This window comes from Steroidobacter sp., assembly GCF_036402275.1.
Lineage (GTDB): Bacteria > Pseudomonadota > Gammaproteobacteria > Steroidobacterales > Steroidobacteraceae > Steroidobacter.
Window position 1 is genome coordinate 1 of sequence record NZ_DASWTF010000034.1, and the last position, 57,671, is coordinate 57,671.

Here is a 57,671-nt window from a genome sequence, read left to right on the forward strand (position 1 = left end):
AGAAGTCGACGACGGCCTGTGGTCCGTATGGTTTATGGCGCACCTACTCGGACGCATCGACCTGCGCACCAAGAAGATTACCTATGTCCCGGTGTAAAGGATGGACCTGGACTGGTGTAAACGATGAACCCGGCTGGACACGCTCCCGGCGACGCGAACCACTGCGGCCTCCGACTCCTGTCCATGTAGTCGCAACGTAACTTTTATTCCTGCTCTGCTCTTCGGTAGCTCACTTAGGGCACGGCCTTAACCTGCTCGGTGCAGTTGTGACATGACCTGCAGTTTTCATTTGGCGCGACGCCATAAGTGGGAAACCCCTCATCAGGGTTCCGACCTTCGCTGTCGAGACCCACCAGGAGCGTCACCACCGGAACTGCAATGAAACTGTTTCTCACATTGCTCGTCACTCTGTCCGCGCTGCTGCCACAGCAAATATTTGCTGCAGAGCCACTCACCGCGAGCCTGGAAGCTCACAAAGTCGTAGCCGTCACAAACGGTAAGGAACAACTCACCAGCGCGGCGGAAGCGAAACCGGGCGATGTGATCGAGTATCGGGCCACGTACAAGAATGTTTCCAAAGCGCCCTTGCACTCCGTGATGGCCACGCTGCCGGTGCCCGCCACTGGAGTGGAACTGATGTTGAACAGCGCCACGCCAGCTGGCGTGGAAGCCAGCATCGAAGGCACACAGTTCGCGCCCGTCCCGTTGAAACGACTGGTGAAGATGCCGGACGGCACGCATCAGCAACAGCTCGTTCCCGCCACCGAATATCGATTCCTGCGTTGGCCGCTGGGCGACCTGCCTGCCGGCGCTAGTAAAACGGTAAGCGCCCGAGTGCGCGTCACCAACGAACCGACTCTGACCACGAGTCAGAAGTAACCCTCAGCGCGCAACACCTCGGGCACTCACATGTACAGCTGTATCAGTCATTACGTTCGCAAGCCGCGAGCCTTGAAAAGCGCGGCGCTGCTGATCATCGCCGCGATCTCGGTGACGATTGCGCAAGCAGCGCCGCCGGCGGGGGCGACGATCGGCAACCAAGCATCCGCGACCTATTCGGATGACTCGCAAATCACACGCACAGTGACTTCGAACACCGTCGTAACGACGGTGCAGCAGGTGGCGAGCTTGATCCTCTCCGCCGACGGCGCGAAGACAGCCACGGCCGGCGGCCAAGTGTTTTATCCGCATACGCTTGCGAATACCGGCAATGGCCCCGACACGTTCGCGCTGAGCTCAGGGGAAAGCGGCTCGTTCTCCTTCACGACACTTCAGTTTTACGCCGACGCCAACGGCGACGGCATACCCGACAGCAACTCGCCCATCACCTCGACGGGACAAATCGTCGCGGGCGGTGCTTTCAACTTCGTCGCCGTCGGCGCCGTGCCGAGTTCGGCCGTTGTCGGCAACACCAATGCCTTGACGGTGACGGCCACCAGCGCGTTCAACAACTCGGTCGCGGATTCCAACATCGACACGACGACGATCACCGCGCAGGGCGTGATCACTGTGACACACGCAATCGACACCGCGGCCGGCCCGTCGCCGTCAGTGACAGCGCGGACGTTGTCGATCACGTACACGAACACTGGCAACACGGTCGCTACCAACGTGACGTTGGCCAATGTGATTCCTTCCGGCTTCACATACGTCGCCGGCAGCGGGCGCTGGAGCGCAACCGGCAGCACCGTCCTCACCGATGCGGCAAGCGGCAATCAGAGCGGCATCACTTATGACTTCGGCGCGACGCAGTCGGGTCGAGTCACGGCGGTCATCGCCTCGGTCGCTCCCGGCGCGAGTGGCACACTCACCTTCCAAGTCAATGTGAATTCGAATCTGGCGCCGGGCGCGCATGCCGAAACCGCAAGCACCGCGACTTACACGTACCACGATGGCGCCAGCACCGTTGCAACGGCGAACACCAACACCGTTCAGTACACCGTCCAGCAAACCGTGGCTGTGCAGGTCGACCCTTCGACCGTCGCGTCGTCGGTTCAAGGCGGCACGGTGAGCTTCACCAACCCGGTGATCAACAACGGCAACGGCGTGGACACGTTCAACATGACGTTGGTCAATAACGCCTTCCCCGCTGGAACGACGTTTCAATTGTTTCGCGCCGATGGCGTCACGCCGCTCACGGACAGCAATGGCGACGGCGCCCCCGACACTGGCCCAATGAATGCGGGCACGACGCGAAACGTCGTCGTGGAGGCGACGTTGCCGACGGGCGTGGCTGGCGGTGGGGCATACACCATCGATCTAGTCGGCCGCTCCTTGATCGATCCGACTCAGTCGGACAGCGGCACGGACACGTTGACGACCATAAGCGCCAGCTCGGTCGATCTCACCAACAATAGTGCGAGCGGCTCAGGCGTCGGCGCTGGTCCGGAGCTCTCGGCAGTTTCGACTACGGCAGTCGCACCGGGGAGCACTGCTCGCATCACGCTCGTTGTTTCCAACAGTAGCGGCGCCGCCGACACTTATAACCTGAGCGCGACCACGGATAGCTCGCTGAACACGATCACGATGCCTGCCGGCTGGTCAGTGATGTTCCGTGATGCCAATGAAAACATCGTCAGCAATACAGGCGTCGTGAACGCCGCCGCGAGTCGCACGTTTTACGCCGATGTGACTGCGCCGGTCAGTGCCGCCGCGGACTTCGACATTTATTTCCGGGCAATCTCTCCGGCGACGGGATCGTCGGACGCCCTGCATGACGCGATCACTGTGAATACGACACGCACGCTCGTCCTCACCCCGAGCAACACAGGCCAGACGACGGCGGGCGCGGCGATCGTTTACACACACACCCTCGTGAACACCGGCAACGCCACTGAAGGTGACGGAGTGGGCAGCAGCGTCGCTCTCAGCATTGTGAGCACGGCCGGCTTCACCAGCGTCGTGCATTGGGATCGAAACAATGACGGCGTACTCGATCCCGCCGATCCCATCGTCACCGACCTTGCCACGCTGACCGGCGGCACGAATGGCGCCAGCACCGCGGCTGGCTTGACGCCGGGTGAGAGTGCGCGACTGTTCGTCAAAGTCACTACTGCTCCGGGTTCGCCGATTGGCCTCAGCGACACCGCTACCTTGACGGCCACAACCACCGGCGTCATCAGCGGCGCGGCGGCTCCATCGGCGGTGTTTGTGACAGACACGACCAGCGTGATCGCGTCGTCGGTCACGCTCGTCAAAACCCATGCGCTCGATCAAGCCTGCGACGGCACAGCAGACTACGCGTTCACTGCCTCGAACTTCGGCACGGGCGCCTTTCCGGGCGCATGCTTGCGATATCAAATTACGGCGACGAATACTGGCAGCATGGATGTTTCCTCGCTGATCGTCAGCGATGCGACGCCCACGTACACGACGTATCACGCGACCGTGCCGGCGGCGTCGACGGTCGGAACCGTCTCTGCACCGGCAGGCGGGGCAACGGGGACGGTTCAGGCAACCGTTGGCACGCTGAGCCCAGGCCAGAGCGCCACGCTGACCTTCGGCGTGCGAATCGATCAGTGACGGCCCCGGTAGTGCAACCAGAGACCGCACTGCATGCAGCGCCCGGTCCCAACCTGCCTGCGCCCGCTCCTTCTGGTGACACTCGCGGTAGCGGCGCTTTTCACTGCTGCGGCGAGGTCACAGACGACGACGGCTTCCGCCGGCTGGCTGGTCCTCAATCAGGCGCATGCGTCGTATCTCGAGCACCCTGGCGCACCTTCAGTCGCGCTTTCATCGAATGTGACCCAAGCGCTGGTGCCGTTGGAGCCGCCGCATATCCAGTGGTACAACGACGCCGGCTTCAGTCGCCAGGCGACCGTGGCTGATCACGGTCAGTCGATGTACGTGCAGGTAACATCCGATGGCTGCGACGTGAATTCGCAGAGCGTCGATCACGTGCGGATCGTCATCAGCACCGACGTCTCGCTGGACGAAGAAATCTACGACGGCGTCGAGACCGCTGCCGACACTGGCATCTATCGCATCGTCGGCCCGGTGCGCCTCGCCGGCCGCCGCACGGCGACCGTACAGCACAACGAAGTCCTCGAAAGCAGTCTGCAGGACGTAGTGCAAGCGTGGGTGGACGGCTGCGGCTCCGGCACGGCGTCGGATTCGCTGCTCATCGATCCTGCAGGCATTTTGTTCGACAGCCAGACGAACGAACCAATCAGTGGCGCAACCGTCCGCCTGATCGATGTGACTGGCGCGGGCAACGGCGGCTTCCCGGGCGGTGCCGCAGTCGTCTTTGGATTCGACGGTGTGACGCGATTGCCAAGCGAAGTTGTTACATCCGACGACGGCACGTATCAATTTCCGTTGGTCGCGCCCAGCGTGTATCGGCTGATCGTCACGCCGCCTGGCGATTATCGTTTTCCGTCGACGGCCGGACTCGATGAGCTGGCTGTTTCACGCTTGGTTCGAGCGGGATCGCACGGCCAGGACTTCGAAGTGAATGTCGATACCGGCACGGTGTTCCTGGATATCCCTCTCGACAGCCCTGCCGACGGGCTGTTCCTGCAGAAAAAAGCATCGCGCGATGCCGTCGAGATTGCGGACACGCTGCAGTACACGGTTGTCATGCGGAACACCAGCGGACTCGATCTGTCGCGGCTCACGCTCACGGACAGCTTGCCACCAGGATTCTCGTACTTGAAGAACAGCGCCAGGCTCGATGGCGTCGCGATAGCGGATCCGAGTGGCGGCAAAGGGCCGATTCTCGAATTCCCCCTCGAGACTCTGGAGGCGACGGATCGCACACTGACGTATCGCGTGGCCGTCGGCCCTGGCGCTCACGAAGGCGACGGCGTCAATCGCGCTGTCCTGCGCAGCTCTTCTCCCGCCCGCAAAGTTAGTAACACTGCTTCTGCTGCCGTGAAGGTTGAAGGGGGCGTGTTCGACGACCGCGCTTACGTGCTCGGCAAGATTTTCGCCGACTGCAACGCGAACTCTGTTCAAGATGCCGGCGAGCCTGGCCTGCCACGCGTACGGCTGTATATGGAGGACGGCAGCTTCGTCATCAGCGACAACGAAGGGAAGTACAGCTTTTATGGCGTGTCGCCGAGGACTCACGTGTTGAAGGTCGATGCGACCACTTTGCCGGCCAATGTGACTTTGATGCCGATCTCGCAGCGTCATGCGAGAGACGGCAATAGCCAGTTCATCGACATCCACCGCAGTGAGATGCATCGCGCGGACTTCGCTGTCGGCCCGTGCAGCGACTCGCTGATGCGCGCGCTCGCGCCCGCTGATGATCCTTCAGACACCGCCGAATCGAACAGCAACACTCTTGGTCGTGAGTTGAATCTCGGCTTAAAGAACGAACTGAAGCCCGCCGGGGAAGCCAACGTTGGCGACACCCGCGGCGTTGCGGCCAGCGGCATCATCGGCGATACCACACAGAAGCCAACATACTTTGCGAATACTTCTGCTGTAGTCGCCATGGCAGAGACGGCGCGCGGAGCGACCCTGCAAGCGAGGCTCGCCGGAATCGATAACAGCGCCGACTTCGTCGGCTTGATCGACGGCGATCGGCTGGGCACCCGCCAGATCACGGTGGTGGTGAAGGGCCCGGCCGGTTCGACCTTTGATCTCAAGATCAATGATCGCTTGGTTACTAGTGATCGCGTTGGCACGCGCATCGTCGACAACCAACGCAAGATCGAGGCTTGGGAGCTCATCGGAGTCGAACTGAACCCCGGCCGCAACTCTCTGCAGCTCGTGCAGCGTGACCCTTTCGGTAACGCACGCGAGATTCGCGAGATCAGCCTGATCGCGCCCGATCAAATGGCTCGCATAAACGTAAGCGTTCCCACAGCAGGGGTGCCCGCCGATGGCGAACACGTCGCGCATGTTCGAATCGACCTGAAAGACGAGCACGACGTTGTCGTCGCCGCCCGCACGCCCGTGACACTCGAATCCACGCTGGGCACGTGGGACATCGGCGATCTGGATCCGAACGAGCCAGGCACGCAGATTTTCGTCGAAGGCGGCCAAGCTCAGTTCCCTCTGCGCTCTCCCACAACGCCGGGCACAGCGATCATTCTTGCCACCAGCGGCCACGTTTCCGCGGAAACGCATCTCAACTTCGTGCCGGCGCTGCGCCCACTCGTCAGCGCCGGCCTGATCGAGGGCACGCTCGATCTCAGCAAGTTCGACATGAATGCCCTGACGCCCGCGCGTCGCGAAGACGGCTTCGCGCAAGAGCTACGCCAATTTTCCGCACGCAACGGCGAGCTGACCGGCGGTGCGCGCGCCGCATTGTTTCTGAAGGGCAAAGTACGTGGCGACTACTTGCTGACTCTCGGCTACGACTCCGACAAGGATTCTCGCGAACGCCTGTTCCGAGACATTCAGCCCGATCGTTTCTATCCGGTGTACGGCGACAGCTCCGTCAAAGGCTACGACGCGCAATCCACCTCGCGCCTATACGTGCGCATCGACAAGGATCGTTCCTATTGGCTGGCCGGCGACTTCACCACGCAGAGCTTGAGCCTGGAACGCAAGCTGGGCGCCTACAACCGCAGCCTGACCGGAATCAACGAGCGCTACCAGCGCGGCCCCATCGCCATCGATGCATTCGCAAGTCACGACAATGCCCGCCAGGTCGTGGAAGAGATTCCGGCGAACGGCACATCGGGCCCGTTCTTCCTCAGCAACACCTCTGCATTGGAAAACAGCGAGCAGGTCGAGATCGTCACCCGCGACCGTGACCAGCCCGCCGTAATCCTGAGCGCGATTCCTCAGCAGCGCTTTACTGACTACGAAATCGAGCCGCTCACCGGACGCATTTTGTTCCGAGCGCCGATTCCCTCGGTCGATCAGCACCTCAACCCAGTCTCCATTCGCATCACCTATGAAGCCGAACAAGGCGGCGAGGACTTCTGGACCACGGGCGTCGACGCACAGGTGCAGCTAAACAAAGTCGTCAAGCTCGGTGCGGCCGTGATCGACGACCAGAATCCCGAGGAAGAACGACGCATATACAGCACCAACGCGACCTTCACGCTGGGCAAGCACACGCAACTCGTCGGCGAGATTGCGCATACGCGGCCCGGCGATGCCGCTAACGGTAACGGGCAACGCCTTGAGCTGCTCCACGATGGCGCCGACCTGCAACTGCGCGCGTTTGCCAGTCACACTGACGCGGAGTTCGACAATCCGTCTTCCTATCTCTCCGCCAATCGCGAGGAAGCGGGTGCGAAGGCCAGCTATTCGATCACGGAGCGATTGCGCATCCTCGGTGAAGCACTACACAGCGCCGATGTGACCAACGACGCCTCGCGCAGGGGCGGGTTGTTCGGCATCGAGCAGAGCTTCAGCTACAACATCAAAGGTGAAGTGGGCCTGCGGCGCGTGAACGACGAGTCCGCCACTGGCGAGACTTCGAACACGACCAGCGTTAGCACGCGCTTGACGACGCCGCTGCCCTTCTTCAAACGCGCGGCACTCTTCGGCGAGTACGAGCAAGACATCGCCGTTTCCGACAACAAAGTCGTTGCTGCCGGCGGCGAATATCGCCTCGCCGGGCGCAGCCGCCTGTACGCGCGACACGAGTTCATTTCTTCGCTCGCAGGTCCCTACGAGCTGGATCCGAGCAAAGAGCGCAACACCACCGTATTCGGCGTCGATACCAGTTATCTGACCGACAACCACGTTTTCAGCGAGTACCGTATCGCCGACGCTCTCAGCGGTCGCGAAGCTCAGGCCGCCATCGGTTTGCGCAACGGCTGGCAGCTGGCGCGGGGCGTTCGCATTCACACGACTGCCGAACGCGTTGACGCGCTCGATAACGCCTCGCAGAACGAAACATCAGCGCTGACGGGCGCGCTCGAGTACACGCGCAATTCCTTGTGGAAGGGCACCGCGCGCTTAGAACTCCGCGACGCAAGCAACGGTGACGGCTTGCTGTCGACCTTCGGCTTGGCGAGCAAGCTATCCGACGAGTGGACCTTCCTCGGCCGCAACGCATACGCCCTGACGCGCAACGATAGCCAGGACGATCGCGCCCAGGAACGGTTGCAACTGGGCTTCGCCTATCGCGACAGCGACACCAATCGCGTCAACGGACTGTGGCGCTATGAGCTCAAAACGGAAGAAGGCGTGGAGATCGACGTAAAACGCGTCGTGCACATCTTCTCCACCCACATGGACTATCAGTACGCCGGTCGCACGCTCGTGCGAGGCCAATATTCCACTAAGCTCGCCCACGAAAGGACAGCTGAGGGTCGCTACGACACCAGAGCCCATCTGGTCGGCGGCCGCGTCACTCGCGACGTCGGCTCGCGCTTCGATATCGGCGCACACGTTCGAGCGCTGATGAGCGAATCGTTCTCGTCAGGCCAGGGTGGCGTCGGGGCGGAGCTCGGCTTCTTGATGATGAGTAATCTGTGGTTATCCGCCGGCTACAACGTGCTTGGCTTTCGTGACGACGATCTCGCCGGGGACGAATACACGCGCCGCGGCGCCTACCTGCGCATGCGATTCAAGTTCGACGAATCGTTGCTGGGGCAGCTGCAATGATCAGGAAATGCAGCGCTAGCTTGTGGCTTTGCATGGTGTTGCTCGCGCTGTTCAGCGCCACTGCAGCGCATGCGAGCTGCACCGATCAAGGCTGCGTGATGACTGGGCCGCGGCTCGCGAGCATCGATTCCACGCAAGTCGCGCTGCTCAATGCGCTGCTCGGCAATCTCACCGGGTCCAGCGTCAACGTGAATGTGTTGGACTGGCAAAACCTCGCGGGTGGCAGCGTGAACGTGGTGCAGATGCTCAATGTGTTGCAAACCTCGCTGAGCGTATCGAGTCCGTCGCAGGCGCTGGCCACGAACACGACTTTGCTCCAGATCCTGAACGCGGCGGCAGCTGCCACTGTCGGTGGTAACGCCGCGTCGGTCTCTTCATCGCTTGCGAATGTCGCCGCACCTCTCAGTGTGCCTTTGGGGAATATTGCGCTCGGCGATTTGCTCAATATTACAGGTGCGGCTGGACAGACGAGCATCGACGCGCTGGACCTGGTCGTCGGCTTGGTTCAGTTGTACAACTACCGCAACGTCGTCACGACCAGCGCGCCCGTTGCAGTGAGCGCCGCAGGCGTAACCGGGGTCAACAACGTAACGCTCGCCGCGCAAGTGATCGAGCCGCCGCTCTATGTGTGTGGGCCGTTCGGCACCGCTTTTCACAGCGCGGCCATTCGCATCAAGCTCAACCTGACATTGCCGGCGCAGGCGCCGCTGCTGAACATCCTCAATGGCATCACGGGCGTTACGAACTCCAGCGTGACGCTCGGCTCGGCTCTTAATTTGTATGTCGAAGTGGCGCGCGCCGAAGGGACCATTGGCACGCTCAACGCCATCACCAACACGTTCAGCGCTCAAGTCACGCCGGGCGTCGCGGATATGTACATCGGCTCGATCTCCGACAACGTGTTCTTCAATCGTGCGGCGACGATCACGCAGGCGAGCTTCACACCCGCTTCGTTCGGCACTCTGTCGCTGACTGCGCTCGGATTGATTCCGGTTAACGGCACCATAGCCATCAAAGCGTATGCGCGCGGTCAGTTGCCTTCGCCGACCACGATGAACTTCAGCCCGCCCTATCCTCAGACTCAGACGGCCTCCACCGGCGCGGGCTTCGCGGCGAATCTGGTGAGCACGTTGCTGGGAAATCTCACGGTGTCCGTGACGTTGAGCTCGCTGCCCATCGTGAATCTGGATGTGCTGATCGGCAACGTGCTTCGACCGACCATCAGTAGCACCCTCTCGCCCATTCTCAGCGGCTTGACGACCATCGTGATCGATCCGTTGTTGAGCTTGCTCGGCATGGAGCTTGGAGAGGCGGTCGTGACAGCGTATGGCGTGTATTCGCTGTGCGCCGTGACTGGCAATGTTTATAGCGACGCCAACCATAACGCCTTCATGGATCCGTCCGAGGGCGGCACCGGCCAGACTTTGTACGCGAAGCTGATTCAAACGTCGTATCCGACTCGAGCGTTGCAGGTTGCGACGGTCAATACGTCCACTGGCGCTTTCAGCTTCACGAACGTAGCCACCGATAGTTACGCTGTTCTGATCGACACGAACAATACGGCGACCGATGTGGCTATGACGACGCCGGCAGCCTGGTTTCCGACGGAAGTCCCGACGATGACTCGCGCGCTCACGATCGCCACTCGCGATGAGCCGAATCAGAACTTCGGTCTCTTCAATGGCAGCAAGCTCACGGGGCGCGTGTTCCAGGATGATGGTGCGAGTGGCAGCATCGCTAACAACGTCGTTCGCGAGATTAGTGAAATCGCTCTGCCGGGTGTGCCAGTGCGCGCGACCGACGGCACGGGCAATGTGATCTACGATTCGACCAGCACCGTCGGTGACGGCGCGTACACACTGTGGATTCCCGCGTCCGCGGGCGTCACCGCGGTAAAGATCACGGAAGCCAACACGGGATCATTCGTGTCTACCGGCGCAGTCGTTGGTAACACGGGCGGGAGCTACGATCGAGCGACGGATACCGTCACGTTTACCAATGCGGTCGGGACGGTTTACGTGGGTGTGAACTTCGGCGATGTGCGGGCGAATCGATTCGACACGGATGGGCGACAAAGCATCCTGCCGGGCAATGTCGCATTTTATCTCCATCGCTATGTCGCCGGCACCGCGGGCGTCATCACGTTCAGCGCCACAGCGCCTGGCACTGCCGGGTGGAGTCACACGCTGTTCCTGGATACGAACTGCGATGGCACGATAAACGGTGCCGAGGCGCCACTATCCGGTGGGATCCCTGTCGTCGCGACCGAAAGTGTTTGCATCCTGGCGCGGGTGTCCGCATCCGAGACGGCAGCTTATAACGATCAGTATCCACTGGCGCTGAACGCGACCTTCGCCTTCACCAATAGCTCGCTCATCGATGCACTGGCGCGCAACGACCTCACTGTCATCGGCGACCTCGGCGAAGCCGGCCTGCACCTGACCAAGACCGTTGACCGCGCCAGCGCGCTGCCTGGCGAAGCGTTGCTCTACACGATCACTTACACGAACCACAGCAGTGGACCGCTGACCACGATCAAGATTCACGACTCAACGCCGGCGTACACAGTCTTCAACGCCGCCACGTGCGGCACCTTGGCCGCCGGCCTCACCAACTGCACAACCACGACCGCACCCACGGCTGGGGCCACAGGAAACATCGAGTGGACGCTGACCGGCGACCTGCTGCCAGGAGCCACTGGCACGGTAACGTTTCAGGTGACGATCCAATAAACACTGCTCTGCTCCCTCGAACCCACCGCCGACGTTTCTGCGAAGGTCGCTGGGGGTATGTCCTCCCGGCAATTGGGACCAGCAGGGACGCTGGCCCAATAGCGTACGAACTCACAGGCGAGAATGCCGGTTAGCCATAAGCGGCGGGAAGTCAACGCCGCGATTGGTGATGGTGGAATGGACGTACAAGCAGGCGACACGCGCCAGCGTGGCGAGGCGGGTGCAGCGGTGCCGGGAGGGCATACCCCCGGCGGCCTTCGCGAGCCACCGACGTTTCCTCTTCATACGCATTGGCTTGCCCACCAAGGCGGAGACGAGTACGCTTCCCATCCCTTCTTACCAACCCAGAGAGAGAGGTCCAGAGAACTATGACTGCGCGAACTGCGATCTCCGCCGGGTTGCTGCTGCAAACCACTCGGGTCGGTACTCGCTGATCTGATTGCGCCCGCCACGCGGCGGGCCTTGCGTTCACCCCGGCGTTGCTACGCCCGTTCCTCGCAACAGGAGCGGATGTCGTGTCGCATTCCATTGGGGTTCACGCATGTCATCTTCCGCCTTTTCTCTGGCCCGCCTCGGCTGGCGTCCCTTTCATTCGCAGCAACTCACGTTGCAAGACCTCGACACCGCTCATCCCGCGCGCGTGTCCAGCGTGCATCGAAGCGGGCTGATTGTTATCTCCGAGCAGGGATCGACTACGGTCACAATCCCGCCGCGCTTGCTCGAATCTCGCGAGCTGCCGATCACCGTCGGCGACTGGGTCCTGATCGAGCACGCTGCACCTCGCGTGCAACGCGTCCTCGCGCCGTACTCCGTGATCAAACGTCAGGCCGCTGGCACAGATCATCGTGTGCAGACCATCGCAGCGAATCTGGACACGCTGTTCGTAGTCACCTCCTGCAACGACGATTTCAATCTGTCGCGGCTGGAACGCTATCTCGCGCTAGCGTACGAGGCACAAGTGGAACCGGTAATCGTAATCACCAAGGCCGACTTGTGCGCCGATCCCGACGCTTACATCGACCAGACCAACACGCTGGGCACTAATGAAATCACCATCGCCGTGAACACCATGGACACCACCGTAGCTACGACTCTGGCTCCGTGGCTGCAGCCCGGCCAGACAGTGGCATTCGTCGGTTCCTCCGGCGTCGGCAAGTCCACGTTGGTGAACACACTGATCGGTCAATCGCATCAAGCAACGAGCGGCATCCGGGAGGACGACAGCAAAGGACGGCACACCACCACGTCGAGAGAAATGTTTCCGCTCGAAGGCGGCGCATGGATCATCGACACGCCCGGCATGCGCGAGCTCAAGATCGGCGCGATCGGCAGCGGCTTACGCACGGTATTCGACAACGTCGAGTCGCTCGCCGGGCAATGTCACTTTCGCGACTGTCGCCATGAGTCCGAAGCCGGCTGTGCGGTGCTCGCCGCTATCGCAGCTGGGAATCTCGACCCGCGTCGGTTGGCGAGCTATCGGAAGCTGCAGCGCGAAGCCGCTCTAGCCGAAATGTCCACTCGCGAGCGCCGCGCCCGCGATAAGCAGTTCGGCCGCATCACGGCATCCGCGCTGAAGATCAAGGAGAAACGCAAACGTTGACACTGGTCGCTCACACGCTTGAATGAAGATTACCGACACGGCCTCGTGCCCCGCCCATCATCACTCGGGAGGCAGGAACCCGCCGCTCGGCGGCGGGTTACTTATCAGTCCAAGTATGAGAGTGAACGGATATGGTCGATCAAACGCAGGCGCTGGACTTCAAGCTTCGGTTGCGGGAGCGCGCGGCACAGCTGCGCGATGAGTTACAACGTACGCGCGCGAAGTCGGTCGATGAGACGCCGGGGAATGTTGCCGAGCGCGCACGGGACAGCGAGGACGATTCGTTCGCGACGTTGATCGTCGACACCAATCTCTCGGAGATCGAGCGAGACGTGGACGAGTTGCGGATGATCGACTCGGCGCTGCAGCGGATCAATGCAGGCACTTACGGCAACTGCGTGGATTGCGGCCAGTCGATCCCGTTTGCTCGCTTGCGAGCAGAGCCAACGGCGGAACGCTGCGTGCAGTGTCAGGAGTTGTACGAAAAGACGCACGTGTCAGCCCGCACGCCGAGCCTCTAACGCACATCTACAGACAGGGCGGCGTCGACTAGTTCGGCGCCCGGTCCGGATATCTCTCCAGCACTTTCGCCACGATCTCACGAGCCTCGTCCTCGTTCAGCTCGGCCTTGGCGAAAGTGGCGTCGAGCGAGCCGCTCCACACTTGCGCGTTCTTGGCGGCATCGACGATATCGATGGTGAAGGTCCCGGCCTGTTCGTTTCTTTTGCCGATGGGCAGGCTGACGCCGATACCGCCACCGATGCCGCCGGAGCCGCCGCCCGCGCCAACGCCGACGCTCGGTTTGTTTTTCGGCCGCTCGTGGACGTCGAGCACGTAAGTCACGCGGCAGTCCGCCTTCTCGGCCTCGGAATAGCCCTTTTCCTTGAGCTTCGCGAGCACCTCGGTTTTCACGCGCTGCTCCGTCAGCGTCGCCGGCTGCTGCGGTGTCGGGATCCATGCGAACGTCTTGCAGTTCGGCAATCCGCCTTCCGCCTGGTCCACCCGCACGCGCGAGGGCGCTGTCGCCGTGCAGCCCGCAAGCAGCGCGACACACACCATCAAGCCCGGAAATACAACAGCGGTTCTCATGGAAGCCTCAAGGATCGTATTCGTAATGCCATGGTTCATACGGCGATTGCAGCGGCCCGCGGAAGCGTGTGCCCTCCATGGCTATTTGCAATTTTCGAGTCCAGCCCGGCTCATCCCAATTGCGCTTGACCGTCGCCGTCTCGGTAGGCGCCACGATAGCGCCGTCCTTCATGATCTGGAAATCGATGGCTCGCAGCTGGCCGTGCCGGGAAATCCCCGGCGCGGCGAGCGGCGCGGCCGTCGGCGGACGCCAACGAGTCAGAAATTGTTTGAAGCGTTGCACCGAATCTGCTTCGTCCGGCGAGCCATATGCAGGCTTGCCGATCTCGGCCAGCGCCTGCTTGTGCAACGACGCAGCCACCTTTGCGACCGACTTGTTTGTATTGAAACGAGTGATCTGCAGTTCCAGGCTGCGCGCTTCGGTGTTGGCGTACAGGGTGTAACCGGGATTCTGCGCTTCGAATCGCTTGCGCACCCGTTCGGTCTCATCGAGCAAGGCGCGATATTCGGGCGATCGCGTGTGCGCGTGGATCTCGTCGCTCGACCAGCTCCAACGCGTGCGCAACTCGCCTCCGGCGCGAAGGTACGCCCGCGCCGCCAGTAAGCGCCTTGGCGTACCCTCGATCTCCTTCAGCGCGGCCGCGGTCTTTTCCGGCAGGCTCGAAGCAATGTGCTGCACGTAACGGTCGAGCGCATCGTCGGTCGACGCCGTCGCGTGCAGCGGCGCAAGCAGCACGACCATGAGCGTCATAATGCCGATGCGCCTCGCCATTCATCTCCTCACATCACATCGAAACATCACATCGAAGGCGTCACGGTGGGCGGCGTCTCGACTTCTTTCTCGATGACGATGGAGCCCTTCAGCACCAGCGCGGCAATCGCGCCGATGGCGGCGAGCTGTGGCGCGAGCAGCGTGCCCACGACGCCCAACGTCAACGGAACGTCGATCAATACGCGACCCTCCTCGTTCTTGATGATCACCCGGCGCACGTTGCCCGCCCGGACGATCTCCTTGAGCTTGGCCAGCAGGGTATCGCCGCTGAACTGAAATTCTTCTGAACGCGGCGGCTCGTTACGAGTGCTCTCGGTCATGGCAGTGTTCCCTCCGGAAAACGGTGAGTTCATCCGATCAACTCCTTGAGCTTGGTGTGTCCCGTCCGCGACATCGGCAGCTTGGTGCCATCCGACAGGATGGCCAGCCAGCTGTCCTTGCCGTACAGGTCGATGCGCGCCAGGCGTTCCACGTTCAGGATGAACGAGCGATGGATACGCACAAAACGCGTGGGATCCAGCTGAGTTTCCAGGTCGCTCATGGTTTGTTGCTTGCGCAGCCGTTTGCCGGCGGCGGCGAACGACAGGTAATCGTCCTGCGCCTCGATGAAGTCGATGCGATCCATCGGCAACACGTGCACGCGACCTTCGTGACGAATCAAGATGCGCTCCAGCGTCCGCCCCGGCGGACGCGCGGCGGCGGACAGCTGCTCCGCCGACGGCGCGGGCGTCTTGTTCCGCAAACGCTCCGCGGCCCGTTCGACAGCCGCGGCCAAGCGCGGCGGCTCCACCGGTTTAAGCAAATAATCCACGGCATGCACTTCGAAGGCGCGCAGCGCGAACTCATCGAACGCCGTCGTGAAGATCACGGCGGGCGCGCGTTCCGCGAGCAATTCCAGCACTTCGAAGCCCGACAGCTTCGGCATCTGGATGTCGAGAAACATCAGGTCGGGGTTGAGCTCCTCAGCCAGCTTCACGGCCTCGAAGCCGTTGGCCGCCTGACCGACGATTTCAATATCGGGCAGCTTGGACAAATGCTCGGCGAGGATGGAGCGGGCCAGGGTTTCATCGTCGACGATCAGGACACGCACGGGAGCTTCCTTCAGGAGGTTGCCGATTGGCTGCTGACGGCCGGCAGCAGAATCGAGACGCGGAACGCGGTCTCGCTGGCGTCGACGTCGACGCTGGCGCGATGACCGCACAATGTTTCTACACGCGAGCGCACGTTGACCAGGCCGACGCCGGTGCTGCGCGAGGGCGGCCGGTCGGGGTCGCACGGATTGGCGACCACCAGCTCCAGAAACCCTTCACGCCGACGCGCTTGCACGCACACCTCGCCGCCCTCGAGCAGATGCGCCACCCCGTGATGAACCGCATTCTCTACCAAAGGTTGCAACATCAGCGGCGGCACGGCCACATCCTTCACGTCATCGGCGATGTCGAAACTGGCGCGCAACCGATCGCCGAAACGCACCTGCTCGATGGCAAGGAAAGTTTCGGCCAGCGACACTTCCTCGGACAGCGGAATCGCCTGCTGCCGCGCCAGCGTTAGGCTCTTGCGGAAGAAGTTCGCCATCAGGAAACACATCTGCCGCGCTGCCTGCGTGTCATTGCCGATCAGCGCCGCCACCGAGTTCAAGCTGTTGAACAAGAAATGCGGATCGAGCTGCGCGCGCAGCGACTTCAACTCCGCCTCACGCGCCAGCACCTGCAATTCCAGCGCGCGCCGCTCGGCGTTACGCGAACGTTGAAACGCGCCGGCCAGATAGTGACCCAGCACCGCCAGCGACATGCCAATGGCGCCGGCGAATATCAGCAGCGGCAACACACTCGTCGACGATTCGGGGTAGACCTCGCCCTCGGGCACCAGCCACATCGCCCACCCGTAGGCGATGGCGATCCACACGATCAGCGACACGATGCCGGCGATCGCCCAGGTGATGACCATGCGCACCACGGGCGTGTCGTCCGCCGGCATGGCCTGAACGATGTACCAGAACGACAGCGACTGCAGTCCGAGCACGATCGCCACTGGCACAGCGAATTCGAGTGACCAGTCCACTGGCGCATTGCCGCCGAATACGAATACGACGGTCAGCAGCAGGCCGAACACCACCCACACGCCGAGGTACAGCATCAGCCGCCGGCGATGTTGGAAGATCGGGTGCATCAGTTTTTGATCTCGACGCCGGCCATCACGATCATGCCCCTGATGACCAGGTGCTTGGTCGGCACGACGGTGGTGGGGCGCCGCTTGTCGATGAAGCCCGCCAGCAGCGTCGTGACTTCGCTGGTCACGGTCCAGTCCGGCGGCACGAAGATTTCCACGCCGCCCCAGAACGAAAACACTTCGACCACGGCGGTATCGCCTTCCATGCGCGCGCTGGTCAAGTCGAGCTTGATGCCGCCCATGAGAGCATTGAGATCGGCGCCGCGGAAGGGCCGTGAAACGGGGCGCAATTCATGCGCCGACAGCAGTGCGAACGAACGCACGAACTCGGCGTGATCGTCGGAAGTCGAGCTGCCAAAGTTGGTAGCACCGGGCGTGTGACTGGCAGCGCCGCCAGGTCCACCAGGACTGCTGGGACCGTTGGTCTTTGGCGGTGGCGTGGGGTCGCTGCTGCCCTTGGGCGGACCGGACAGCGAACGAAACACCAGCACGCCGCCGATGAACAACAAAATGCCCGGCACCAGCACGTCGCGCAGATCGAAGTGCAGCCAGCCGAGTCTGGCGAGGAAGACCCAGGCGCCGACCGTGATGAACACCCAGCCCCAACTGCGGGGGCGCTTGTGCTCAGGATGGCGGACCATGACGACGCCGACCGCCACGAGCACGAGCGGCCACAGGAGACGTATCACGTGGCGCGCGTCCCACCAGCCCAGGTTGTCGGCCAGCAGCAGGCCACCAAGCAGGATGATTACGATGCCGACGATGAGTCGGGTCGAGAATATATCGCGCGGACCCTGCGGCGAGCGCGGATGCAAGGGCCAGTCGAAACCGTGATCGTGATGGCGATCGCGCGCTGGATCGCGATCGGGATCGCCAGGTGGAGCAGAATTCATGAGACACCGTTACCCGGACCGCTGCCGGCAGTCGGCGGCGGCCCATCGTCATGCCGGTGCAGGATGAACCCGAGGCCGGCCGCGATCACGAAGATCGGCCACGCGCCTCCCCAGCCCAGCCCCCACCAGTCGAACAAACCGAACAAACAGTACAGGCCGGTGGCGAGCATCCACACCCCGCCGACCCGATCGAGATGGCGACTGGGCATCGCCAGCCCCCACACGCCGAATGCGATCAGCAGCCATGGCAAATACTGCCACCATCCCACCGGCAGGCCGAAGCCCAGGTTCACCGCCAGCATCAACGCGCCCAGCACCAGCAGGAAAATACCCATCACCAGCCGGGAGCGGCGCGGGCGCTGTGCGGATTCATCTTTCATCGAGCGACTCCAGCCGTCGCCGGCCGGCAGGTCGATGCGGGACAGTGACGGATTGACGACCATGGGCTCCGAACTTAAGGACTGCCGGGCGGCCTTGCCAGCAACTACCGGTGAACGGCGGATCGATGCCGGTAAGCGCACCGGCTTTGAGGCAAGGTTTGCGGCGTCGCCTGTCTGCGACCCCAAGGCTGGCACATCGCCCATCGGGCATTGTTAAGATCCGTGCCCATGAAACGGTCATCACGGAACAGTTGGGCTCGCTCATGGCCCTTGCTCGGGTTGCTGCTTTCAGCCTGCGCCAGCTCGCCGCCTGAACGCGGCGCGAGCACCCCTGCCGCGGCGGACAGCAACGACGTGGACCAGGTAGCCGCCACGGCGCTCGCGCTTTGGGGTACGAACGCCGCCAACAATGGCTCGCAAGCCTTGTCGCAGATCCGGCGAGCGGCCGATGCCGCGCCGGAGCGCCCCGACATTCAGTGGCTTCACTTGCGAATCTGCATCGAAGTGCCCGGATGCGAACCGCAATCCGTCGAGACTCGTATGCGCAAGCTCGCTCCGAATAATGGAGTTGTATGGCTGGGTCCGCTCGCGCGGGCACAGCAGCGTGGCGACGCGCGAGCTGAAGAACAGATTCTCGATGCGATGACCAAGGCGACTCAGTTCGACGTTTACTGGACGACGCTGATCGCACGCCTCGCTCCTCCTTTGAGCCGCACGCCCGTCGGCACGTCGGTCGCCCAGCCCCTGCCCACGCCGTTGACCAATGCGATGAATTCGACGGTCGAGTGGCTGTCGGCGTTGGATACTTCCGCGTTCAAAGCCTTGAGCACCGCGTGTGACGAACAGCATGTGCGCGAGCCCGCGACACGAGCACGTTGTGAACAGATTTCTCAGGCGCTGCAGAAGAGCGACACGACGCTGGCCGAGGGCATCGGGCTTGGCATCGCCCAGCGCTTGACTGTGCCGGATTCCGCCAGCGCGCTGCAGGTGACGCAGAAGGTGCAGACCTTGCGTCACTTGAATCAGTCCTCGGGCGCGGTGGTCGCCGCTCAGGTGGAGAAAGAGAAGTTTTCGGAGCAGATGTTGAAGCTGATGGCGCAGCTCAAAAAAGAACAGGATGTTTCTCGCGCCATTCTGCGCTGGGCAGGCCAGCCGCTCACGCCCTGATTCATCTCGGTGCAAGTCTGGCGTCCCCTGGCAGCGACGTCAGACGTCTGCCCTCAGTCAATTGCGAAGTTTCTCTCAGCTGCATTCGCGGAGTCGTGACGATGTCGGGCATGCCGATGTAGTCGATATGCTCGACGCGCGCCCGCCACACCGGCGGCGCGGATGTCACGGGTAAATATTACCCGAAAAACAATCCCAACCAACGACTCTCACACGGAGCACCGAGTGGCACTGAGATCATGCTTGCTTGTCTTCTCAACGTTCCTCTGCGCGTTTAGCGCTCACGCCCAGGATCAGTTCAAAGGCCTCGGTTTTTTCATGGGCGATCCCACGCCCAGCAAAGCGGAGCCCCGCTATGACGCATTCGTGCGACAGGTGAAGCAGCGGCCGAACTCCACCAACGTCTTCATCGATTATCACGAGCCGATCTGGAGCTCGGGCGCCTACGATGCTCAATGGAGCAGAAATGCAGCCTGGCACGCGGGCGAGCTGGCGTTGTTGTGCTCGGCGGAGTATCTGAATCGGTTGGACGCCGAAGGTCGCCCGAACATCACTCCGCTGATCAGTGTCGGCTTGACCGACGATCATCACGCCTATCGTCTCAACCTGTCGCCGAGCGATCCGAACTACGGCAAGTACAGCGAGGCGGCGGCGGTGCGAATGATGCAGGACATCGCAAACGGCAAGTACGATCGCGACGATCCGGCGACAGGCCGGCATCGCGTCTGGCCGGCAATTCTCGATTCCTTCCGCAAGCAGGGCTTCCGCAAGCTTTACCTGCGCATCGGCTGGGAACAGAACGGCGATTGGTATGGCTGGCAGGTGCGTAGCGAGGCGACGAGAGCTGCGTATATCGCGGCATGGCGACATGTGGCCACGCTGGCGCACAACTACGCGATTGCTCACGGCATGACCATCCAGACTGTGTGGAGCCCGACGGCCTCGTACACGAACGACGGCATCCCGGAGGCGAACAGTTATCCCGGCGACAGTTACGTCGACGTCATCGCGCCCACCGCTTACAGCCCGATATGGAACGCGACTCGCTCGCCGGACGGCACGGCTTATTACGATTGGGGCAGCGGACGGAATGTTTCGTTGTCGCAATGGCTCGCCAATCCCGTGAACCGCCGCAAGATCTGGGACTATCCGGCCGCGGATTACTGGAACCCGAAGCGAGGCTGGGGTATTCCTGCCGCGATCTCGTTTGCTATCAGTCACGGCAAGCCTTTCGGTTTCTCGGAAGCTGGCACCGGAAATGCGGGCGTGACCACGCGGGGCGGCGGACCTATCGACGAAGGTTCTTATCCCATCTATCTCGCGCAGCGACTCGCGGCGGCAACAAAGCAAGGCCTGCAACTGCGAATGGTTGAAATCTGGGCGCAGCCTTCGGGCAGCGATGACGCGACGTTCCTAAGCGGATTGCGGCCGCTCGAGGCCACCGGCTGGAAAGAATTCGGCGGCATCATGGCGGCCGTCCAGGCGCAGAAGAATGTCGCCAAGGGCAAGCGTGCGTATGCCAAATCCACCCAGAGCGGCTTGCCTGCCTCCTATGTATCGGACGGCAACACCTCGACCCGGTGGGCCAGCGTAGCGGGCGATGACAAACAATGGATCTATGTCGACCTGGGCCAGCGCTATCCGATTTCGCGCGTGCGCCTCTCTTGGGATGCCTCGTATGCATCCGAATACACGATCCAGACGCTGACCAGCGGTACGACCTGGAGCACCATCTACAAGACGACCGCTGGAAATGGCGGCGTGGACGATATCAGCAGGCTGTCCGGCTTGGGTCGCTACGTCCGCGTCTTCGCCCACAAGCGCGGCACGCAGCTTAAGAACTATTCGCTGCGCGAGATCGAGATCTACCCGTAACGGAGAAATCCCGGCGGCTGCGTTACGCAGCCGCCGCTTGTTTCTGTTCGGGAGCGCCGAGCGCTTCGGTCAGGTCTTTGAGCAGTTGCGCGAGGTCGCCCGTCATCAGGGTGAAGTCGATGTCGAACTGCTCGGCGGGGTTGCTCGATTCGCCATCGGCCGGCTTGTCCTTCTCGACCAGCAGGAACTCGATCTTTTTCACGTGCAGCTTCTCGTTCAGCACGAACGAGACGCGATCCTTCCAGGTGAGACCGAGGCGCGTGGCGTACATGCCGCCGGAAATCTGCGCGCGGATTTCCTTGCCGTCCAGCGGGTGGCGGACATAGCGAATCGTCGGTTTGCTCTGATCCGCAGCCTGCAACTCGCAATCGTCGTCGATGGTGAAGAACGTCGGCGCATCGCCGAGCATCAGCCACGCAGTCAATGCCGACGAAGGTGAGCGCTCGGTCTCCAGCAGCGTGACCTGCAAGCTGCCCAGGGTATTGCGCAGCGTCTCGACCAGATCTTCCGCCTTCGCTTCGCTGGACGCATTGACGACCAGAAAGCGATTGACGGGGTCGATCCACGCGTGTGTCACGGTCTTGCGCGTCAGCGCGCGGCCGCGAAGTTCCTCGGTGACGCGCATCTTGAGCTCGCGCATCTGCCGACGGCCGACGGGATAGCCCTGCTCCTTGGCCATCTCCTTGGCGCGCTCGGTGGCCACCTGCCGGATCACGGAGCCGGGCAGTAACTTCTGATCCACGCCGTACGCGATCAGGTGCTGGCCGTTAACCGTATGGACGTAACGCTCCAGGTCGCTGGAGAACACCCAGCCCTTGCTCTGCATATCGAAGCTGCCGCATGGCAGGAGCTGCCGCGCGGCCAGTTTGTCTTCCAGCTCAGTCGCGGAGACAGACCAATCCTCGGGCAGGCGATAGACAATGAGATTCTTGAACCACATGGGCGGACGCCGGCGGAAAACCGCGGAGTATACGTGGCGCAGCCGGCCCGACCAGTCCTTGCATTTCCGGAAAAACTCGTGCAGCGGGCGGGCGGCCGGCGGGGCGTGAATAACGGCGGCTATCGCGTTCAATCAGCACGGAATCGCCGAATTCGTGGGTGCGGTAGCCAGCGCTGTTCAGGGCGTCATCTGCGCGGCCGAGCACGGCTTTGTCGGTGAACGCTTGCAGCAACTCGTAGTGGCTCGTGCCCGGCTCGTGCGTACCCGACAGAATCACGTCGACGACGCGCAGTTGCGTCTGCGCCCCAATCCGGATATTCGCGACGCTCTCGCCTGCCGCCACAGAGCCGAACGTCGCGGCGCTGTGCTCCAGTGCTCGCACAACGGTCGTGCCGATGGCGATGATGCGACGGTCTTCGCAAAGCGCAGCTGCGATCGCCTCCTCCGTGGCCACAGGGATTCGGTACGGCTCGTCGAAGGGCAGCATGCGGTCTAGCTCCTCGTCGCCAGTGGAAGAGATACCGGCCGCGTGAGTCAGGGTCGCGAACTCGATGTCACGAGCTTCAAACGCCGCGAGCATCTGCCAATCCAGCGCGAATCCGGCCGACGGCGGCTCGTACGCCACGGGCTCACCCGCGATGGCAGTCCACACGTCCCAGAGCGCCAACGGCTCGCTCAGGTGCGCGTATTGAATCGGACGTCCGTGCGTGGCCAGCCCTCGCCACAACTCATCCGCCTCGCCTTCGAAACGCAGCGAAATCAATCTTGGATGATCGAGAACGCGTTCGATGCGCGCCGTGAGCGAGCCGAGCTTCAGCTCATCATTCGGCTGAAACGCGGGCGGCGGAGGACGGTCTTCTGTGCGCGTGTGATAGTCGCCTGCACCGAACACGACCGCGATGAAGCGCTGCGCGTCGCGAGCTGCGAGCGACGGTTTTCCGGCGAGTCGTACTTCGACGCTACGTCCAGTTCGAACGTGTACGCCATGCAAGCTCGCCGGCAAGGTTGCCGCGTCATTCGCGATGACCAGATCGCCGGGCCGCAGAAACTCCGTCAGTTGAGCGCGGGGCGCGTGGCGAATGGCGCCGCGCTCATCGATATACAACAGGCGCGCGGTCGGCGGACGTTGAACGGGACGATCGGCTGGAATCATGAGGCATACCTCAATGCCGGCCGGGCCGGCAGCAAGTCACAAATCGTTTCCGCCAGCTCATGCGCGGCCTGCGCCGGTGGCTTGAGCGTGGCTGGATCGGCATCGGGCAACGCGGCCGCATGCATGGGTGTGTCCATGTCGCCCGGATCGAGCGCGATGAATTTCACGCCTTGCGCCGACAGCTCTTCGTTCCAAATGCGTGTCATGTGCGCGAGCGCCGCCTTGCTTGCTCCATAAGCGCCCCATTGTGGGTACGCGTTGACAGCGGCATCGCTGGAAATGTTCAGCACCACTGCGCCCTTGCCTTCACGTGCCGAAGCGGCGAGCGAACCGAGTAGCGCTTTGGTCAATCGAAACGGGCCGAGCACGTTCGTGACCAGCGCGCGTTCGAAGTCTTCGCATTGCGTGTCACCGAGCAGCGCAAGCGGCACAGGACCGAGATCGGATGCGTTGTTGACGAGCACATCCAGCCCTCCGAGCCGGCCCGTGACTTGAAGTGCGATACGATGAATGTCGTGTTTGTTTGCCACGTCACCGACGATGCCGTATGCGGACTCTTCCGCCGCCACCGCTGTGACACGCGCATGTGTGCGAGCGACCAGAGCAACCTGTGCTCCGCGTCGCGTGAGCTCTTTCACCAGCGCCAGGCCGAGGCCGGACGTGCCGCCGGTGATCGCGACTCGCACGCCATGTAGATGACGTCGAGAATCGAGCTGTCGTTGCGTTTGCATAAGGTCTCCTTCGATGACAGCATCTTAGAGACCTTCTTTTCGCAACCAAGCGCCGTGTCCAACGTATTGGCAAACGGTTTCCACCCTGGACATCATGAGCCTGTGCGTCGTTGAGCGCTTGTTGATTAGTGCTGTGAATTGGACCCTCCATGGACAAGCCCGAACTCGTCGCCGAACACCTCGCGCGCAATCTGGTTGCGTTTCGCCAGGTGCGCAATCTCACGCAAGGCGCTCTGGCCAAGAGCGCCGATGTTCCGCGCTCGACGATTGCCAATCTCGAGTCGAGCAACGGCAATCCGTCGCTCACCGTGCTGGTCAAGGTTGCCAATGCGTTGGACGTGCCTCTCGATGAGCTACTCGCCTCGCCCCGAGCGAAGGTGCGCAAGTGGTCACGAGATGAGTTGGCAACGCAGAGCGCTGGCCGAGGGATCACCATTCGATCGCTGATCCCGGAGCGGGTGCCCGATGAGGTACTCAACGTCATGGACTTCGCGCCCGGCGCGTCGATGCGAGGCTCGCCTCACTTGCCGGGCACGCGCGAGTTCTTTACGTGTCTGTCAGGGCACGTGACCATCTTCGTCGCCGGCGACCGCTTCGACCTCGCCGCCGGCGATGTGCTGGCGTTTCCGGGCAATGTGCCGCATTCGTATCGAAATACGGACGCGAACCGGCCCGCGCAGGGCGTGTCAGCCGTGTTGTTGGCGCGCGCCGGTGTATAACGCCGCCGCAGGGTTTTTCGTTCAAGAACGATAAACTTTTTGTTTCGCCTGCGGTGGGGTTTGGGAAGAAGAGGCGTCGGTGGCTCGCGCCGTCCGAGGTGACCTCCCTCCTTCCGGCACCGTGCTCCCCCTCAGTCGCGCTATCGCGCGACGTCGTCGGGTCCCGTCCCTGGGCGCCCTTGGCCGAAAAGGTCCCTCTTTCTCGACAATGCCGGAAGAAGGGCGGTCACCTCGAACGTCGCCTGAACGTGCGTTGCACATTCAGGAACAGCTCGCCGTAGGCGAAATAGAAATTAAACATACATTTCTGAAGAAGCGACCGCGGTAGCGGCCGATGACTTATCGGGCGGCGAAGCCGCAATTCAACCGTCGGCGACTTTCAGGATTAGCTTGCCGAAGTTTTCGCCGCTGAATAGCTTGAGCAGCGTCTCCGGGAATGTTTCCAAGCCGTCGACGATGTCTTCGCGGGTCTTGAGCTGGCCTGCTTTGTACCAGCCCGCCATTTCGCGACCCGCCTCTGCGTAGCGATCGGCGTAATCGAACACCACCATGCCCGTCATGCTGGCGCGATTCACCAGCAGCGACAGGTAGTTCGCCGGGCCTTTGACCCCGGTCGTGCTGTTGTACTGTGAGATCGCGCCGCAGATGATGATCCGCGCCTTGCGCGCCAGCTGTGTGAGCACGATATCGAGAATGTCGCCGCCGACGTTGTCGAAATAAACATCGACGCCCTTGGGACAAGGCTGGCGCAGCGCCTTTTTCACATCTTCGGCTTTGTAATCGATGGCCGCATCGAACCCGAGCGATTGCGTCAGGTAATCGCACTTCGCCTTCCCGCCGGCGATGCCCACCACGCGACACCCTTTGATCTTCGCAATCTGTCCGACTACCGTGCCGACCGCGCCGGCAGCGCCTGAAACAACCACCGTCTCGCCCGGCTGCGGCTTGCCGATGTCGAGCAATCCGAAATACGCCGTCATGCCCGGCATGCCGAACGTGCCGAGATATACCGGCAGCGGCGCAACGCTAGGATCGACCTTGGTGAGTCCCTTCCCATCGAGCGTGGCGTATTCCTGAACGCCGAGGCTGCCCGACACGAAATCGCCCGCGCTGAACTTGGGATGCCTGGACTCGATGACCTTTCCGACGCCACCGGCGCGCATGACTTCGCCGAGCTGCACGGGTGCAATGTATGACTTGCCCTCGTTCATCCAGCCACGCATTGCCGGATCGAGCGACAGATACAACGTCTTCACCAGGACTTCGTTATCGCCGGGCGCACGCGCCGGCTCTTCGACGTAATTGAAGTCACTGCGCTTGACCGCGCCGACAGGTCGGGCTGCCAGACGGAACTGATGATTCGTGAAAGTCATACTGCCTCCGAGCATCGATGCCGGAGGCAAGCATAAGGGATGCGCACGTAAAAACTAGCGGCCCATGCTACCGCAGAGAGGATTACCGCTCCGAAATTTCCTCGGTGCTTTCCTCGTCGTCATCCATGTCGTCGCTATCGTCCTCGTCGCCGCAGTCCGGTCCCAGCCAGCGGCCCTTGATATTGCCCTTCAAGGTGAATGCCTCCGGGCCTTCGCCGGTGGTCAGATCCAGATCGCCCGTCATGGTCTCCGGCGTCGGCGTGGTCACGCGAAACAGGCCGGTGCCCTTGATCTTGCCCGTGCACACCATGCGGATTTCCTGACTGTTGCGTGTCGTGCGCACCACGGTCTGCTTGCAGTCTTCGGAGCTTGCGGACTGGAACGGCCTGTCCAGATCCTCCTGCGTGATGCACTCGCTGCTGACTTCCTCTTCCGGCTCTTCGGCGGCGGCAGCCTCGAGATCCGCGATCATTTTGGCGCGCTGCTCGGGCGTCATCTTGTCCGTCAGCTCCTTCGGCAGCGGCGGAATGCCGCTGAAGCGCATGATGGAGGTCATTTCCCACAAGCCCAGCTTGACGTTGAGCTTCTCGGCCCCGGCGGCGCTCAGCGCGGTCAGCAAAAGAGCCGCAACAGCGATCGTTTTCGGGATATTCATCGTTTTCTCTGTCGGTTCTCTAACGAAGGAACGTGGCGCGGATCCACGGCGTTCCGGCATACCACCGGCGCGATTTTTCACCGCAGAGGTGTGATGTGGCAACTCGAAAGCTCTCCCGCTATCGCGCGATGCGCGACTTCACCAAGACGGCCGAACCGAGCGGCCGGCAGAAAGTGGCCAAGTCGCCGCAACTGCGTTTCGTCGTTCAGAAGCACGCCGCGACCCGCCTGCATTACGACTTGCGCCTCGAGCTCGGCGGCGTCTTCAAATCCTGGGCGGTCACGCGCGGGCCGTCGTTGAATCCTCAGGACAAGCGCCTGGCGGTGGAAGTCGAAGATCACCCGCTGGATTACGGCGACTTTGAAGGCACCATCCCGAAGGGCCAATACGGCGGAGGTACAGTACAACTTTGGGATCGCGGCTACTGGCGACCGATCGGCGATCGCTCGCCCGAAGAACAGTTGAAGCGTGGCGAGCTCAAATTCGAGATGGCCGGGACTCGTTTGAACGGCAGCTTCGTGATCGTGCGCATGAAGAACGATCGTTACGGCGGTAAGCGCACCAACTGGTTGTTGATCAAACATCGCGACCGGTTTGCGGTCGACGCCGCAGCGATGGAAGAGCTGATGGAGGAAGATCGCTCGGTGGCCTCGGCCCGGCCCATGGCCGATATCGAGGCCGGGAAGGGACGTTCGCCCAAACCGTTCATGCTCAAGAAGGCCGGCAAGGCGAACGCGGTGTGGCACTCGAACCGTGGCTCGGATGAAGACACCTCGTCAACCCAACGAACTGCGGCGACCAGAGCCACCGTGGCAACCAAGCGAGCTCCCCGCAAAACGGCAAGCGCTTCGACCAAAACACGCGCGCGCGCAAAGAAAGCCTCCGGCAGGCACGCGCGACTACCTGACTTCATCGAGCCCGAGCTGTGCAAACCCATCGACCGCCCGCCCGGCGGCGCGGGCTGGGGACATGAGGTCAAGTTCGACGGCTATCGCCTGCAACTGCGCATCGCTAACGGCGATGTGACTTTGAAGACACGCAAAGGTCTGGATTGGACAGAGAAGTTTCAGTCCATCGCCGATGCGGCTCGTGAGTTTCCCAACGCCATCATCGATGGCGAAGTCGCCGCGCTGGACGATAACGGCTCGCCCGACTTCGCGGCCCTGCAAGCGGCGCTGTCCGAAGGACGCACCGAGGACCTGATTTTTTTCGCCTTCGATTTGATGTACAGCGACGACGGCGATCGTCGCTCGCTACCGCTCCGCGACCGCAAGGCCGAGCTCAAGGCGTACCTGGAGGAGCAGCAACAAGACAGCACCACGCTGATTCGTTATGTCGAGCATTTCGAGACAGCGGGCGACGCCGTGTTGCAGTCGGCGTGTCGCATGAATCTGGAAGGCATCATTTCCAAGCGACTGGATTCGGCGTATCGCTCGGGCCGCGTCGGCGACTGGACCAAGGCGAAATGTCGCGCCGGGCAGGAAGTTGTCATTGGCGGTTGGACGCAGACGGACGGGCACTTCCGCTCGCTGCTGGTCGGCGTGAACCGTGACGGTCATTTGGTGCATGTCGGCCGGGTCGGCACGGGGTTCGGCGGCGACAAGCTGGCGACGCTGTGGCCCAAGCTGAAAAAGCTGGAAACCAAGGAGAATCCCTTCGGCGGCAAAACGGCGCCGCGCAAAGGCGCGGACGTGCACTGGGCCAAACCGAAGCTGGTGGCCGAGATCGAGTTCGCCGGATGGACTGGCGGCGGCAATGTGCGTCAGGCCGCTTTCAAAGGCTTGCGCATGGATAAGACGGCGAGTGAGATCGTCGCGGAGACGCCGGCGCCTGCTGAAGAAGTCGATGTCGTCGAACCGAAGCCGAAAGCCGTTGCTGGTAAAACGGCAAAGAAACATTCCTCCGCCAGAACGAGCAAGTCTGCGAGCAATGGCTCCAACGTCGTCATGGGCGTGCCGATTTCCAGTGCGGACAAGCCGCTGTGGCCTGACGCCAACGACGGCCGCCCGGTGACCAAGCTCGACCTCGCTCGTTATTACGAAGAGATGGGCGAGTGGATCATGCCGCACATCAAAGGCCGGCCGTGTTCCGTGATTCGAGCGCCGGACGGCATCGGCAAGGAACGTTTCTTCCAGCGCCATGCCATGCAAGGCACGTCGAACCTGATCACGATGGTGAAGGTGTTCGGCGATCACAAACCCTATCTGCAGATCGATCGTGTCGAAGCGCTCGCGGCTATCGCGCAAACCGCGGGCATGGAGTTGCACCCGTGGAATTGCCAGCCCGACAAACCGGAGACGCCCGGTCGTCTGGTGTTCGATCTGGATCCAGGGCCGGATGTTCCGTTCACGGCGGTCATCAACGCCGCGAAGGAGATCAAGGAACGCCTTGAAGCGTTGGGACTGGTGGCGTTCTGCAAGACCACCGGAGGCAAGGGATTGCATGTGGTCACGCCGCTCGCCGACTTCAAGAACAATCGCTTGAAGTGGCCCGAGGCCAAGGCTTTCGCGCAAGGCGTGTGCGTGCGCATGGCCGAGGACAATCCCGATCTGTACGTCGTGAACATGTCGAAGAAGCAGCGCGGCGGTCGCATCTTCCTCGACTATCTCCGCAACGATCGAATGTCGACTGCGGTGGCGCCGCTGTCGCCACGCATGCGTGAAGGCGCGACTGTGTCCATGCTGGTGAACTGGTCGCAGGTGAAAGCCGGTCTCGATCCGACGCGCTACACCATGCGCACGGCCGCGAGCTACGTAGGTAAGGCCACCGAGTGGCAGGATTACTGCGAGGCGGAGCGGCCGCTGCAAGATGCGATACGTAAGTTCGTCCAGGGCGATCGTTCCATGGGCGCATCGAAACGGTCCCGGAAGACAACCGCTCGCAGCCGCGCGAACCATCGGCGGCACTCGAATCATTCGCATGCGGTGACGTAACATCGACGCATGAGAAAGACTGCGAGCGCCTCGATCGCCCTGTGCTGTGCATGGATTGCGCTGCCGGCGTTGGCGGGCATCGGTGATGATTTGAATCAGATACGGCGCAAGGGTTGCGACGGACGGCCGGGCGTCGCGCAACCGTTGCGTTCGAATCGTGATCTCGATGCAGCCGCGCGCGAGTGGTCCAAAGGCGGGCGGCTGAGCGATGCGATGGAGCGATCCGAGTATCGACACACGGAGTCGGCTTCGATGCGGCTCGAAGGATCGAGCGATCGCAACGCCATTCTGAAAGTGCTGCGGGAAAATTACTGCGACACCATCACCGATGCGAACTTCAAGGATATCGGTGTGTATCAGCGAGGCGATGCTTTGTGGATCGTCGTCGCGGCGCCGTTCGTCACGCCTGCGGTGAAGGACTCTGCACAGGTGAGTCAAAAGGCTTTAACGCTCGTGAATGCCGCGCGCGCCAAGGCTCGCAAGTGTGGCCGCTCGTCGTTCGATGCTGTTCCGCCGCTGAAATTGTCGGCTGGCTTGAATCGGGCGGCGCTGATTCATAGCCAGGACATGGCCAACAAAGATTTCTTCGAGCACAAAGGCTCGGATGGCAGCAAGGTGAGTGACCGCGTGACCCGCGTCGGTTACACATGGCGCACGGTTGGCGAAAATATCGCCGTCGGCGCACAGACGCCGGAGGCCGTCGTTCAAGGGTGGCTCACGAGTCCTGGCCATTGCGTCAACATCATGAGCCCGGGGTTCACCGACATGGGCATCGCCTTCGTCGTCGATCCCAAGAGCGAGGCGGGCATCTACTGGACCCAGGTGTTCGCGACACCACGATGAAACGCAAGATCGTTTCGTTTCACCAGGATGAAGAGCAGCACTGGGTGGCGCGGCTCGACTGCGGTCACGATCAGCACGTTCGTCACAACCCGCCTTGGACCAATCGGCCGTGGGTGGTCACGCCCGAGGGACGCGCGGCGGCCGTTGGCCTCGAACTGGACTGCAAGAAATGCGATGAGGGTCGGCCGCCGGATTGACTCGTCCCGCTGAATAAAAAAGCGCCGAGGATTTCTCCTCGGCGCCTTTGGTGCACTTTCGAACAGGCTTTTGGTTACTTCCGCGAAGCGCTCACTGAACCACCGCCCTCAGCCGACACACCACTGCGCGAAGCCGAGGCCGATCCATTCGCACCGCCCCCCACATCCAACCCACGCGACGGCTTAGCAGTGCTCTCGGTCTGCGCCGGCTCAGCGGTGTCCTTCGCCTTGCTCGCACCGATCAGACCAGAGCTCGCGCTGCTCGACTGCGTCGCGCTGCTGGCGTTAGACGCGCTCAGCAAGCTGGAGCCGGTCGTCCCATTCGACGCGCCCAGCAGACCAGCGCTCGAACCTGCCTTGCTTGGCTCGCTATCCTTCGCGGGCTGTGAAGCCTGCTGAGTTGCGTTAGAAACATTCGCGGCCTCGCCGCCAGCGAGCTTGCTCGGCTCGACGCTCGGCAGATCCGTCTGGGGCACGGCGCCACCACTCAGCGCACCACTGCCCGCGCCTTGCGCGGTGCCGGCGAGGTTGACGCCGTCGCGACTCACACCGGAGGTCGCAGATCCAGCCACATCGGCAGCGCCTTCGATCTGCACGTCGTTGATCGCGGTCGCGGCCGTTGCAGCGGCGGCCGAAGCGGTGGCCGTGGCCGCTTGACGCGTCTCGCCAACTTTCGCGCGGGTCTCATCGACCTTCGCAGTCGTGCGATCACGCACGTTGTCCGTGGTGTTGCGCATTCGATTCGTTGCTCGCTCCGTCGTATCGCGAGTCGTCCGACGCAGCGTGCTCGTGTCGAGATCGGCGCCAACCGAACCGTGCAAGGCGCCCTGCGAGCTCATGCTCATATCGCGCATTCCGCCGGTCAGTCCGCCACCCAAGCCACCACCCACACCGCCCAGCACCTGCGCATTCACAGCGGCGCAATTCAAAGCGGCAGCCATCGCAACACCGATCAGCATGGAACGAGTCTTCATGGGGTCACTCCTATCGGCAGCAGCCAATCTGCCGCCTTTGATAGGAGTACGAAGCCACTCGCCGATTTCTTCCAACACCCGCGAAATTTTTTACTTGACGTAATCGGACCCGAACCGGCCCGCTCAGGACGGACAGCCCCAATTTGGAGCCGGACGGGTTCAGCAGTCTGAAACCCGCACCCCACCTAAAGGCAGCGGCAGGGTCGGGTATGTCCTCGCCGGCAATTGGGACCAGCAGGGACGCTGGCCCAATAGCGCTACAGGGAGGTACAAGCAGGCGACACGCGAATAGCGTGGCGAGGCGGGTGCAGCGGTGCCGGGGAGGACATACCCGGCCCTGGCGCTGCCAGCCACCGAGGCCAATCCGCAGAAGCTTATCGCGATGCTATCTGTTCGGACGGACGAAGGTCGTTGCCGACGAGGCCGTTGCCATAAACCTTATCCAAACCGCGCGCCCCCAGGTCCGTGGCCTGCGCAACGAGCGCAGAGACGGCCGCGTCGGCCTGATCTTTACTAATGACGCTCAGCTGCCGAGCCAACAACCCAGCCACAATGGGCGCGGCGAAGGACGTGCCGCGAACGACGCCGAAGGGCGACTCGATGCCGGCGGCGGACATGTTGGCGCCCGGGGCGGAGAAGTCGACGTGTTTGCCGCGACAGGCTTCGACGAGTACGCGCTGTTTGGCATCGACGCCGGTCACGGCGACGACAGAGGGATAGGCGGCAGGGAATAAAGGCGGTGCGCTTGGTCCGTCGTTGCCAACGGCAGCGACAACGACGTGGCCCCGCGTGGTCACAACGCGAATGATCTGTTCAAGAAGAACGTTCGCCGGCCCGACCAAACTGATATTGATCACCGGCACCTTCTCGCGCGACATCCAAGCGAACGCCTCAGCGACTGAATCCACAGCGCCGCCTGTGGCCAGCCCGCAGTAAACATCGGCAGCAAACAACTCGGCGCCGGGCGCGGCGCCATGAAACACATCGCTCTGTCCGACCAGCAACGACGCCACCGCTGTGGCATGCGCACTCGGGATAGGTCCCGCGCACCCATGCTCGTGCACAGTCACACCGCTGAAGACAGGGTGCGAGCGCTGCACGCCGCCGTCGATCAAGCCAATCTTATGTGTAGTAAGAGCAGCCCCGCGATCCGGCGCGGCCGCGCCGGCCGGGGCCGCAGGCGACGCAGCGACCTCGCCGCTCTCCAGATACACATGGTTGTAATCGTAAGTCCCTTCCGGATCCTCACGACGCAGCCGCTCCAACGCACGACGAGTGGACATCCCCGAGGGCGCTTGCAGGACGACGATGGTGACATCGAGCCCTTCCAACGTCCGCGTCCGCCCAATCCCAAAACCTGCCGCCCGCGCCCGATCGAGCGCCGCCTGGGTGGGTGACAGCGCAACGACTTCGTTGCGAACGATGGGCGCGCCCCGCGGGTCCGATTCCAAAACGGTCCGATTGGTCCGGAGCAGATTCCGAATCCGCACCTGCCGCAGCTCGCTCAGCCGACGCGGGTCCGCCTGGTCGAGCACGCCATTGACGGTTCGGTTCAACGAATCGGTCGGCAACCCAGGCAGATTGGGCACCTGCACGGGCAGGCCAACCTGCGCGCGCGCCGAGCCGGCTGCCGCAAGCAGCAGGATCGCGCAGACATGGATGAACTTAGTCGGGAACATAAGTACGCTCGCCCATCAGCATATACGGCCCGCGCGCCGAAATCCTTCCGCGCCGACCTGAAAATCGAGGCACAATTATTTGCACGACCCGGGAATAAAACCCGCCTCGGACTCGTATTCATGAGCGAGACACCGGCCAACACGACGACCTCTTTGCAGCAAGTCCGCCAGCACATCGTGGCGCTGCTGCCTCGACTCCGCCGTTTCGGCCGCGCCATCACACGGAATGCGGCGGACGCGGACGATCTGGTGCAGATCTCGATCGAACGCGCCCTGCTGCGCCATGAGCAGTGGCGGCCCGAATCGCCTTTTCATAGCTGGATGTTCGGCATCATGCGCAACGCCTGGATCGACGAAGCTCGCGCCCGCACCCGCCGGGGACAAATGCTCGCTCCGGAAGAAGCGGGCCTGGACGTCGGCGACAACGCGAGCGAGGCCCAGCAGCGCCTGTTGTCCGTACAAAAGGCGATGGCTTCGCTGCCCGACGAGCAGCGGCTGGCCGTGGCGCTGGTGCTGATCGAGGGCCTTTCTTACAAGGAAGCGGCCGAAGCGCTGGAGGTGCCGATAGGGACATTGACCAGCCGGCTCGCCCGCGGCCGCGAGGCGCTGCAGAAGCAGTTGGAGTGAAGGTGGACCATGCAGTTCTCCGATGAAACCCTGATGGCGTACGCCGACGGCGAGGTCGACGCCGATCTGCGACGTCAGATCGAAGCCGCGATGGCGCTGGACCCTTCCATCGCCGAGCGCGTCGCCAAGCATCGCAGCCTGCGCGCGGATCTCGGCGCCGCCTTCAACGGCGTGCTCGACGAGCCGATGCCCGCTCGTTTGCTCGATGCCGCCGCCGCGACGCCTGCCTCCAAGGCGGCAACCGTGACCGATCTGAATGCGGCGCGCGCCGCCAAGCAGCGCGCCGGGCAGCCAAAATCACGCTGGTCCTGGCCGGAATGGGGCGCCATTGCAGCCAGCCTGGTCATCGGCATCCTCGCGGGACGCACGGCCCTGCAACCTTCGCAATCCGATTTGTTTGCAAGCACCGAGGCCGGCATCGTCGCGCGTGGCGAATTATCCGCCGCGCTCACCGATCAGCTCGGAAACGCCGCAAAGGATGCAGACGTTCACATCGGTCTGACGTTCCGGGACAAGGGCGGGCAATATTGCCGCACATTCGCCACAGCCTCCGCCGCGGGCTTCGCCTGCAGAGAAGCGAACGCCTGGAAAGTGCGCGCATTAAGTGAAGGCGCCGCCGATCAACAAGGTGGCGAATATCGCATGGCAGGCACGGCGCTGCCGCCCGCGATTCTCACGGCCGTCGAAGACAGCATGGCGGGCGAAGCGTTGGATCGTGAACAGGAGCAGGCCGCGCGCGCTCGCGATTGGAAGAAGTAATCACGCGCGATTCATGTTGCTGAAACCAGCACTGGTCTGCAGCGCCGCGGGCCCGCTGCCACTACAATTCGGCGCATGGATCCCGAGCTCCAAGAAGAACCGGTTCCGCGCCGGCGGTTTCAGAAACGTTGGCTCTGGTGGGCGTTCCTCGCCTGGTGGGGCCTGGTCGCGGGTTGGAACGTCATCAAGCCCATGCCGCCCGGCGCCGATGTGAGCTCACCTCTCGTCACGACCGAGGCGAGCAACGTCCAGTTTCTGTATGACTTGACCACGACCGAACCCACAACGGGTGCAGACGTGCGCGAGCAGCGCATCTTCGATGAGGTGTTCGCCATCATCGACGGAGCGCAATCGTTCATCATCGCCGACTTCTTCCTGCTCAACGACATGATGGGCGCAGAATCAGGCGTGCATCGACCTCTCAGTCGCGAGCTCGCCGATCGCCTGCTGGCTCGCAAAGCGGCGCGTCCCGATCTGACGGTGCTGCTGATTACCGATCCGATCAACGATATCTACGGCGGCATGCCGTCAAAGCTGCTCAACGAGCTACGCGCCGGTGGCATCGACGTCGTGAGCACGGATCTCGACAAGCTGCGCGATTCGAATCCGGCGTACTCGGCGGTGTGGCGCATGTTCCTGCAGTGGTGGGGCAACGCTCCGGACGGCGGCTCCATGATGAACCCGTTTGCTCCCCCGGGCAGCGCGCCCATCACGTTGCGCAGCTGGCTAGCGCTGGCAAACTTCAAAGCGAATCATCGCAAGCTGATCGTCGCCGACCGTGCCGACGGCAGCCTGAATGGCCTGGTCACGTCAGCGAATCCGCACGATGGCAGCAGCTCGCATTCGAACGTGGCAGCGCGTTTCAACGGCGAGCTCGCTCAGCACATCGTCAACAGCGAGATGGCCGTGGCCAGATTCTCCGGCTGGAAAGGTCACATCTATGCGACATCGCCCAGCCAGCCCGCGACGACCCAGCCCGCGGATCCCGTGCAGTTGCAGTTCCTGACCGAGCAATCGATTCGCGATCATCTGCTCGGCGCGATCGACACCACGCGCAACGGCGACGCGGTGAGCATCGCGACGTTTTATCTTTCGGATCGGAAAATCGTGAAGGCCCTGTTGCGCTCGGCGTCGCGCGGCGTGAAGGTCCGATTGATACTGGACCCGAATCGCGACGCCTTCGGACGCCAGAAGGATGGCGTACCGAACCGGCCGGTCGCTTCCGAGCTGGTTCAGCGTAGCGATGAGAAAATCGAGGTGCGCTGGTACCGCACGCACGGCGAGCAGTTTCATACCAAGCTGGCGCTGGTCACGCATGGCGACCGGCTGATCGCATCGTTGGGCTCGGCGAATCTCACGCGCCGAAACATCGGCAACTACAATCTGGAAGCCAACGTCGCGCTCGAGCTGAGCGCGAAGTCATCGCTGGGCATTGAGCTGGTCAGCTATTTCGACCGGCTGTGGAATAACGACGGTCCGCCCGGCACCAACTTCACCGCCGCGTACGGCGCCTGGCGCGACGACGATACCGGCCGCTATTGGCGTTATCGGCTGATGGAAGCTACTGGCCTGAGCACCTTCTAAAGCGAACGAAAAATCGTCCGCCGCCGCGACTGAAGTCCGCTTGGCGTTCTTCTGACGCTGCTGATATCGGTACTGCCAGGGCGGCGTGCGATCTTTGACGGGCAATGCCCATAGGCCGCGTCGACTGGTGCGCGCCGCCTCTTCCAGCTCGATCAACGAGCGATCGTGGACGGTGCGCCGATAGACCCAAACGTGTCCATCGCGCACCAGCGCTTTGGCAACGTCGAGCCGATCCGGCTCACGAAACACCCGCACGACCTTGCGGCCATAGCGGTCGGTATCGACCACGTCGACGAACACTTGTCGATCGCCGATGAGCTCGATGAGCGCCGTGCGCGCGCTGTTGCCGTAAGGCTGATTTTTCTCGGGCGCGTCGATGTCCTGCAGTCGAACGTCGACATCCCTGCCCTTCGCCGGCCTCACGATAAAGCTATCGCCGTCGAATATTTTTCTGACCGTGCCCGAGAAGTCACGGTCATCCGCCTGGGCAGCAGTGAACAACAGCAGGCACAAGCCCGCCAGTGACAATCGTCGCACCATCACTCGGGACTGGTTTGATCGCTTTCGCCACGCGCCTTGCGCAGCGTCGGCTGGTCGGCGGCAACCGCGACGGCCATTTGTTGCGCCAGGTCCAAGGCGACTTTTTGTGCGGCGGACTCGAATGCCGCCGCGACTTCGGCCATGCGTTCTTCGCGCGCCGCCACTCGGGCATTGCTGCTGACAGTCGTCACCAGCTTACGGTCGACCACGCGGATGAGCCGACCGATGATCATTACATGCGCCTCCGGAATCGGGCCGTTCAAGTAATCGGCCTCGAAGTTGCGCACTTCGATATCGAGCATGTAATCGTTCGCGACGCGCGCCTGCTCGGCGGTGACGCTGCGAAACAGCTGCTGATCGTTGAGACTGCTGACCAGCATGCTCTGCACGACCTCGACCGTGCGGCCGCCCCAGCGCACGCCACGGTAGTAATCGAGCTGCCGCCCCTTGAGCACGGCGATGCGTTCGGTATCGAGCCCCGGCGCGAAGTCGGGACGGCCGATGGAAACGTCCACCTGCGTGGTCGGCGCACCGGTGACCGAGCCGGCCGGCGCTGCTGCGATCACATATGCGCTGGGCACCGGCACATCGCTATCGAACAGCGAGCCGGAGCACGCGGCGCACGACAACACAGCAACCGCGCTGACGAACCCAGCTTTCATGCTTACGCTCATTGCCTGATCTCGACGCCGCTCTCCGGCGGCTCATACAGAATCTGCGACGGGTTTTCCTGCAGGCTGCGCGACAGGTCGCGGAATTCGCGCGCGGCCTGGCGCGTCTCGCGCATCAGCCGTTCCAGTTCGAACAAGCCCTGCTCGGTGAAGTTGCCGAGCTGCACCTGGCTCTGTTGCGTGAAGCGATCGACGCGCGAGGACGCTTCGGCAAGATTGTTTGCAACGTCGTTCATGCGCGCCAAGGCTTGTTTGACCTCGGGGCGGGCATCGTCGGTCATGCCTCGCAATGATTCGGAAGCGCCGTGGATCTCAGCGACCGTCGCACGCAGCTCGACAACCAGCTGCTGCACGTCCTTAGCCGTCTGCGGCATGGTGGCCATGGTGTCCCGCATGCCTTTGATCGTGTCGGCGATGCCGTTGAGATTCTCGTCCGAGACTACGCGCGACAGTCGTTCGAGCAGAGTGTTCGCGCGGCCCATCAGCTCCGGCAGGCTGGCGAGGAACGCGTCGAAGTCGGATTCGACCGCCTCGATCACCGGATAGTTTTCGCCCTGAAGCAACGGCGCGTTGCGATCCACGTCCGATGCTTCCTTGAGATTCACATACAACAAGCCGGTGACGCCTTGCAGGCCCAGGCTGGCGCGCGTCGCGGCCGAGATCGGCGCGCTCTTGTCGACTTCGACCACCACGTGGACGCGCGTGGCATCCGTCGGGTCGATGGCGAGCCGGCGCACCCGGCCCACGTCTACACCCAGGAACCGCACCGGGCTGCCGCGATCCAGACCGCTGACGGAGCCGGTGAAATAAATCTCGTAGCGCTCGTACTCGCGGCCGTCGTTGGCGTCGGTGTACCAGAGCACGAAGCCGATGCCCATCGCCACCACCAGCAGGATGAAGGCGCCGACCGCGACGTAATGAGCGTCTCGTTCCATGGCTACCGGGCGGCCTCATTGGCGGCCCCATTGCTTGAGGCCTGGGCCGCTCGGGAACGAGGGCCGTGGAAGTACTCCTGAATCCACGGATGCGGGTTCTTCATGATGCCGTCGAGCGTATCGACCACGATTTTTCTGTCAACCAGCACGGCCACGCGGTTGCAGGTGGCCAGCAGAGTATCCAGGTCGTGCGTGATCATCACGATGGTCAGCCTCAGGCCGCGATGCAGATAGGCCACCAGCTCGTCGAATCCGGCCGCGGAAATGGGGTCCAGACCGGCGGTCGGCTCGTCTAGAAACAACAGGGCGGGATCCAGCGCCAGCGCCCGAGCCAGCGCCGCGCGCTTGACCATGCCGCCGGACAGCTGCGAGGGCAGTTTCGGACCCGCGTCCACCGGCAGCCCGACCATGCGCAATCTCAGCTCGGTCAGCGCCTCCAGCGCGGCGGGAGACGCATCGAAGTACTCACGGATCGGCAGTTGAATGTTTTCCGCCACGCTCAGCGAGCTGAACAGCGCGCCGTGCTGAAAGGTCACGCCGTAACGCCGTTTGACCGACAGCAGTTCCGAGTCGCTCATCTGCGTGATATCACGACCTTCGATCAGCACTTGTCCCGACGAGGGCCGCTGCAGACCGAGCATGGTTCTGAGCAGCACCGACTTGCCGCTGCCCGAGCCGCCAACGATGCCGAGCACCTCGCCGGGCATCACATCCAGGTTGACGCCGTCGTGCACGACCTGCTGGCCGAAGCGGTTCACGACCTTGCGCACGGAAATGATCGGGGTCTGTGGGCTGGCGCTCATGCTCAGAAATCCAGCTCCACGAACACCACCGCGAACACGGCGTCGGCGAAGATCACCAGGAAGATCGATTGCACCACCGCCACGGTGGTGAGGCGGCCCAGCTCACGAGACGAATCGCGGACCTGCATGCCCCGATAGGTGCCGACCAGCGCGATCAGCATTGCAAACACGGGCGCCTTGATCAGGCCCGCCCAGAAAGTGGTCGGGGCCAGCGCGTCTTGCACCCGCGGGATGAATTGTGACAACGAAATATCCAGCAGCAGCGACGAGAGTATCGCGCCACCGGCCAGGCCCATGGCGTCGGCCACGATGGTCAGCAACGGCAACGCGATCAGCAGGCCGATCAGGCGCGGCGCCACCAGCACTTCATAGAAATCCACACCCATGGATTCGAGCGCATCGATTTCGTCATTCAGCCGCATGACGCCGATTTCGGCGGCGAACGCGCTGCCCGAACGACCGGCCACGATGATGGACGTGAGCAGCACGCCCATCTCGCGCAGGACCGAGATCGCCACCAGGTCGACAGTGAAAATCTCTGCGCCAAATTGTCGCAATTGTTGCGCGCCGAGATAGGCCACGATGACGCTGATCAGGAACGCGATCAGCGACACGATGGGAATGGCCTGGATGCCCGTCTCATATATATGTCGCGCGATCGAGGGCAGCCGCAGGTTATGGGCGCTGCGCAGGGAGCGCAGGACGGTCATGGTGATGCGGCCGAAGAATCCTACGGCGTCGCGTGTCTGCTTGGCCTGCTGAACCGCGCCCCGGCCCACCCAGACGACGGCGTCGCGCAGGGAAGCTTGAGAGTCGTCCACCGGCGCTTTGCCAGCTTTCTGTTCCAGCAGTTCGTCCAGAAAGGCGAAATGCGCCGGCCGCGGGCCGACCACTTCCATGCGGCCCCCACCCTTCTCCAGCCAATTGCGCAGCAGCCATGCGCCGGACAGATCCAATGTTTGGATACCGCTGAGATCGAGCCGGCTGTACTGCCGGTCCGCGCTCAGCTGCGCCAGCGTGGCCTCCATCTCGGGCAGATTGTCGATGCACCAGGCGCCGCACAGCTGCAGCGTCGAGCCATCGCCAGATCGTTCCGATTTGAATAGCACCGGGTCGGTTACCGTTACGCAGTTTGGACGCGCGCAAGATTAGCAGATGTCCCGCAGGGGCTAAGTACGCGGCCGAAGACCCACCCCCTAACCCCTCCCGTGTTGTATGGACCGGGGACATAGGTAACACACGTTCGAGGACATGGGTAACACCTAGGATCGAGCGCGCGGGTGGCGCAGGTCAATGGTCGCGACGCATTGATTACAGAAGAAGACCTGCCACTGAGACAACTCGGTGGTAGGTCGTAATGCAACGGGATAGCCGCGCAGGGCTTTACTGATGCGGAACCACCGGCCTTTGAAAGACAGCGCGCCATGGTCTTGCACCTGGCGCACCTGATCCCCCAGGCCATATTCGATCGCTGGCAGATGCTCTGGGAAGGCTCGCGTGCTGGGACGATAGCGCTGCGCGGGCACTTGCATCTGCAGTGATTCGTGCGGACGTTCCAGGTTGTAAATGTCGCGCCAGCGATCGAAGTGTCGCTGACAGTGGGAGAGATTGCGAAAACACTGTCGCTGAATGACTTCGACTTCCAAGGAGCGATGAAAGCGCTCGTCCTTACCCTGAGTCTGTGGGTGAAAGGGCCGAATGTGCGCGACTCGGATGCCCAGGCGGATCAACCAAACCGTCAAAGGCGTCAGCACATGCTCGGCATCCGAACCCCAAGGAGAGCCGTTGTCCATGAGCATCTGCTCGGGTAAGCCATAGCAGCGGAAGGTCGCTGTGAGCGCCTGCTGTACCGTGATTCCCCGCTCATTGCCGCACGCTCGCAAGGCCATCGAGTAGCGTGAGTGATCATCCAACACCGTGAGTGGATGACAGCGTCCGGTGCCGATCGCGAAGTGTCCCTTGAAATCCATCTGCCACAGCTCATTGGGCTGCGCCCGCTCGAAGCGTCGTAGCGGTTGATGCTTCAGCGACTCGCTCGGATCGATCAAACCGTGCCGCTTGAGGATGCCGCTGATGGTCGAGGGCGCCGGGACGTGCCGATGCCCAAGGGCGTGCAGACGATGATGAATCTTGCGGCCGCCCCAGCGACGGCGACGGCGCAGTTCGATCACCGCAGTTCGTACCGGCGCAGGTGTGCGTTTGGGAGAACGTCGCGGCCGACGCGAGCGATCCTCCAGCGCGCTCGGACCACCGTGCAAAAACCGCTCACGCCACTTGTAGCCGGTCTTGCGACTGACGCCGAAGCGCCGACACAGCTCGGCCACGTTCGCGCCCGCCTTCAGGCTCAGCAGTACAAACTCATGTCGCAGCGACATAGTAGACACCTCAGCCCAAGGCATGGCAGCTCTCCTTTCGGACAACTGCCACGCAGCTTAAAAGTGTTACCTATGTCCTCGAACACCTGTTACCCATGTCTCCGGTCTGTACAGTACACGGGAGGGGGTCAGGGGGTGGGTCTTCCGGTCAAGTCCCGTGCAAGCCTTCAGGCTCGGGGCACATCGCGATATCCTGCGCGATCCTTACTGTCCAGTCGGGTCGCTGATGAACGAGGTCGAGCAATTGGTGGATGCCACTTACATGGGCAACACGCTGTGGCAGCTGGCCGTGGCCGCCGGCGTCGCCGTGGGCGCGTTCTTCCTTCTGCTGCTGATTCGCCGCGCCGTCAGCTCCCGCTACCAGAAAATGGCGGCGACACCTGAAACCGAGTTCCTGGAGCTGCCGCTGCGAGTCGCCAGCCGCACAGCGGTGCTGTTCCTGCTGATCGCATCGCTGTTCATCGGCTCGCAATGGCTCAAGTTGCCAGCCGCGGCCAGCAAAGCACTGCTGACCATTTTCACGATCGCGGTGTTCTGGCAGATCGGCCTGTGGGCGACTGTGGCCGTCGTGGCCGCCCTGGCGCGCAAGCAACGCGCGACGCTCGCAACCGACGCAGCCGCCGCCAGCTCGTTGGGCATCATCGGCTTCCTCGCGCGCGCCACCATCTGGTCGTTCGTCCTGCTGTTGACCCTGGATAACCTGGGCATTCAGATCAAACCGCTGCTGGCCGGTCTGGGTATCGGCGGTATCGCCGTGGCGCTGGCGGCTCAGAACATCCTCGGCGACTTGTTCGCCTCGCTGTCCATCACGCTCGACCGGCCGTTCGTGGTCGGCGACGCGCTGCAGGTCGACGATTTCAACGGCACGGTGGAATACATCGGCGTGAAGAGCACTCGCCTGCGCAGCTTGAGCGGCGAGCAGATCATCATGCCGAACGCCAACCTGCTGAGCAGCCGCGTGCGCAATCACTCACGCCTGCAGCAGCGTCGCGTGGTGATCAATATCAGCGTCGATCAGCAGACGCCGGTGGACAAGCTGCAGCTGATCGCCGCCAAGCTGCGCGAGCTGATCGAATCGCACGAGCCCATCCGGTTCGACCGCTCGCACTTCGCCAAGATCGGCCCGTCGTCGTTCGATTTCGAAGCCGTGTACATCGTGCTCACGAACGACTACGCGAAGCACATGGACATCCTGCAGGACATCAACCTGCGACTGGTCGAGTGGTTCAACAAAGAACGCATCGTGTTCTCGACGCCGCAGCGGGTGTACTACGTGGACCAGCAGCCCGTGCGCTCCACGTTGGTGAGCAACGGCGAACAGAGCGCGCCGCCGCCAAAAAACGCCTGACTAAACGGCGGTCTGCTTGACGCTGCCGATGGCTCGCACGCGGCTATCGCCGACTTGCGCCTGCTCGAGAGCTTCCATGAATCGCCGCGTCCACGCGGCGATGTCGTTGCGACGGAGCACTTTCATCATGTCGGCGTGACGCTCGCGCCGCTCGTTGAGTGGCATGGACAGCGCGGCCTGCATTGCATGGCTGACGCCGCGAACGTCATAGGGATTCACGAGTAACGCCGCCGACAACTCACGCGCGGCGCCGGCGAGATTGGAAAGGATCAGCACGCCTGGATCCCCGGGATCCTGAGCCGCCACGAATTCCTTCGCCACCAGATTCATGCCATCGCGCAACGGCGTCACTAATCCGGCTTTGGCCGCGCGCAGAAAGCCCATCAGCGTGGCGTGCGGGAAGTTGCGATTCAAATAGCGAATCGGCGTCCAATCCGTATCGGCGAAGCGGCCATTGGTCCGGCCAGCCGCCTGCTCCAATGCTTGCCTGATCTCCGCGTAGGCGCGTACGTCGGTACGCGACAACGGGGCGATCTGAAGATAGGTAATCCGACCGAGATTCTCCGGATGCGTCTCCAGGAACTGCTGGTACGCCGAGAAACGTTCCACCAATCCCTTGCTGTAATCGAGACGATCCACGCCCATCATCAACGAGCGGCCCATCAGGCTGTCGGTCATGCGGCGTACGACTTCGGTGGTGCTGGCGTCGATGGCCTCGGCCTCGACCGCCGAGACATCGATGCCGATAGGAAACACTTCGGCGCGGATCAAACGATCGCCGATCCGAATGCGACCGTCGGCGCGGACCGCTTCGGCGCCGAACAAATGCTCGATGCCGCTATGAAACGAGCGCAGATCGTTCTGCGTCTGAAACCCGACGACGTCGTAACTGGTGAGATCGCGCAGCAGCTCCGCGTAGCACGGCAGCACGCGAAGCATTTCGATGTTTGGAAACGGAATGTGCAGGAAGAAACCGAGCGGCTGTTGCACGCCCAGCTCCCGCAACCGCCGGCCGAGCGGAATCAAATGATAGTCATGCACCCAGACCAGATCGCGAGGCTGCAACAGCGGCAGCAACCGCTGTGCGAAAATGCGATTGACGTTCTCGTAGGCCTCGCGCTGCTCGTTCGAGTAGCGCATGCCCTTGGAGAAATAATGAAACAACGGCCACAGCACGTCGTTCGAGTAGCCGTTGTAATAAAGCTCGAACTCGCTCTTGCGCAGCTCGATGGTGGCGTAGGTCACGCCTTCGCGAATGTGGATGTCGGGTTCGCCCGGTTCGCCCTCACTGGTCTCGCCGCCCCACCCGAACCAGAGGCCGCCGGTGCGCTTCAGCGCGCTGAGAATACCTACCGCCAACCCACCGGGCGCAGCCGATTTGCGTGGCAGGGAGATTCGGTTGGAAACGCAGACAAGTCGTGTCATCTAGTCCATGTACTCGTGTGGCACCTGCAGAAATCTGCGGCTTATGGTTTGGCTACAACGTGTCCTAACGTCGCGCTGAACAAGAAAGTTTCAGCATGGCCAGCGTTGTCGTGGCGCGCCGGCCCGCGACGTGTCGGGACCACCATAGTCGCCCCGGCCGGTGAGCACAACCCGGAGCACGGAAATTTCCTCAGATCATTCAATTATTTGTCATTGCATCCCAAACGACAGGGAGCTGCCGACGCGCACTACGAAGGCAGCGTTCACCGGAAGATAAAGCCGCCTGCCGCGTCTAACGGCGGCGAAAACGCTAGAATTCGCGCCCCCTGATGCAGTCGTCGTACCTTGGAGCTGCGGTCCATGAAAAAGCCCGTCAATGTTGCCATCACCGGCGCGGCCGGCCAGATCGGCTATGCCCTCGCCTTCCGTGTCGCCTCCGGCGCCATGCTCGGCCCCGATCAGCCCATCAATCTGCATCTGCTGGAAATCACGCCGGCGCTGAACGCCCTGCAGGGCGTGGTGATGGAGCTCAACGACTGCGCCTTCCCGACGCTCAACAAGATCGTCGCCACCGATGACGCCAAAGTCGCATTCAAGGATTGTGACGTGGCGTTGCTGGTCGGTGCGCGGCCGCGCGGCCCCGGCATGGAGCGTAAGGACCTGCTGCTCGCGAATGCGCAGATCTTCTCGGCGCAGGGCAAGGCGCTCGACGCCGTCGCCAATCGCAACGTTCGCGTGCTGGTCGTCGGCAATCCGGCCAACACCAACGCACTGATCGCTCAGCGCAACGCGCCCGGCCTGAATCCCCGCAATTTCACCGCGATGGTCCGCCTCGATCACAACCGCGCGCTGTCGCAGCTCGCCGAGAAGACCGGCTCGCACAGCACGGAGATCAAGAAGGCCATCATCTGGGGCAATCACTCGGCCACTCAGTATCCCGATCTGCATCAGGCAGTGGTCGACGGCAAGCCGGCGCTGTCGCTGGTCGATCAGAAGTGGTACGCCGAAACGTTCATTCCAGTCGTGCAACAGCGCGGCGCGGCAATCATCAAGGCGCGCGGCCAGTCGTCGGCTGCTTCGGCCGCCTCGGCCGCGATCGATCACGTCCGCGACTGGGTGCTGGGCACGCCGGACGGCGACTGGGTCAGCATGGCCGTGCCGTCGGATGGCAGCTATGGCATTCCCGAAGGCGTCATCTATGGCTATCCGGTGACCTGCAAGAACGGCGACTATCAGATCGTGCAAGGCCTGTCGGTCAACGAGTTCAGCCGCCAGCGCATGGATGCGACTCACAAGGAACTGCTGGAAGAGAAGGACGGCGTGAAGGAACTGATCTGATCGGATCCTCATTGTCTCGTCGGAAGCACGCAACTTCTGACTGATTCGTACCAGCCAACGGCGAGCGCGTCACCTACGATGCGCTCGCCGTTTGTTTTTTCGCCACGCCCGACTTGCTGTCATGCTCGGCGCAGGCTACTGTCGTCGGCACCGCGCGACGGACACGCCACGCCCGCATTGTCGGACATTCCGACCGAAACGTTGCCCTTCTTCTGGCGTGCCTCGCAGAGCTTTTCACAGAGGTTCATGTCGTGAGCAGCTTGATCTGGTTTCTCTTGTTCGTGCTCGGCGTGCTGACGTTGGCCTATAACCGCGCCTCCTTGCTGACGACGACGCTGGTGTACGGCGGCGGCTTGCTGGCCTACGGATTGTTCGGCGCAGGTTCGACGGCGTGGTTGATCGTGCTATGGACGATTCTCGCGGTGCTGGTGTTCTTGAACATCGACGCGCTGCGAATCCGTTTCATCTCGCGACCGTTCCTGCGCACCTATCGACGCATGTTGCCGTCGATGTCACAAACTGAAAAGGACGCGCTCGAAGCCGGCACCGTGTGGTGGGACGGCGAGTTGTTCACGGGCGGCCCCGATTGGGAGAAGTTGCTGTCCGCCGCGGCTCCCAAGCTCACCGCCGAAGAACAAGCCTTCCTGGACGGTCCGTGCGAAGAGCTGTGCCGCATGATCGACGACTGGGACATCACGCACCGTCGCGCCGATCTGCCGCCGCACATCTGGGAGTACGTGAAGAGCAAGGGATTCTTCGCGATGATCATCCCGAAGAAATATGGCGGCCTGGAGTTCTCCGCGTACGCGCACTCGTGCGTGTTGGTGAAGCTATCGAGCCGCTCGGGCGTAGTCGCTTCGACGGTGGCCGTGCCGAACTCGCTCGGCCCAGGCGAACTGCTGCTCCACTACGGCACGCAGGAACAGCGTGATTACTACTTGCCACGCCTCGCGCGAGGCGAAGAGGTTCCCTGCTTCGCTTTGACAGGTCCGCGCGCTGGTTCCGATGCGGCCTCCATTCCGGACTTCGGCGTCGTCTGCAAAGGCATGTTCGAAGGTCGCGAGATCCTCGGTGTGAAGCTGAACTTCAGTAAGCGTTACATTACGCTCGCGCCGATCGCGACCGTCATCGGTCTCGCGTTCAAGCTGTTCGATCCCGACAAGCTGCTGGGCGGCGACAAGACCGACTACGGCATTACCTGCGCACTGATCCCGCGCCACACGCCTGGCATCACCATCGGTCGTCGTCACTTTCCGATGAACGCGCCGTTCCAGAACGGCCCCATCCAGGGCAAGGATGTGTTCGTGCCGCTCGATTTCCTGATCGGCGGGATGAAGATGGCTGGCCAGGGTTGGCGCATGCTGGTCGAGCAGCTGTCGGTCGGTCGTTGCATTTCTCTGCCGTCGAGCGCCACGGGCGCCGCGAAGGCTGCCGTGTTCGCGACTGGCGCCTACTCGCGTATTCGCCGGCAGTTCAACGTGCCGGTCGGCCAGTTCGAAGGCGTGATGGAAGTACTGGCTCGCATGACCGGCACTACATACATCATGGACGCGGCCCGCTCCGTCACCGCTGGCGCGATCGACGGTGGCGAGAAACCGTCGGTGCCTTCAGCGATGCTGAAGTATCACCTCACCGAATACGGCCGCATGATCGCGAACGACGCGATGGATATTCACGGCGGCAAGGGCATCTGCCTCGGGCCGAAGAATTATCTCGGCCGTGGTTACCAGCTGGTGCCGGTGGCCATCACTGTCGAAGGCGCGAACCTGCTGACGCGCAGTTTGATCATCTTCGGCCAGGGTGCGATTCGTTGTCACCCGTTCGTCCTGCGTGAGATGAATGCCGCGCGCGAGAAGGACAAACGGAAAGGTCTGATCGAGTTCGATGCCGCGCTGTTCGGGCACATCGGATTCACGATCAGCAACGCCGTACGTTCGCTGGTGATGGCGATGACGCTGGCCCGCTTCTCTCGCGTGCCCGACACGGGCGCGACTCAGCGCTTCTATCAGCACATCAACCGGTTCAGCGCCTCGTTCGCCTTCGCCACCGATGTGGCCATGCTGACGCTCGGCGGCTATCTGAAAAAGAAAGAAAGCCTGTCGGCGCGCCTCGCCGACGTGCTGTCGTGCATGTATCTGGCGTCGATGGTGCTGAAGCACTACGAGAACCAGGGACGGCAGGAAGCGGATCTGCCGCTGGTGGAATGGGCTTGCCGTAACTTGCTTTATAAAGCTCAGGAGCAGCTGCACAGCTTCCTTCGCAACTTCCCGAATCGCTTTATCGCGGGCTTCATGCGGATCTTCATTTTTCCGCGCGGCCAGACGTATCACGCGCCGTCGGATCCGCTCAGTCACGACGTGGTCGGGCAGATCCTGCATCCGACCGTCACGCGCGACCGTCTCACCGATGGCGTGTATCGCACAGTCGAGCCGACCAATCCGCTCGGCCTGCTGCACGAGGCAATGGTGTTGGCCGAGACGGCGGAGCCGCTGGAGAAGCGCATCCGTGTCGAGGGCGTGAAGACTGGGAAAGTCACGGCGCTCGATCTGCCGGGGCAAATCCAGCAAGCGCTGGCCGCGGGCATCCTGTCCGAGACCGAAGCCGCGATGTTGCGCGACTATGACCGTCGCGTGATGGACATCATCAACGTCGACGACTTCGATACGGAAGATCTGGCCGCGAGTCAGCAGCCGGTGGAGTTGCGGCCGGTGCGGGTCAGCAACGCGTAAAGTCAGCTTGAGCTCAGGCCGCGGCCCGTCTGGGTCGTCGCGCCTGCTGCGACTGGTCAGGCTGCGTGCACGCTCGTTCGATAGCCTGGTAATGTGCTCCAGGGTCATGGAAGAACGCTGCAGGCATGATTTTGTAGTGGCGCAATGCCTGTTCAACTTGTGCCAGGCCGACATCCTCAGCACGCCGGTACGCCATAACACCCTTTTCCACGCGCTCCTCTTTCGAGGAAAAGTCTTCGAATGGCAGGGCGTAGTCCTTGCCAAAGAATGAGAATTCGATCGTAGGGCGAAGCGCCAGATATTTCACCGCTGTCCAATGGAACGTCGCGTAAGCATCCGCCACGGATGGAGCAACTATGTTCTCTTGCTCCCAGCGGAAGAACTGATGAAAGAGCTCCTCCCTGCGCTCCTGGCTGAACTGACCGCCGAGATCGTTCGATCTATGGCACTCATATAGAACCTTTGCAAAGTCATCGCCAATGACGGACTTTATGAAGTCATTTTCTTCGTGATCTCTCGTGTAGCAATACAGCGCGTAAGACTCAGCGCAAACCCTGCGGTTGATGTCCCTGAACTTATCCGCGAATTCCGACAGTGAGTCCAAACGCGGTTTTATGAGCCAAGGGGTCGGCAAGTATTGAAGGGATAAAATCTTGCCACCCAACATTCCCTTTTTGAAATATCCAGAAGCCCATAGCGCTCCATGTGCGGCGAGCAGCGGGAAAACATTTCGCTTCCCGGAGTCCTCATACATATGATGGTAAACGCAGGCCCGCTGACTCAAATCGCGCAAGCCACCCGCCAGGGCGAAACCTTTTTTCCGTAGGATCTCGTACGCTTCTTCGGTCATGTTGCTCCTCGTGCATGGCCTTGTCAGCGATCATCGGGGCTTCCAAGCTTCAAGCCAAGTGCACTATGCACGGGAACATCAAAATTCTGGTTTCGGCCGGTGCGTCTCGCGCGTCATCTGCAACGCGTTGCTGTGAATCTTTCGACACATCTGAAAGATTCGATCAGCCGCCGCAGGGCATACCGGGGCGAATCCATGGAAAGAAATGTATGCTAGTTCGGCCTTTGCCTGATTGGATTACGTCACTTAGGCCGTCTGCATGCTAGAGGAGATGCAGTTCGTCGAAATGTTTGTGGAAAAGAATGTCACGAGCACCTGACAGCCGGCTGGAGTGCGCGCGCGTTGCGCGCCCGACTCGCAAAAGCGAGTCGCTTTTGCTCGCGGTACAGCGGCTGCGTTTTAGCTGCTGGAGCCGTCTAGATGGAAAGCCTCGCGATTGGTATGTGGATAGTCGGTGGCGTTGTGGGCGCTCCGCTATTCTGCTTTGTCCTGTCGAGATTCATTCGGCCTCACGCGACGATTGCTCGTCTGCTTTTCTGGGCCTCTATCGCCGGGCTGTCGATCTTCGTCCTGGACATCATGGCAGTAGCGATGTTCGGCGCCATCACTACCCGGAGAAGGCGGCCTTTCAGCGACGTGGGCATCACCTCGTCCTCGGTGCTTCCACCGACATCTCCGCGCGAGTACATTATTAGCGTACACCTCCCCTGTACGCTCGGTTCGCGTCGGATTTAATCATCCGACCCGCCGGTTGACGCGAACCTGGAGCGTACCCGTCAACGCTCATTCCATCGGAGTCCTTTAAGAATGAAACACCAAGTCAAGGCTAGAATCGCGCTCGCCGCGGCCGTTCTTTCGCTCGGCGCGGGCGTCGGCCTGGCCGGCATGGCGATGGCCGATGCGCAGCGGACGCCCTCACCGGCGGGCGCGGAGGTTTATTTCATTGCGCCCGCGGATGGCGCCACGGTCAGCGGCCCCGTGACAGTGAAGTTCGGCCTGAAGGGCATGGGCATCGCCCCGGCCGGCATCACGTTCGACAACACGGGTCATCATCACCTCATCATCGACGCGGATCTGCCGCCGGTCGGAGCGCCCATTCCGACGGACGCGCAGCACGTGCACTTCGGCAAGGGCCAGACCGAAACGACTCTCGATCTGAAGCCCGGCAAGCACACGTTGCAGCTGTTGCTCGGTGACTTCGGCCACATCCCGCACGATCCGGTGGTGGCGTCGAAGAAAATCACGATCACGGTGAAGTGACGCGATCTATCCTGCATGTGGACATGGACGCGTTCTACGCGTCCGTGGAGATGCGCGACAATCCCGAGTTACGCGGCAAACCTGTGATCGTGGGCGGCCTCGGCGGACGCGGTGTCGTCGCGGCCGCCTCCTACGAAGTACGCAAGTACGGCGTTCATTCGGCCATGCCGATGCGCGAAGCCTTGCGGCGCTGTCCGCACGCGGTGTGCGTGAAGCCGCGCTTCGAGCAGTACAAAGCGGTTTCCAACACCGTCTTCGAAATCTTTCATCGCTTCACGCCGCTGGTGCAGGGGCTGTCGCTCGATGAAGCCTTCCTGGACGTTACTCAGAGCGAGCGAGCTCTCGGCTCCGCGGAGTCCATCGCGAAGCAGATCAAACAACTGATCGCACAGCAGACTCAGCTGACGGCGTCAGTCGGTGTCGCGCCCAACAAGCTGGTTGCGAAGATCGCCTCGGATCTGCGCAAGCCGGATGGATTGGTGGTGGTCCCGCCCGAACAGGTGACCGCGATACTCGACCCGCTCCCGATCCGACGTTTGTTCGGCATCGGTAACAAGACTGCGCCTCATCTCGAGCGACTCGGCATCGTCACTTTGCGTGATTTGCGACTCGCGCCCGAGGCGTCGCTGCGCTCGGTCTTTGGCAAGTACGTGTCACAGATCAAAGCTCGCGCGGCTGGCGAAGACGATCGGCCGGTGATTCCGGATTACGACGAGAAACAAATCTCCTCGGAAACCACTTTCGACAAGGACATTGTCGATCCCTCGAAACTACACGCCGAGCTCGCTGAGCTCGCCGATCGCACGGCCGCTCGCCTGCGCGCGCAGGGCTGGTTATCAGAGCGCGTGACGGTGAAGATCCGCCGTCACGATTTCAAAACATACACCCGCCAATGCGCGGTCCGCCCCGCCACCCAGGAGACGCGGCCCCTCGCCGCCGCAGCCGCCAAGCTCCTCGACGAGTGGCTCACCGCTCAACCGCGCACCCCCATCCGCCTCCTCGGCGTCGGCGCCGGCGACCTCACCGCCCAACCCCAGCTCGACCTGTTCTCCATCCCCGAATCCAAACGCAACCAACACCTCGACGCCGCCCTCGACGACATCCGCGCCAAATTCGGCAACTCCGCCGTCTCCCGCGCCAGCTCCCTGCGCCCTCGCGAACCGCGCTGACATAACGTCCGCGACTTCCGCCTAGGGCCCAATTATTCGGCGTTTATTGCGCCTCGCGTGGATGCAACCTGGTCGCGAGGGAAGCCAGCGATCAGAAGTCGATTCCCGAGCGCCGGAAGTGCCCAGGGGGTCTGTGGGCTAACCAACTTGCTAAATGATAACCAAGTAGGTTAATTTGCAAATGGAGAAATGGACGCCTCATTGGAGCTGTGATCGTGAAATGTCCCATCTGCGCGCGTGCGGAGCTGGCGCGAGATACGCGCGATCTGCCGTACACCTATAAGGGCGAATCCATCACTATTCCCGCGGTGACCGGTGACTACTGCCCCGCCTGTGGCGAAAGCATTCTCGATGCGGCCGAGTCGGAACGCGTGAGCGCAGCCATGCTGACGCTCAATCGACAAATCAACGCCAGCATCGTCGATCCCTCCTTCATCGCAAACGTGCGTAAGAAGCTCGCGCTCGATCAACGTGAGGCTGCCGAAATCTTCGGCGGTGGCATCAACGCGTTCTCGCGTTACGAAAACGGCAAGACCAAACCGCCACTGGCTCTCATCAAGTTGCTCAAGGTCCTCGATCGCCACCCCGAACTGCTTGACGAAGTTAGAGCCGCATAATCTCTCCATCAACGAATGGTTCACGAAGGGTCGCTCGGACCGCAGCTGTGGGCGACCAAGCCTTGCCAAAGCCAACGACGGCTAGCTTGCACGTCTGCAGCGACGACATAACGTCCGCGACATCCACTTAAGGCGTATCGCGGACGGTTTGGCGAAGTTACATTTGCGCGTGACTACTTTGGCTTGGGTTCATGGACATGCACAGAATTAACATTGGTGGACATCACGCGGGGGGACATTTGGAGCTTCCGTGCGCGGAGGCGAGGGGAGGCTAGGGTGGGGGAGAGGCGAGGGTCGCGGCGGCTGAGCTCGCAGGCGACTTCGAGTTCCTGCGCGATGAGTTGCATGCCTTGCAAGCGGGTGATCTGTAGACGGCGTGCGTCGTTCATGCCGGCGAAGCGGATGAGATCGGGCCAGAAGGCTGCATTGGTGGGCCAGCGAGGCATCATCAAGACGCCGTAGCTCGCAGCGATACACCTGATTTGCCACAGAGGCGTGCGCGCCAAACGCAGCGCGGTGGCGTAAGGCATAGCATAGACCACGCGCGCAGCCATCGTGTTCGTCGCCGCGACATGCCAGGCGTGGAACAACGCCAGCTCGCAGAATACATAGTGCGCCGACTCGTCTCCCACGCGCGCATATCGATGCATGAACGAATCGGGCGTGGCAGCTGTTGCATTCGCCGACACCGCGCTCCAGAACTTCTCATCTTCGAAGCCGAGCGAATACAGCGTGTAGGGCACAGCCGCGACCGAGCGCAACGCTCGCGGTGACAACGCGGCGAGCGCCGCGCGTTGTCGCGGCGGCAGGTGCTGTAGCTGCGCGCCTCCGTGCGCAGTCTCGCGCTCAGCGATGAGCATCTCCAGATAATCCAGATTCAGTTGATGAACGCTCGCGAGCAGCGACGGCTCGAGCACCGGCGCGAGAACATCCGTGTTCACGACAGACTCTTCCATGTGACTTTGTGACATACGACTTCCTGCGATGTTGAAAGGGCGCCGGATTAAAGTCCCGCCTTTACGCAGGCGTCAATTACGGAGCACACTACCTCAGCAGACAAGTCAACGGACCATCACACCGAACAGGGAAGTTCGCATGAATCACAAGAACGATTCCTATCGTCACGAGCGCTGTCGCCAGGATCTCGCGCTTCGCATGATCCGTCACGAGGCGCGCACATGTACAATTCGCGAGTGCACCGGCCTCACCGACGATCGCATTCGTCGTCTTTATCGATCCTACGCACACGAGCTGAGCGAGTCGCCCGTGCGCCGACGCCGCGGAAAGTCACCGCGCCAAACGACATTCTTCATTCGTAACACTCGCGCGCAGTTCGAATCGTCGCTCCTGGCGAGCGCGTTCGCAGCCTTCGGCCTGCTACACGCAGAGCAAGGAGCAAAAAAGACCCCGCGCGCGCACGTGGGCGCCGTCGAGTACGGGCGGCTGTTCTGCGATGCTTACGAAACACATCAGCAGTTGCTCGACTCGCCCACACTGTCGTTCGAGCATGCCTGGTTTCTGTTACAGCTCCTCAACCGCAGCGGCGATCTGCAGGCTGCGCGTTGCCGACACTGCGACAGCTACTACCTGCGGAATCGATTCAACGTATGGCGACACACCTGCCCGACCTGCAGACTGAAGCGCATGCGCGCTCGCTGCAAGAAGTCACGCCGACTGCGCCTATGTTCGAATTCCCGCGCGGTGTCTCACGACTGATAAACTGCGGGAATGCCACCGCGCTCGCCCAACATACTCGCCGGCCCCTATCTCGAACGCGCCGCGCACCGTCGGAAGGACGAGGCTCATGTGCAGGCCGCGCTGGCCAATCCGGAGACGCTGTTCGTGCCCGTGTGGCAAACGCGCAGCTCCATCCTCCGCCAAGGCGAACTGTTGACCGCCCACTTCGTGACGGGCGCGCAGACCCTTCCCGGCATCGATCCTAACGAGCTCGTGCTGCTGGGCGAGTTTCGCGGCCAAGCCGTTTTTGCCGTCGGACTGTCGGGTGAACGCCCGCAACTCACCGACCCTGGGATCGATTTCCAGGACCTGCGCATGATCGCCGGCGCGCTGCCGCCGGAAGAGGCCGGCTTGCTGGCCTACGCCCGAGCCATGATCCACTGGCGCGACACCCATCGGTTCTGCGGTCGGTGTGGCTCACCGACGCAACCGAGCGACGGCGGCCATGTGCTCAGATGCAGTAACGAAGCGTGCCGATCGCAGCAGTTTCCTCGCATCGATCCGGCCGTCATCGTACTGGTCACTGACGGCGAGCGCGCCCTGCTGGGGCGGCAGGCAGCCTGGCCGCCGGGCCGATATTCGACCATCGCCGGCTTCGTGGAGCCGGGCGAGAGCCTCGAAGACGCGGTCGTGCGCGAAGTCCGAGAGGAAACCGGAGTGGAAGTGGACGTGGTGGACTACCATTCGTCACAGCCGTGGCCGTTCCCCTCGTCCCTGATGCTGGGGTTCACGGCCCACGCCAGCAGCACGGAGATCGTGCGAGTCGATGACGAGCTCGAGGATGTGCGCTGGTGGACTCGCGCCGAGATCGCCGGCGGAGCGGTCGCCCTGCCCATCACCCATTCGATCTCCTTCCGGCTGGTCGAGGACTGGTACGACTCGGACGCCGACCGACCGTTGCGCGAAGAACCGGGCGTGCGGATGTGGCAACTGCCCCGCCGTTGATCGCGCCACCCATGCGCCCATTTTCAGTGAGCGTTCATCCACCGTTGGAACTGCTGCTCTAAAATCCTAGTCATGTGCCTGCTCGTCCTCGCCTGGAAACACCACCCCCGCTATCGTCTGATCCTCGCCGGCAACCGCGACGAGTTTCATGACCGTCCGGCCGCACCGCTGAACTGGTGGCAGGACGATCCGCGCATTCTCGGCGGGCGGGACCTGAAAGCCGGCGGCACCTGGTTGGGCGTGGCTCGCTCCGGCCGCTTCGGCATCGTCACCAATTACCGCGACCTGCAGGCGCCCATCGAAAACGCGCCGTCGCGCGGGCAGCTGGTGCCGCGATTTCTCACGGGCGCGACCTCGCCAAAGGAGTTCCTGGACGATCTGCGCGGCGCGGCGCCTCGGTATTCGGGGTTCAACCTGCTGGTGGGCGGTAGCCGAGCCCTTTACTACTTCTCCAACCGCGGCCCCGGCGCGCCGACTGCGCTAGCGCCCGGCGTGTATGGACTGAGCAACCACCTGCTCGACACGCCGTGGCCGAAGCTCGCGCGCACTCGCGAGCGGTTCAATGCACTGTTGTCGCAGCCGGAAGTCGCGCCGGAAGATCTGTTCGCCATGCTCGCCGACCGCGAGCAAGCGACGGGACCGGATCTGCCGTCCACCGGCTTGCCCGAGGATTGGGAGCGCGTGGTGTCCGCGCCCTTCATCGTCAACGAGCGCTACGGCACGCGCTGCTCCAGCGTGTTGCTGGTGGAGCGCACCGGCCGCACGATTCTCCAGGAACGCCGCTTCGACGCGGCCGGCATCCAGAGCGGTAACTCGCGCTTCGAGTTCACCAGCACCGAAGTGCCGGAAGTGTGGTTCGAGGCCGGGGACCCCAACGAGACCGTCGCGACCGACACCTCCTTCGATTCCTCGCCGGAATAGTCACCGGGGCGGCGCTCTCGTGACAGCGAGGATGCGTGCGATGGCGACGGGATTGCTGGCAGCGGCGTTGCTGTCGCCGTTGCCGGCCGCCGCCAAGATCGAAGTCACCATCCCCGAAGTCAGCGAAGCCATCCAGACCAACGTCCGCGCCTTTCTCAGCCTGACGCGTTACGCCGATCGCGACGACGTCACCGACGAGGTGATGAGCCGCCTGCAACGACGCATCGTCACCGAGACCCGGCAGGCGCTCGAGCCGCTGGGTTATTACGAGCCCAATGTCACTTACGACGTCGTCAAGCAAGGCGAGCTGTGGAAGGTGACGATCCATATCGAGCCGGGCCGGCCGGTGCGATTGTCGGAAGTGAGCGTCAACGTCACCGGACCGGGCGCGGAAGACCGCGCCATTCGCGAGTTGCTGGAAGCCGAGGAGATCAAACCGGGCCTGCGCCTCAATCACGGCACATACGAGCGCGTCAAAGGCAATCTGGTGCGCGTAGCCAAGAACGAAGGTTATCTCGACGCGAAGCTCACCAAACATGACTTGGTGATCGACCGTACCGAGCGTCGCGCCACCGTGGATCTCGAAGCCGACACCGGCGAGCGGTACTCTTTCGGCGAGATCAACATCGCGCAGGATGTGATCACCGACGAGTCCATGCGTCGCCTGTTGCGCATGCATCCCGGCGATCCATACACGCTCGACACGTTGCTTCGAACGCAGTACGTGCTCGACGACACGCAGTACTTTTCGGTGGTCGACATCGAGAGCGGCGATCCTGATCGCGCGACCCGCACCGTGCCCATCACGGTGACCGCCGAGCCAAGCAGGAAACATCGCTACGCAGCCGCCGTCGGCTACGGCACCGATACCAAGGCGCGCGGCAAGTTCACGTGGGACAACCGACGCGTGAACGAGAGCGGCCACAAGTTCAAGCTGGAGTTGCTCGGCTCGTCCATCGTCACCGACCTCACCGGTCGTTACATCGTGCCCGTGATGGATATCGCGCTGGAAAAACTCGAGTTCACCGGCACGCTCCGCGACGAAGAGCTTGGCGACACTCAGTCCGAGCGCGCCGAAGTCGGCGCCGGCCTGACGCAAGTACTGGGCCGCTGGCAACGCGTGCTGCAAGTCCGCCTCTCCGATGAAACGACCACGGAAGCGGACGGCGAGAAGAGCACCAACTTCTATCTGGTGCCGAGCGTCAGCTATTCGACCCTGCCCAGTTACATCGTCGGCGGCCGCAAGCGACCTTACTTTTTCTCGGCGGAGTTGCGCGGCTCCCCGGAAACGCTGGGTTCCGATGCGTCGTTCCTGCAGCTGAGAATGAAAGGCGAGCGCATCTTCGACATGAGCGACCTGTGGCATCTCCACTTGCGCAGCGAGCTTGGCGTCAGCCGGATTGCCGCCACTTCGGATCTGCCTGCGTCCCAACGTTTCTTTGCCGGCGGTGAAGGCAGCGTGCGCGGCTTCGCGCTCAACGAGCTGTCGCCACGCGACGAGGAAGGCCGCAGCATCGGCGGACGCAATCTCGCCACGGGCACCATCGAGATCGTTCGCGACCTGCCGCGAAACTTCGGCGTCGCGGCGTTCTATGACATCGGCAATGCCTTCGACGACTTCGACGATCCGCAGCTGGAGTACTC

General features: G+C 62.3%; 47 protein-coding genes and 1 pseudogene (1 of these 48 running past the window's edge). 25 read left to right on the forward strand and 23 right to left on the reverse strand.

Going from position 1 to position 57,671, the window contains the following annotated elements; all coding sequences use genetic code 11:
• Positions 1–378: 378 nt before the first annotated feature.
• The 6 genes from VGD45_RS17890 to VGD45_RS17915 all read left to right on the forward strand — a co-directional run bounded on the left by VGD45_RS17890 (position 379) and on the right by VGD45_RS17915 (position 13,373).
• Positions 379–879: a hypothetical protein gene (locus VGD45_RS17890; protein ID WP_331156701.1), complete on the forward strand. Its 501-nt coding sequence runs from the start codon at positions 379–381 to the stop codon at positions 877–879.
• 30 nt (positions 880–909) lie between these two features.
• Positions 910–3,522 (forward strand): hypothetical protein, encoded by a 2,613-nt coding sequence (locus tag VGD45_RS17895; protein ID WP_331156702.1) that lies wholly within the window; start codon positions 910–912, stop codon positions 3,520–3,522.
• Between the two features lie 33 nt (positions 3,523–3,555).
• Positions 3,556–8,520, forward strand: coding sequence for a hypothetical protein (locus VGD45_RS17900; protein WP_331156703.1), 4,965 nt, complete (start codon positions 3,556–3,558; stop codon positions 8,518–8,520).
• A 32-nt stretch (positions 8,521–8,552) separates the two neighbouring features.
• Entirely contained in the window at positions 8,553–11,252 is a 2,700-nt protein-coding gene (locus VGD45_RS17905) for a hypothetical protein (protein WP_331156704.1), read from the forward strand.
• A gap of 541 nt (positions 11,253–11,793) precedes the next feature.
• Positions 11,794–12,852: a ribosome small subunit-dependent GTPase A gene (rsgA, locus tag VGD45_RS17910; protein ID WP_331156705.1), complete on the forward strand. Its 1,059-nt coding sequence runs from the start codon at positions 11,794–11,796 to the stop codon at positions 12,850–12,852.
• Positions 12,853–12,983: 131 nt separating this feature from the next.
• Positions 12,984–13,373: a TraR/DksA family transcriptional regulator gene (locus tag VGD45_RS17915; protein WP_331156706.1), complete on the forward strand. Its 390-nt coding sequence runs from the start codon at positions 12,984–12,986 to the stop codon at positions 13,371–13,373.
• Between the two features lie 28 nt (positions 13,374–13,401).
• Here the strand turns inward: VGD45_RS17915 and VGD45_RS17920 are convergent, their stop codons facing one another.
• Genes VGD45_RS17920 through VGD45_RS17950 form a run of 7 tightly spaced genes read right to left on the reverse strand, consistent with a single transcriptional unit; the run spans position 13,402 to position 18,218 of the window.
• Positions 13,402–13,941, reverse strand: a complete 540-nt coding sequence (locus VGD45_RS17920; RefSeq protein ID WP_331156707.1) for a DUF4136 domain-containing protein — start codon at positions 13,939–13,941, stop codon at positions 13,402–13,404.
• Positions 13,942–13,948: 7 nt separating this feature from the next.
• Positions 13,949–14,713, reverse strand: a complete 765-nt coding sequence (locus VGD45_RS17925; RefSeq protein ID WP_331156708.1) for a hypothetical protein — start codon at positions 14,711–14,713, stop codon at positions 13,949–13,951.
• Between the two features lie 26 nt (positions 14,714–14,739).
• Positions 14,740–15,033, reverse strand: a complete 294-nt coding sequence (locus tag VGD45_RS17930; RefSeq protein ID WP_331156709.1) for a DUF4342 domain-containing protein — start codon at positions 15,031–15,033, stop codon at positions 14,740–14,742.
• A gap of 29 nt (positions 15,034–15,062) precedes the next feature.
• Complete coding sequence (locus VGD45_RS17935) at positions 15,063–15,803, reverse strand: LytR/AlgR family response regulator transcription factor (RefSeq protein ID WP_331156710.1); 741 nt, start codon at positions 15,801–15,803, stop codon at positions 15,063–15,065.
• 11 nt (positions 15,804–15,814) lie between these two features.
• Entirely contained in the window at positions 15,815–16,882 is a 1,068-nt protein-coding gene (locus VGD45_RS17940) for a sensor histidine kinase (protein ID WP_331156711.1), read from the reverse strand.
• Positions 16,882–17,775, reverse strand: a complete 894-nt coding sequence (locus tag VGD45_RS17945) for a LiaF transmembrane domain-containing protein (protein WP_331156712.1) — start codon at positions 17,773–17,775, stop codon at positions 16,882–16,884. Before VGD45_RS17945 ends, VGD45_RS17940 begins: the two co-directional genes overlap by 1 nt.
• A complete protein-coding gene (locus VGD45_RS17950; protein ID WP_331156713.1) occupies positions 17,772–18,218 on the reverse strand; it encodes a LiaF transmembrane domain-containing protein in 447 nt (148 codons plus the stop codon). Before VGD45_RS17950 ends, VGD45_RS17945 begins: the two co-directional genes overlap by 4 nt.
• A gap of 165 nt (positions 18,219–18,383) precedes the next feature.
• Between VGD45_RS17950 and VGD45_RS17955 the strand changes: the two genes are divergently transcribed.
• Both VGD45_RS17955 and VGD45_RS17960 read left to right on the forward strand, forming a co-directional pair.
• Positions 18,384–19,322 (forward strand): hypothetical protein, encoded by a 939-nt coding sequence (locus tag VGD45_RS17955; RefSeq protein ID WP_331156714.1) that lies wholly within the window; start codon positions 18,384–18,386, stop codon positions 19,320–19,322.
• Positions 19,323–19,565: 243 nt separating this feature from the next.
• Entirely contained in the window at positions 19,566–21,197 is a 1,632-nt protein-coding gene (locus tag VGD45_RS17960; RefSeq protein WP_331156715.1) for a discoidin domain-containing protein, read from the forward strand.
• Between the two features lie 22 nt (positions 21,198–21,219).
• On the opposite strand, the gene VGD45_RS17965 is transcribed toward VGD45_RS17960, so the two are convergent.
• From VGD45_RS17965 to VGD45_RS17975, 3 genes are read right to left on the reverse strand one after another with little or no spacing between them, the layout of a single operon-like run.
• Entirely contained in the window at positions 21,220–22,137 is a 918-nt protein-coding gene (locus tag VGD45_RS17965) for a recombination-associated protein RdgC (RefSeq protein WP_331156716.1), read from the reverse strand.
• Positions 22,076–23,290, reverse strand: coding sequence for an S-adenosylmethionine:tRNA ribosyltransferase-isomerase (locus tag VGD45_RS17970; protein ID WP_331156717.1), 1,215 nt, complete (start codon positions 23,288–23,290; stop codon positions 22,076–22,078). Before VGD45_RS17970 ends, VGD45_RS17965 begins: the two co-directional genes overlap by 62 nt.
• The gene (locus VGD45_RS17975; protein WP_331156718.1) at positions 23,287–24,021 is read right to left on the reverse strand and encodes an SDR family oxidoreductase; all 735 of its coding nucleotides are present in this window, start codon (positions 24,019–24,021) and stop codon (positions 23,287–23,289) included. The genes VGD45_RS17970 and VGD45_RS17975 overlap by 4 nt, the downstream gene beginning before the upstream one ends.
• 149 nt (positions 24,022–24,170) lie before the next feature.
• Between VGD45_RS17975 and VGD45_RS17980 the strand changes: the two genes are divergently transcribed.
• Positions 24,171–24,740 carry an XRE family transcriptional regulator gene (locus tag VGD45_RS17980; RefSeq protein WP_331156719.1) on the forward strand — a complete coding sequence of 190 codons (570 nt, stop codon included), beginning with the start codon at positions 24,171–24,173 and terminating at the stop codon, positions 24,738–24,740.
• Between the two features lie 362 nt (positions 24,741–25,102).
• Here the strand turns inward: VGD45_RS17980 and VGD45_RS17985 are convergent, their stop codons facing one another.
• Both VGD45_RS17985 and VGD45_RS17990 read right to left on the reverse strand, forming a co-directional pair.
• Entirely contained in the window at positions 25,103–26,113 is a 1,011-nt protein-coding gene (locus VGD45_RS17985) for an NADP-dependent oxidoreductase (RefSeq protein WP_331156720.1), read from the reverse strand.
• A gap of 82 nt (positions 26,114–26,195) precedes the next feature.
• Positions 26,196–26,768 (reverse strand): DUF3617 domain-containing protein, encoded by a 573-nt coding sequence (locus tag VGD45_RS17990; RefSeq protein WP_331156721.1) that lies wholly within the window; start codon positions 26,766–26,768, stop codon positions 26,196–26,198.
• A 95-nt stretch (positions 26,769–26,863) separates the two neighbouring features.
• Here VGD45_RS17990 and ligD point away from each other — a divergent pair, with 95 nt between their 5' ends.
• From ligD to VGD45_RS18005, 3 genes are read left to right on the forward strand one after another with little or no spacing between them, the layout of a single operon-like run.
• Complete coding sequence (gene ligD / locus VGD45_RS17995) at positions 26,864–29,701, forward strand: DNA ligase D (RefSeq protein WP_331156722.1); 2,838 nt, start codon at positions 26,864–26,866, stop codon at positions 29,699–29,701.
• A gap of 9 nt (positions 29,702–29,710) precedes the next feature.
• Entirely contained in the window at positions 29,711–30,544 is an 834-nt protein-coding gene (locus VGD45_RS18000) for a CAP domain-containing protein (RefSeq protein ID WP_331156723.1), read from the forward strand.
• Positions 30,541–30,741: a DUF3565 domain-containing protein gene (locus tag VGD45_RS18005; RefSeq protein ID WP_331156724.1), complete on the forward strand. Its 201-nt coding sequence runs from the start codon at positions 30,541–30,543 to the stop codon at positions 30,739–30,741. The genes VGD45_RS18000 and VGD45_RS18005 overlap by 4 nt, the downstream gene beginning before the upstream one ends.
• Before the next feature lie 74 nt (positions 30,742–30,815).
• On the opposite strand, the gene VGD45_RS18010 is transcribed toward VGD45_RS18005, so the two are convergent.
• Both VGD45_RS18010 and VGD45_RS18015 read right to left on the reverse strand, forming a co-directional pair.
• Entirely contained in the window at positions 30,816–31,715 is a 900-nt protein-coding gene (locus tag VGD45_RS18010; protein ID WP_331156725.1) for a hypothetical protein, read from the reverse strand.
• 374 nt (positions 31,716–32,089) lie between these two features.
• Positions 32,090–33,394, reverse strand: a complete 1,305-nt coding sequence (locus tag VGD45_RS18015; protein ID WP_331156726.1) for a S8 family serine peptidase — start codon at positions 33,392–33,394, stop codon at positions 32,090–32,092.
• Between the two features lie 120 nt (positions 33,395–33,514).
• On the opposite strand from VGD45_RS18015, the gene VGD45_RS18020 reads away from it, so the two are divergent.
• The 3 genes from VGD45_RS18020 to VGD45_RS18030 all read left to right on the forward strand — a co-directional run bounded on the left by VGD45_RS18020 (position 33,515) and on the right by VGD45_RS18030 (position 36,364).
• Positions 33,515–34,021 (forward strand): RNA polymerase sigma factor, encoded by a 507-nt coding sequence (locus VGD45_RS18020; protein ID WP_331156727.1) that lies wholly within the window; start codon positions 33,515–33,517, stop codon positions 34,019–34,021.
• A gap of 9 nt (positions 34,022–34,030) precedes the next feature.
• On the forward strand, positions 34,031–34,780 hold the full coding sequence (locus tag VGD45_RS18025; RefSeq protein ID WP_331156728.1) for a hypothetical protein: 750 nt from the start codon (positions 34,031–34,033) through the stop codon (positions 34,778–34,780).
• 75 nt (positions 34,781–34,855) lie between these two features.
• Complete coding sequence (locus VGD45_RS18030; RefSeq protein ID WP_331156729.1) at positions 34,856–36,364, forward strand: phospholipase D-like domain-containing protein; 1,509 nt, start codon at positions 34,856–34,858, stop codon at positions 36,362–36,364.
• A 165-nt stretch (positions 36,365–36,529) separates the two neighbouring features.
• Here the strand turns inward: VGD45_RS18030 and VGD45_RS34385 are convergent.
• From VGD45_RS34385 to VGD45_RS18060, 6 genes and pseudogenes are all read right to left on the reverse strand, one after another.
• Positions 36,530–36,904, reverse strand: a pseudogene (locus VGD45_RS34385) (thermonuclease family protein); the annotation flags it as partial.
• Positions 36,904–37,566 carry an ABC-type transport auxiliary lipoprotein family protein gene (locus VGD45_RS18040; RefSeq protein ID WP_331156731.1) on the reverse strand — a complete coding sequence of 221 codons (663 nt, stop codon included), beginning with the start codon at positions 37,564–37,566 and terminating at the stop codon, positions 36,904–36,906. The pseudogene VGD45_RS34385 and the gene VGD45_RS18040, both read right to left, overlap by 1 nt.
• Before the next feature lie 8 nt (positions 37,567–37,574).
• Positions 37,575–38,510 (reverse strand): MlaD family protein, encoded by a 936-nt coding sequence (locus tag VGD45_RS18045; RefSeq protein WP_331156732.1) that lies wholly within the window; start codon positions 38,508–38,510, stop codon positions 37,575–37,577.
• A gap of 2 nt (positions 38,511–38,512) precedes the next feature.
• Positions 38,513–39,313 (reverse strand): ABC transporter ATP-binding protein, encoded by an 801-nt coding sequence (locus VGD45_RS18050; protein ID WP_331156733.1) that lies wholly within the window; start codon positions 39,311–39,313, stop codon positions 38,513–38,515.
• Positions 39,314–39,315: 2 nt separating this feature from the next.
• Complete coding sequence (locus VGD45_RS18055; protein ID WP_331156734.1) at positions 39,316–40,422, reverse strand: MlaE family lipid ABC transporter permease subunit; 1,107 nt, start codon at positions 40,420–40,422, stop codon at positions 39,316–39,318.
• A 153-nt stretch (positions 40,423–40,575) separates the two neighbouring features.
• Positions 40,576–41,712: an IS481 family transposase gene (locus VGD45_RS18060; protein ID WP_331156735.1), complete on the reverse strand. Its 1,137-nt coding sequence runs from the start codon at positions 41,710–41,712 to the stop codon at positions 40,576–40,578.
• Between the two features lie 202 nt (positions 41,713–41,914).
• On the opposite strand from VGD45_RS18060, the gene VGD45_RS18065 reads away from it, so the two are divergent.
• Positions 41,915–43,036 (forward strand): mechanosensitive ion channel family protein, encoded by a 1,122-nt coding sequence (locus VGD45_RS18065; RefSeq protein ID WP_331156736.1) that lies wholly within the window; start codon positions 41,915–41,917, stop codon positions 43,034–43,036.
• Here the strand turns inward: VGD45_RS18065 and VGD45_RS18070 are convergent, their stop codons facing one another.
• Entirely contained in the window at positions 43,037–44,461 is a 1,425-nt protein-coding gene (locus tag VGD45_RS18070; RefSeq protein ID WP_331156737.1) for an alpha,alpha-trehalose-phosphate synthase (UDP-forming), read from the reverse strand.
• 360 nt (positions 44,462–44,821) lie between these two features.
• Here VGD45_RS18070 and VGD45_RS18075 point away from each other — a divergent pair, with 360 nt between their 5' ends.
• Complete coding sequence (locus VGD45_RS18075) at positions 44,822–45,799, forward strand: malate dehydrogenase (protein WP_331156738.1); 978 nt, start codon at positions 44,822–44,824, stop codon at positions 45,797–45,799.
• Between the two features lie 251 nt (positions 45,800–46,050).
• Entirely contained in the window at positions 46,051–48,528 is a 2,478-nt protein-coding gene (locus tag VGD45_RS18080; protein ID WP_331156739.1) for an acyl-CoA dehydrogenase, read from the forward strand.
• Between the two features lie 13 nt (positions 48,529–48,541).
• Here VGD45_RS18080 and VGD45_RS18085 read toward each other — a convergent pair whose 3' ends face one another.
• The gene (locus VGD45_RS18085) at positions 48,542–49,378 is read right to left on the reverse strand and encodes a hypothetical protein (protein ID WP_331156740.1); all 837 of its coding nucleotides are present in this window, start codon (positions 49,376–49,378) and stop codon (positions 48,542–48,544) included.
• A gap of 807 nt (positions 49,379–50,185) precedes the next feature.
• On the opposite strand from VGD45_RS18085, the gene VGD45_RS18090 reads away from it, so the two are divergent.
• From VGD45_RS18090 to VGD45_RS18100, 3 genes are all read left to right on the forward strand, one after another.
• Positions 50,186–50,638, forward strand: a complete 453-nt coding sequence (locus VGD45_RS18090) for a DUF4399 domain-containing protein (protein ID WP_331156741.1) — start codon at positions 50,186–50,188, stop codon at positions 50,636–50,638.
• Positions 50,635–51,807: a DNA polymerase IV gene (locus VGD45_RS18095; RefSeq protein WP_331156742.1), complete on the forward strand. Its 1,173-nt coding sequence runs from the start codon at positions 50,635–50,637 to the stop codon at positions 51,805–51,807. Before VGD45_RS18090 ends, VGD45_RS18095 begins: the two co-directional genes overlap by 4 nt.
• Positions 51,808–52,022: 215 nt before the next feature.
• Positions 52,023–52,424, forward strand: a complete 402-nt coding sequence (locus VGD45_RS18100; protein ID WP_331156743.1) for a type II toxin-antitoxin system MqsA family antitoxin — start codon at positions 52,023–52,025, stop codon at positions 52,422–52,424.
• A gap of 173 nt (positions 52,425–52,597) precedes the next feature.
• On the opposite strand, the gene VGD45_RS18105 is transcribed toward VGD45_RS18100, so the two are convergent.
• Entirely contained in the window at positions 52,598–53,395 is a 798-nt protein-coding gene (locus VGD45_RS18105; RefSeq protein WP_331156744.1) for a hypothetical protein, read from the reverse strand.
• Positions 53,396–53,519: 124 nt separating this feature from the next.
• Here VGD45_RS18105 and VGD45_RS18110 point away from each other — a divergent pair, with 124 nt between their 5' ends.
• The 4 genes from VGD45_RS18110 to VGD45_RS18125 all read left to right on the forward strand — a co-directional run.
• Positions 53,520–54,140, forward strand: a complete 621-nt coding sequence (locus tag VGD45_RS18110; RefSeq protein WP_331156745.1) for a FlhC family transcriptional regulator — start codon at positions 53,520–53,522, stop codon at positions 54,138–54,140.
• A 12-nt stretch (positions 54,141–54,152) separates the two neighbouring features.
• Positions 54,153–55,106, forward strand: a complete 954-nt coding sequence (gene nudC, locus VGD45_RS18115) for an NAD(+) diphosphatase (protein WP_331156746.1) — start codon at positions 54,153–54,155, stop codon at positions 55,104–55,106.
• Positions 55,107–55,178: 72 nt separating this feature from the next.
• Positions 55,179–56,027 (forward strand): NRDE family protein, encoded by an 849-nt coding sequence (locus tag VGD45_RS18120; RefSeq protein ID WP_331156747.1) that lies wholly within the window; start codon positions 55,179–55,181, stop codon positions 56,025–56,027.
• Positions 56,028–56,067: 40 nt separating this feature from the next.
• A protein-coding gene (locus tag VGD45_RS18125; RefSeq protein ID WP_331156748.1) for an autotransporter assembly complex protein TamA crosses the window boundary here: on the forward strand, positions 56,068–57,671 show its 5' portion. It continues 121 nt past the right edge of the window; the window shows 1,604 of its 1,725 coding nt (coding positions 1–1,604); it begins with the start codon at positions 56,068–56,070; the stop codon falls past the right edge of the window.

Excerpts from the sequence above, each read along its gene's own strand:
- VGD45_RS17890 (WP_331156701.1), top strand. The coding sequence starts at position 379 with ATGAAACTGTTTCTCACATTGCTCGTCACTCTGTCCGCGCTGCTGCCA.
- VGD45_RS17895 (WP_331156702.1), top strand. The coding sequence starts at position 910 with ATGTACAGCTGTATCAGTCATTACGTTCGCAAGCCGCGAGCCTTGAAA.
- VGD45_RS17900 (WP_331156703.1), top strand. The coding sequence starts at position 3,556 with ATGCAGCGCCCGGTCCCAACCTGCCTGCGCCCGCTCCTTCTGGTGACA.
- VGD45_RS17905 (WP_331156704.1), top strand. The coding sequence starts at position 8,553 with ATGGTGTTGCTCGCGCTGTTCAGCGCCACTGCAGCGCATGCGAGCTGC.
- rsgA (WP_331156705.1), top strand. The coding sequence starts at position 11,794 with ATGTCATCTTCCGCCTTTTCTCTGGCCCGCCTCGGCTGGCGTCCCTTT.
- VGD45_RS17915 (WP_331156706.1), top strand. The coding sequence starts at position 12,984 with ATGGTCGATCAAACGCAGGCGCTGGACTTCAAGCTTCGGTTGCGGGAG.
- VGD45_RS17920 (WP_331156707.1), bottom strand. The coding sequence starts at position 13,941 with ATGAGAACCGCTGTTGTATTTCCGGGCTTGATGGTGTGTGTCGCGCTG.
- VGD45_RS17925 (WP_331156708.1), bottom strand. The coding sequence starts at position 14,713 with ATGGCGAGGCGCATCGGCATTATGACGCTCATGGTCGTGCTGCTTGCG.
- VGD45_RS17930 (WP_331156709.1), bottom strand. The coding sequence starts at position 15,033 with ATGACCGAGAGCACTCGTAACGAGCCGCCGCGTTCAGAAGAATTTCAG.
- VGD45_RS17940 (WP_331156711.1), bottom strand. The coding sequence starts at position 16,882 with ATGCACCCGATCTTCCAACATCGCCGGCGGCTGATGCTGTACCTCGGC.
- VGD45_RS17945 (WP_331156712.1), bottom strand. The coding sequence starts at position 17,775 with ATGAATTCTGCTCCACCTGGCGATCCCGATCGCGATCCAGCGCGCGAT.
- VGD45_RS17950 (WP_331156713.1), bottom strand. The coding sequence starts at position 18,218 with ATGGTCGTCAATCCGTCACTGTCCCGCATCGACCTGCCGGCCGGCGAC.
- VGD45_RS17955 (WP_331156714.1), top strand. The coding sequence starts at position 18,384 with ATGAAACGGTCATCACGGAACAGTTGGGCTCGCTCATGGCCCTTGCTC.
- VGD45_RS17965 (WP_331156716.1), bottom strand. The coding sequence starts at position 22,137 with ATGTGGTTCAAGAATCTCATTGTCTATCGCCTGCCCGAGGATTGGTCT.
- VGD45_RS17970 (WP_331156717.1), bottom strand. The coding sequence starts at position 23,290 with ATGATTCCAGCCGATCGTCCCGTTCAACGTCCGCCGACCGCGCGCCTG.
- VGD45_RS17975 (WP_331156718.1), bottom strand. The coding sequence starts at position 24,021 with ATGCAAACGCAACGACAGCTCGATTCTCGACGTCATCTACATGGCGTG.
- VGD45_RS17980 (WP_331156719.1), top strand. The coding sequence starts at position 24,171 with ATGGACAAGCCCGAACTCGTCGCCGAACACCTCGCGCGCAATCTGGTT.
- VGD45_RS17985 (WP_331156720.1), bottom strand. The coding sequence starts at position 26,113 with ATGACTTTCACGAATCATCAGTTCCGTCTGGCAGCCCGACCTGTCGGC.
- VGD45_RS17990 (WP_331156721.1), bottom strand. The coding sequence starts at position 26,768 with ATGAATATCCCGAAAACGATCGCTGTTGCGGCTCTTTTGCTGACCGCG.
- VGD45_RS18000 (WP_331156723.1), top strand. The coding sequence starts at position 29,711 with ATGAGAAAGACTGCGAGCGCCTCGATCGCCCTGTGCTGTGCATGGATT.
- VGD45_RS18005 (WP_331156724.1), top strand. The coding sequence starts at position 30,541 with ATGAAACGCAAGATCGTTTCGTTTCACCAGGATGAAGAGCAGCACTGG.
- VGD45_RS18010 (WP_331156725.1), bottom strand. The coding sequence starts at position 31,715 with ATGAAGACTCGTTCCATGCTGATCGGTGTTGCGATGGCTGCCGCTTTG.
- VGD45_RS18015 (WP_331156726.1), bottom strand. The coding sequence starts at position 33,394 with ATGTTCCCGACTAAGTTCATCCATGTCTGCGCGATCCTGCTGCTTGCG.
- VGD45_RS18020 (WP_331156727.1), top strand. The coding sequence starts at position 33,515 with ATGAGCGAGACACCGGCCAACACGACGACCTCTTTGCAGCAAGTCCGC.
- VGD45_RS18025 (WP_331156728.1), top strand. The coding sequence starts at position 34,031 with ATGCAGTTCTCCGATGAAACCCTGATGGCGTACGCCGACGGCGAGGTC.
- VGD45_RS18030 (WP_331156729.1), top strand. The coding sequence starts at position 34,856 with ATGGATCCCGAGCTCCAAGAAGAACCGGTTCCGCGCCGGCGGTTTCAG.
- VGD45_RS18040 (WP_331156731.1), bottom strand. The coding sequence starts at position 37,566 with ATGAAAGCTGGGTTCGTCAGCGCGGTTGCTGTGTTGTCGTGCGCCGCG.
- VGD45_RS18045 (WP_331156732.1), bottom strand. The coding sequence starts at position 38,510 with ATGGAACGAGACGCTCATTACGTCGCGGTCGGCGCCTTCATCCTGCTG.
- VGD45_RS18050 (WP_331156733.1), bottom strand. The coding sequence starts at position 39,313 with ATGAGCGCCAGCCCACAGACCCCGATCATTTCCGTGCGCAAGGTCGTG.
- VGD45_RS18060 (WP_331156735.1), bottom strand. The coding sequence starts at position 41,712 with ATGCCTTGGGCTGAGGTGTCTACTATGTCGCTGCGACATGAGTTTGTA.
- VGD45_RS18065 (WP_331156736.1), top strand. The coding sequence starts at position 41,915 with ATGAACGAGGTCGAGCAATTGGTGGATGCCACTTACATGGGCAACACG.
- VGD45_RS18070 (WP_331156737.1), bottom strand. The coding sequence starts at position 44,461 with ATGACACGACTTGTCTGCGTTTCCAACCGAATCTCCCTGCCACGCAAA.
- VGD45_RS18075 (WP_331156738.1), top strand. The coding sequence starts at position 44,822 with ATGAAAAAGCCCGTCAATGTTGCCATCACCGGCGCGGCCGGCCAGATC.
- VGD45_RS18085 (WP_331156740.1), bottom strand. The coding sequence starts at position 49,378 with ATGACCGAAGAAGCGTACGAGATCCTACGGAAAAAAGGTTTCGCCCTG.
- VGD45_RS18090 (WP_331156741.1), top strand. The coding sequence starts at position 50,186 with ATGAAACACCAAGTCAAGGCTAGAATCGCGCTCGCCGCGGCCGTTCTT.
- VGD45_RS18105 (WP_331156744.1), bottom strand. The coding sequence starts at position 53,395 with ATGTCACAAAGTCACATGGAAGAGTCTGTCGTGAACACGGATGTTCTC.
- VGD45_RS18110 (WP_331156745.1), top strand. The coding sequence starts at position 53,520 with ATGAATCACAAGAACGATTCCTATCGTCACGAGCGCTGTCGCCAGGAT.
- nudC (WP_331156746.1), top strand. The coding sequence starts at position 54,153 with ATGCCACCGCGCTCGCCCAACATACTCGCCGGCCCCTATCTCGAACGC.
- VGD45_RS18120 (WP_331156747.1), top strand. The coding sequence starts at position 55,179 with ATGTGCCTGCTCGTCCTCGCCTGGAAACACCACCCCCGCTATCGTCTG.